A 56,476-nucleotide genomic window follows, 5' to 3' on the forward strand; every position below is an offset into this window, starting at 1 on the left:
AAGATCGCAGCCTTCGGCAGCTCCTACGGATGACAAACTGATTGCAAAACGTTACTGCGAAACCCTATCATTCGCGCCTGGAGTCGCATTAGCGCAAGGAGTTCCGCGCCGCCCTTATTTTTTCATTGGCCGTTCGCCTCCAGGTATCCGACATGCCCGCTTCAGCTCGACTCGGCGCTCCGTTCCGCCCGACTTTGCTTGCCCTGCTGTGCTCCCTGACCGTCACCGCCCACGCCGCTGAAGACAACAGCAAAGCGCTGGTGCTCGACGACGTCAACGTCAATGCCCAGGCCCCTGCGCCCAACGCCCTGCCCCCGGTCTACGCTGGCGGTCACGTCGCGCGCGGCGGTCAGCTGGGCGTGCTCGGCAATCAAGACATGATGGACGTGCCGTTCAGCGCAGCGTCCTACACCGAGCAGCTGATCCAGGACCAGCAGGCGGAAAACGTCGCCGATGTGCTGCTCAACGATTCTTCCGTGCGCCAGGCCTCGGGTTTCTCCAACCAGGCGCAAGTCTTCATGATTCGCGGCCTGCCGCTCAATGGCGACGATATTTCCTATAACGGCCTCTACGGCGTGTTGCCCCGGCAGATCATTTCCACCGATGCGCTGGAGCGCGTGGAAGTGTTCAAGGGCCCGAACGCTTTCATCAACGGTGTAACGCCGACCGGTTCCGGCATCGGCGGCGGCGTCAACCTGCAACCCAAGCGTGCCGGCGACGTGCCGCTGCGCCGTTACACCACCGACATCAACAGCGAAGGCCGCATCGGTCATCACTTCGACATCGGCCAGCGTTTCGGCGAAGACAACCGCTTCGGCGCGCGGGTCAACCTGTCGCAGCGCGAAGGCGACACCGGCATCGATCACGAGAACCAGCGCTCGAAACTGTTCGCCATCGGCCTGGATTATCGCGGCGATGCGCTGCGGGTGTCCGGCGACTTTGCCTATCAGAAGGAACGCGTCAACGGCGGTCGCAGCTCGGTCAACCTCGGCACCGCCACGCACATCCCGGACGCGCCATCGGCGGACACCAACTACGCGCCGAAATGGGGTTACACCGATATCGAAGACACCTTCGGCATGCTCCGCGCCGAGTACGACCTCAACGACAACTGGACCGCCTACGCCGCCGGTGGCGCCAAGCACACCCGCGAAGTCGGCCGCTACAATTCGACCACGCTGGTCGGCAACAGCGGCGCCTCGTTCACCACTGGCTCGTTCGTCCCGCATGATGAGGACAACACCAGCGTCATGGCCGGTCTCAACGGCAAGTTCAACACCGGCCCGGTCAGCCACAAGCTGAATTTCGGCCTGACCGGGATCTGGGCTGAGCAGCGCAGTGCCTATGATTTTGATAGAAGACAAACCGCAAACAATATTTATCACCCGATCCAAGCCCCGGCACCAATAACTGGGAATGTCGGTGGGGACCTAAGTGATCCTGGCATCGTCGGCAAAACCCTCAACCGCAGCGTGGCGATCTCCGACACCCTAGGTTTCTTCGATGATCGCCTGCTGGTCACCGCCGGCTTGCGCCGCCAACAACTGGTTGTACAGGGTTATAACTACGCCAGTTGGGGCAGTGGCGGACGTAAATCGAGCTACGACGAGTCAATCACCACGCCGGTGTACGGCATCGTGTTCAAGCCGTGGGAGCATGTGTCGTTCTACGCCAACCACATCGAAGGTCTGGCCCAGGGACCGACCTCGCCGACCAGCTCCGGCGGTTTCCGCGTGACCAATGGCAACGAGGTTTACGCACCGAAGCGCTCCAAGCAGACCGAGCTGGGCGTGAAAGTCGACATGGGCACCTACGGCGCGAGTCTGGGTGTTTACCGCATCGAACAACCAAGCGACGGCTACTGCGAAATCAACAGCGCCACCACTTGCACCTACGTGCGTGAAGGCGAGCAGATCAACAAAGGCGTGGAAATGAACGTGTTCGGCGAGCCGATCGACGGCCTGCGCCTGATCAGCGGCCTGACCCTGATGGACACCGAACTGAAAAACACCCTCAACGGCGCCAACGACGGCAACCACGCCATCGGCGTGCCGACCTTCCAGTTCAACGCTGGCGTGGATTGGGACGTGCCGGGTCTGCAAGGCGTCGCGCTGAACGCGCGGATGCTGCGCACCGGCGGGCAATATGCCGATGCCGCGAACAACCTCAGCCTGCCAACGTGGAACCGCTTCGACGCGGGCGCGCGTTATGCATTCAAGGTGTCGGAGAAGGACGTGACCGTGCGGTTCGGCGTTGAAAACGTGGCGAACAAGAAGTACTGGGAATCGGCTCAGGGCGGCTACCTGACCCAGGGCGAACCGCGAGTGGCGAAGTTGTCGGGGACGATCGACTTCTAAGCGTCATCGCGTCGTAAAAAAGGCCCCGCAGCTTCAAAGTTGCGGGGCCTTTCTGGTTTTTGTGGTGCTTGATCCGGCTTCTTCGCGAGCAGGCTCGCTCCCACACTGGAATGCGTTCCCTGTGGGAGCGAGCCTGCTCGCGAAGAGGCCGGAACTGGCGACCTGATCCATACTTGCTGCACAGCCACAAGAGGACAGCCCCATGAACCGCAGCGACGTGCTGATCATCGGCGCCGGCCCGACCGGTCTGGCCCTCGCCCTGTGGCTGAGCAAACTCGGCGTGCGCGTGCGCATCATCGACAAGACCTCGGCGCCCGGCACCACTTCCCGCGCGCTGGCCGTGCAGGCACGCACCCTCGAGCTCTACCGCCAACTCGACCTCACCGACACCATCGTGCGTCGCGGCCATCAGGTTGCGGCGGCGAATTTCTGGGTCAACGGCAAACCGGTCGCGCAGTTGCCGCTCAAGCGCATCGGCGAAGGCTTGACGCCCTACGCCTTCGTCGAAATTTTCCCGCAGGACGAGCACGAACGGCTGCTGCTCGAGCGTCTGGAAGACTACGGCGTCAGCGTCGAGCGCAATACCGCGCTGGACAGCTTCGAAGAAACCGGCGACACCCTCACCGCTCATCTGCGCCTGCCCGATGGCCGCCAGGAAGTCTGTCAGGCCTGTTATCTGGCCGGTTGCGACGGTGCGCGTTCGGTGGTGCGCAAGACCCTCGACACCGACTTTCCCGGCGGTACCTATCAGCAGATTTTCTACGTCGCCGACGTCACGGCCAGCGGCCCGGCGCTGAATGGCGAGCTGCATCTGGACCTCGACGAAGCGGATTTTCTCGCGGTGTTCCCGCTGGCCGGCGCAGGCCGTGCGCGGTTGATCGGCACGGTGCGTGATGAACGCGCCGAGCGCGCCGACACCCTGCAATTTTCCGACGTCAGCAGCCGCGCCATTGAACACCTGAAAGTGCATATCGAAGACGTCCACTGGTTCTCCACCTACCGCGTGCATCACCGGGTGGCGGAGCACTTTCGCAGCGGTCGGGCGTTTCTGCTAGGCGATGCCGCCCACGTACACAGTCCGGCCGGTGGCCAGGGTATGAACACCGGCATCGGCGATGCGATCAATCTGGCGTGGAAACTCGCCGCCGTGCTCAGTGGTGGTGCCGAACCGAGGCTGCTCGACACCTACGAAACCGAGCGCATCGCCTTCGCTCGCCGCCTGGTGTCCACCACCGACAAGGTGTTCAGTTTCGTCACCGCCGAGGGGCGCATGGCCGACCTGCTACGGATGCGTGTGGCGCCGTTTCTGATACCGAAAATGGCCTCGTTCGAAGCCAGCCGCGAGTTCCTGTTTCGCACGGTCTCGCAGGTCACCCTAAACTATCGCGGCATGCCGCTGAGCCAGGGCGAAGCCGGCCACGTGCACGGCGGTGACCGCTTGCCGTGGGCGCATGATGGCGAGGGAGATAACTTCGAGCCGCTACGGCAGCCGTGCTGGCAGGTGCATGTCTACGGCGACACCAGCGACGAAATGATCGCCTGGTGCAATGAACATCACTTGCCGCTGCATGTGTTCGACTGGCGACCGGCGTTTGAAACGGCGGGATTGGGGCGCAACGGGTTTTATCTGTTGCGGCCGGATACTTATGTGGCGGTGGCGGATAACAGTGCCGATCCAAGGGTGATCGAACGCTACTTCCGCGATCACGGCATCCGCCCGTTCTTCAACTGACAAACCACCCTTCAACTGTGGGAGCGGGCTTGCTCGCGAAGGCGGTGTGTCAGTGCCAGATGCGCTGCCTGACAGTCCGCATTCGCGAGCAAGCCCGCTCCCACAGTTGCATTTGCAGCGTTGATTAAATTCCCGCCAACGCCAGATCCATCGCAAAGTAAGTGAAGATCAGATCCGCCCCGGCACGCTTGATTGCGCCAAGGCTTTCGCGCACCACGCGATCTTCATCGATCGCCCCGGCCTGGGCGCCGAACTTGATCATCGCGTACTCGCCGCTGACCTGATATGCCGCCAATGGCAGGCTCGAAGCCTGGCGAATGTCGCGGATGATATCGAGGTACGCGCCAGCCGGCTTGACCATCAGCGCATCGGCGCCTTCCTGCTCATCGAGCAGCGATTCGCGCAGGGCTTCGCGGCGGTTCATCGGGTTCATCTGATAGCTTTTGCGATCGCCCTTGAGCGCGCTGCCGCCGGCCTCGCGGAACGGGCCATACAGCGCCGAGGCGAATTTGGTCGAATAGGCCATGATCGGAATCTGCGTGAAGCCAGCGGCGTCCAGCGCCTGGCGAATCGCGCGCACCTGGCCGTCCATTGCTGCCGACGGTGCGATCACGTCAGCCCCGGCGCGGGCGGCGGCCACGGCTTGCTTGCCGAGATTGATCAGAGTCTGGTCGTTGTCGACTTCGTGGTTGTGCATCACGCCGCAATGGCCATGATCGGTGTACTCGCAGAAGCAGGTGTCGGACATCACGATCATGTCCGGCACGGCGTCCTTGGCAATGCGCGACATGCGCGACACCAGCCCGTCTTCGCGCCAGGTGTCGCTGCCGTTGGCATCCAGATGATGGGACACGCCAAAGGTCATCACCGACTTGATGCCGGCACGGGCATAGCGCTCGATTTCACTGGCCAGTTTGCGCTCGGGAATGCGCTGCACGCCGGGCATGCTGGTGATCGGCACGAAGTCGTCGATCTCTTCCTCGACGAAGATCGGCAGGACCAGATCGTTCAGGCTGAACTCGGTTTCCTGGAACAGACTGCGCAGGCTCGCATTGCGGCGCAGGCGGCGGGGACGTGCTTCGGGGAACTGACTGGACATGGGGCCTTTCCTGAAAACAGCGGATGAGACGAAAGTCGTAGGGGGCGAAGCTTATGCCTTGCGGCGGGTGCGGGACAAACCTGGATCAATCAAGAGAGCGTTACCGGGTACGCAATAATCTCTTTGCAGCAACATAAATCCCTGTGGGAGCGGGCTTGCTCGCGAAAGCAGTGGGTCAGCAACAGATGCGTCAACTGACGGGATGCTTTCGCGAGCAAGCCCGCTCCCGCAGGGGGATGTGTGTTGTCAGGAGGGGATGGTCAGGCCGCGGATTACGGCTGGGCGGGCGAGGAATTTCTCCAGCACGCGCGTGACATTCGGGAAGTTCTCAATGCCCACCAGATCTCCGGCTTCATAAAACCCGATCAAGTTACGCACCCACGGGAACGTGGCGATGTCGGCGATGGTGTAGCGCTCGCCCATGATCCAGTCGCGGCCTTCGAGGCGGGTGTTGAGTACGTTCAACAGGCGTTTGCTCTCCTCGACATAACGATCACGCGGGCGCTTGTCCTCGTAATCCTTGCCGGCGAATTTGTTGAAGAAACCGAGCTGGCCGAACATTGGGCCGATGCCGCCCATCTGCCACATCAGCCATTGGATGGTCTCGTAGCGCAGCGCGCCTTCCTGAGCGAGCAACTGGCCGCTCTTGTCGGCGAGATAAATCAGGATCGCGCCGGATTCGAACAGCGGCAGCGGCTGGTCTTCCGGGCCATGCGGATCGAGGATCGCCGGAATCTTGTTGTTCGGATTGAGCGAGAGAAACTCTGCCGAGGTCTGGTCGTTGGTGTCGAAACCGACGCGGTGCGGCTCGTACGGCAGGCCGATCTCTTCGAGCATGATCGACACTTTGACGCCATTCGGGGTCGGCAGGGAGTAGAGCTGAATCCAGTCAGGGTACTGCGCCGGCCATTTCTGAGTAATCGGGAATGCAGACAGATCGGTCATTGGAAGCATCCAGTCACAAATTGAAACCCGATCATAAAGTAGGCCTGCCGCCGCGCCTACACGAACCGTAACATCCTGTCGCTAACCTGCCCGCATGCCCGCAAAGGTTGCCGTTAGAGTGCTGCGCACTGGCCCGGATCGAACCAAACGGGCATTACAGGACTCTGAGCTATGCCTTTCTCGCAGAGGAAGCTGTTCACGACAGGGAAACACCCGGTGCTGGGAGCCCGCGGTGCCAAGGTTTGTCAGCCTTAACCGATTTTGCTGAAGAACCCTCGAATTGATGACGAACCTGATGAGTTTCGCCAAACGCTTCAAACATCGCGCGTACGTGGCCCTGCCCTCCCTGCTGGCAGTCAGTGCGCTGTTTCTTTCCCTCGAATCCAGCGAAAGCCGCGCACAACCGGCGGACGGCACGCAGACGCTGGTGTTCCTGCGCCACGCGGAAAAGCCCGAAGGCGGCCTCGGCCAGCTCAACTGCCAGGGCCTGAACCGCGCCATCGACCTGTCGACCCTGCTGCCGGAAAAATTCGGCAAGGCTGATTACGTGTTCGCCGCCAACCCGACGCGCAACGTCGAGGAAGGCGAGCTGGACAACTCCTACAGCTACATTCGTCCGCTGATGACCATCAGCCCGGCCGCGATCAAGCTCGGCCTGCCGGTGAACATCGAATTCTCCGCCAACGACACCAGCGATCTGGCCCGCGAGCTGCTGGACGAGAAGTACCACAACTCGACGATCTACACCGCCTGGTCTCACGGCTACCTGCCGGAGCTGATCAACAAGGTCGCCGGCAATGCGGTGGGCGAGCGGCAGAAAATTACCGATGACTGGGCCGGCGATGACTTCGACTCGCTGTATGTGCTGACCCTGAAGTGGCACAACGGCAAGGCCAGTCTGCAGAGTCATAGCTACAAACAGGGGCTGGATAACGGCAAGGACACTTGCCCGACCTGAGTTCTGTATTGCCTGACCCGGCCCTATCGCTGGCAAGCCAGCTCCCACAGGTATGAGGGTGTGTATGAATTACCTGTACACCCACAATACCTGTGGGAGCGGGCTTGCCCGCGATGGGGCCAGCGATAATGCCTTCAAACCCTCTGGCTCACCCTCGCGCGCAAATACTCGATCACCGCCCCCCGCTCCCCGGCAAACTCGATCCGTCCGCCCTTCTTCTCGCGCTGGAACACATACATCGGGTCGTAATACTCGCGCAGCAAACCCTCGATCCAGCCGCGATGCAGCTCCACCGCACCGCTGCGGCCCTGCTCGGCCAGCGCCTGCTCCATCAACACCAGCATCCGCGAATGGCGCTCACCGCCGAGGCGTTTCTGTACGTTGTTGAGGCTTTCCAGCAGACGTTCGGAAAACAAGGCAAAACCGTTTTCGCCGTGCAGCGAGGCGAACTCCGCCGATAGATCGATGACGTAATCACGCAGGATCCGTTCGACACGATCCTCGAAACGATCTTCCAGCCAGACCATCGGGTACTGTTGCATGCCCTGATACAGCGGCAACGGCAAGGCGCAACTGCCGACCACACGGCTCTCGTCTTCGAGCACAAACTGCTCGATCCCGGCATCGCGTTTCTTCAGAAAGTCGATGGCCAGGCGATTCTCGAAATCGATGTTCGACGGCTGCCCGGTGGCACGTTTGCCGAAACTGGAGCCGCGATGGTTGGCGTGGCCTTCCAGATCGACACCGTTGCGCAATTGCACCAGCACTTCGGTCTTGCCGGTGCCGGTCATGCCGCCGAGCAAAACAAAATCACACTGCGCGATGGCCTGCTCAAGGGTGTCGATCAAAAAACTGCGCATCGCCTTGTAGCCGCCGCCGACGCGCGGATAGTCGATGCCCGCCTCGTCGCGCAACCACTGCTGGGTGATCTGCGAGCGCAAGCCACCACGGAAACAATACAGATAACCATCGGGATGGGCCCGGGCAAAATCGGCCCAGGCCTGGATGCGCTCGGCCTTGACTGCGCCAGACACCAGTTGATGGCCCAGCTCGATTGCCGCCTGCTGGCCATGCTGCTTGTAGCAGGTGCCGATCTTCTGCCGCTCCAGATCGTTCATCAGCGGCAGATTGACCACGCCGGGGAACGCGCCTTTGTGAAACTCGACCGGCGCGCGGGCATCCATCATTGGCCGGTCGTTGAGGAAAATATCGCGGTAGTCGGTGCAGTCGCGGAGCATCAAATCACCTCGACCGCGTTCGTCTGTCGCTCAACCAGTTCGCCGATCGGCGCAAGGTTCAGGCCCAGTTCGGCGGCGACGCCGAGGAACTCGTCATTGCCTTCAGGCGTGACCGCAATCAGCAGACCGCCGCTGGTCTGCGGATCGCACAGCACCCGTTTGTGCAACTCCTGCACGCGGCCAACCTTGCTCGAATAGCTGTCGAAGTTGCGCAGCGTACCGCCCGGCACGCAGCCCTGATCGAGGTAGTACTCGACGCTGTCCAGACGCGGCACGCGGTCATAGGCGATGCGCGCGGTCAACTGGCTGCCATCGGCCATTTCCACCAGATGCCCGAGCAGGCCGAAACCGGTGACGTCAGTGATCGCGGTGACGCCGGCGAGTTTGCCGAAACGGCTGCCAGGCTTGTTCAAGGTGCACATCCAGTCGCGGGCGACACCGACGTCGGCGGCGCGCAACTTGCCCTTCTTTTCGGCGGTGGTGAGGATGCCGATGCCCAACGGTTTGGTCAGATACAACAGGCAACCGGCGGTAGCGGTGTCGTTGCGCTTCATGTGGCGCTTTTCCACCAGACCGGTGACGGCGAGGCCGAAGATCGGCTCCGGCGCATCGATCGAATGCCCGCCCGCCAACGGAATGCCCGCGGCGTCGCACACCGAGCGACCGCCACGAATCACTTCCCGCGCCACTTCCGGCGCCAGCACATTCACCGGCCAGCCGAGAATCGCGATCGCCATCAACGGATCGCCGCCCATCGCGTAGATGTCGCTGATCGCATTGGTCGCGGCGATGCGGCCGAAGTCGAACGGGTCATCGACAATCGGCATGAAAAAATCGGTGGTCGACACCACCCCGCGCTCGGCATCGATCGCATACACCGCCGCGTCATCGCGCGAGGCGTTGCCGACCCAGAGTTTCGGATCGAGGTTCTGTGCGCCGCTGCCGGCGAGGATCACTTCCAGCACCTGTGGGGAAATCTTGCAGCCACAACCGGCGCCATGGCTGTATTGGGTCAGACGAATCGGCTCGCTCATGGGAGAGTCTCTGGCAATGAATGGGGCGGATTCTAGCAGAGCGCGAGCGCGCAGATTTTTGTGCTGACCGAGCGGCCCTTTCGCGAGCGGGCTCGCTCCCACATTTGTAGCGTGGTCTCCTGTGGGAGCGAGCCTGCTCGCGAAAAACGGTGTGTCAGTCGCCGACTGTTTAACTGATCCACCGTCATCGCGAGCAGGCTCGCTCCCACAGGGGTTTGCGTGAGTCAGGGCAGTAAGATGATCTTGTCGCCACCGCCCTGATTGACCTCTTCATAGCGCGCCAGCCCTTCAGCCAGCGGCACCTCCACCATGCCCTGCGGCAGCGGCAAGCGGTCCTCATCGAAGAACCGCCCGAACTGCTCGAGCATCGCCGCGCACGCCTCAACGCCATACAACAACGAGTTGATCCCGACCACCGAGCCGCCCCTGCGATACAGCGCCAGCGCCGGCAATTGCACGTGGCCGTCGACCGGCGCGGCGATGATGGCGATGCGGCCGAAGGTGGCCAGTGCCGCCACCGAGGCCGGCAGCCAGAAACCGGTGGTGTCGAAGATCACATCTGCGCCGCCACGATACACCGCGTTGACCTGGGCACCGAGGTCTTCTGGCTTATCCAGTTGAATCGTTTGATAGCCCTGCTGCTGCAAATCAGCCACCTGCTCGGGCCGGCGCGCCGCCGCCAGCAATTGCGCGCCGCGCACTTTTGCCAGGGCCAAAGCCGCCGTGGCCACCGCCCCGCCGCCGATCACCAGCAAGCGCGTATCGGCGCTGACCAGGCTGCGTTCCAGTGCATCCCACGCCGTGGTGTACGGCACGCCAAGGCTGGCCGCCTGGGCGAAACTCAAATGCGCCGGTTTGTGCGCCACGCCGCTGGCCGGCAGTTTGACGAATTGCGCATGGGCGCCGTCGGCGAAAAAGCCCAGCTCGCGCCCGGTGCCCCAGACTTCCTGACCGATCATTGCTTGCGGCCCCTCGACCACCACACCGGCAAAATCCCGCCCCGGAATCCGCGGCAGCGTGGTGTAGGGAAAGCGCCCGAGGACGTTTTTCACATCGCTGGGGTTGAGGCCGGCAGCCTTGATCTGCACCAGCACTTCATCGGCGCCGGGCACCGGGGTCGGAACGTCGACGAAACGCAGGGAAGACAGGTCGCCGGTCTGATCGAATTGCAACGCTTTCATGGGCACATCCACCGAAAGGAAAAAGGGAAATTCAGGACAACCAGCCAGCGACCAGTTGCCGGCCCAGCGGCCACAACTGCTCACCGGCCAACATGCCGAGCAGACCGACCAGCGCGATCGCCGGTGGTGCGGGAGAACGGAAATCGAGCGCGCCGTAGAGCAGGCCGACGCCCAGGCCGATGGCCAGAGAAATGAGGTAGTTCATGGGGGAACTCCGCCGCGATAAGTGATGGGCAGAGTCTAGGGAAACGGGGGGAGCGGTATCGGCCAAGGACTTCTGAATTTCGGACAAAAACCCCAATTCACAAAGAACCTTGTGGGAGCTGGCTTGCCAGCGATAGCGGTGGGTCAGTCAACATATCCGTTCAATGCCAAGCCGCCATCGCTGGCAAGCCAGCTCCCACAGGGATCTCACAAATCAGACATTTGTCCTACACGGCAAATTGCGAAGGCGCCACCCCCAGCTCCCGGCGAAACATGTCGCTGAAGCTGCTCGGTGAATAACCCAGGTCGCGAGCAATGACGCTCACCGCCACGCCCTGAATCAACGCTGCCACCGCCGTGGCCAACTGCACCTGCCGTCGCCATTCAGCGAAGCCCATGCCGAGGCTGTCCTTGAACAACCGCGCCAGCGTACGCACGCTGGCCCCGGCGTTCTGCGCATGCTGCTCGAACGGGATCTCCAGCGACGGCGCGGCCATCACGGCCTGACACAGATTCATCAGACGCCGGTCGGACTCATCCGGCAGCGGAATCTTCAGTTGCGAACGCCTGGCCCGGCGCAGCTCCAGCAACGCCAGCCCGACCAGTGCCTCGTAATACTCGGCCTCGCCGGCATCGCCCTGCGCCACCAGCCCGACGATCAACTCGCGCAGCAGACCACCGACTTCGATCACCTGCACCGTCGCATCCAGCGTCGCCGCCAGCGCCGGGCGCAGGTAGATATTGCGCATCTGCAAGTCCGACACCACCCGGATCCCGTGCGGCACCCCCGGCGGCAACCACACCGCGCGTTGCGGCGGCACCACCAGCGCTTCGTGCGGGGTTTCCACCCACATCACCCCGCTCATCGCATAGAGCAACTGCCCCCAGACGTGCTCGTGCGGCTCGATGAACAAGCCACGCGGGTAGGTCCGCGCCAGCGGTTGCACGGGCACATCGGTATCGGTCAGATCAGGGGGCGCGGCGAGGGCCATGGCGAGCGTTCACAGGGGGTTGGCGAAGCCGCCATGGTAACCAGCACGCCCGGCCCTCGCCAACGATAGATACCGTCGGACAATCCAACTGAATTTTCTCGGCACAGCGCGATCCGTTTATTACCACAGGGAGGAATACGGGCTTTATGAACAACGCAAAACTTTACGTTATCGACTACACACTGCATGGCACCCCCAAGTCGTTCATTATCCGCTCGGACAAAATGGACAACGCCGAAGCCTGGCACTGGGCAAGCTGCGACGCGGGCGTGGGTCGCATCCCGCGCTTCGGCCGCGAGAAAGTGCAAAAGACCAGCAAACCGATGGCAGAAAAATTCGGCCTGGAAAACGTCACCTGGCGCCAGACCAACTGACCCCATCGCCTTCACCGCAGGCTTGGCAATCGACAGGGGGAATCGACCGATGACCGACACTTATCACCCGGCCCGACTGGACTACGGCCTGACCACCTTCTTCGGCCAGATCACCAAAACGGTGAATTGCGCAGTCGCACTGGAAACGGTTGCGGACGACCCTTACCGCTTCACCCTGTGCGTCCAGGCACCGGTACCGGAAGACCTCGACCAGGCGAAGATTGTGGTGGTCAAAGTCGAAGGGCGAACATTGCAAGGTACGGTGAAGCACTTTGAGCGAAGGGATGACGAAAGTCTGAAAATGGAAGTGGAGCCTGATTAGGCTCCACTTTTTTTGCCGTGATTATTTCGGATGGGCGCAACCGCAACCCTTCATCGCACACTCCTCACCGCCCTTGTGGTGATGAGCGCAAGCCTCGCAGCAATAGTGTTTACCGTGTACAGCGTAAGAATGATCGCCTTCCTTGATCGTGCAGTTGCAGCCCGGGCAGTCGCATTTTTTGTCGGACATGGGACAGACTCCTTGCGTGGTGGTTGTCTGAAGCTTGCGAGCAAGCCATAAGGGACAGTGTAGAAGGTGGTGTTGCAGGCTGGCCAACTGTTGAGAGATTGGGCGACGCAGAAATGGCTTTCGCGAGCAGGCTCGCTCCCACAGGGGTTCACCGCACAAAGCAATGAGCGTTAGCTCAAGTAGCTTTTGATCTTGATCTCAGAGCCCGTCGGCAGGCTGAGCGGAGGGCAACACCCGCAGCACCGGATATGTACTCAAAAATCACTGCGCCTGCCGCGAACTCCGATACATGAATACCAACGCCACCGCCAGACACACCATCGCCAGCATCCGGCTCGAAGACAAGCCGATCGCCGGATTCCCCAACCAGCCAAAATTGTCGATCAACATCCCCATCCCCAACTGCCCGACAATCACCGCCACCGTCGCCACAGCCGTCCCGACCACCGGCACCGCGCCCACCATCACCATCATGTACACCACGCCGAACAGCGCCCCGGTCAACTGCCACTTCGGCACCTCAAGCAGACTCACCGCCTGCGCCGGTTCGAAAAACAGAATCAACAACCCGGTCACCACCGCGCCCACCGCAAAGGTCAGCAAACTGGAGCGCAGCACACCCACCGTCTCACCCAAACGACCATTGATCGCGGCCTGCACACTCAACACCGCACCGGCCAATACCACCACCGCCAACAAAATCACCAGACCCATCACTCACCCCCGCGCAATCAGAACCAAAGCCACCACAATCAAGCCCAACGCCAGCCAGCGCTCGCCGTTGACCTTCTTGCGCGTCGCGCCGAACCAGCCGAAATGGTCGATCAGCACACTCTTGCCGACCTGCCCGGACAAAATCGCAATCATCGTCATGGCAATGCCGATGTGCGGCGTCGCCAGCGTCAGCACCACCACGTAGATCGGCCCTAGAAAACCGCCGATCAACTGCCAGCGCGGCAACTCGGTCAGCGCCGGACCTTTCTGTGGGCCGGCGAACAACAAAAGTAAAAACAGAATCGCCGAACCCACGCCGAAGATGCTCAACGTCGCCCACAAATGCCCGACCTGCTCACCCAGCGGCCCGAGCAACCCGGCCTCGACCGACAAGCCCATGCCGGCAAGGATCACCAGCGGCAGCAACAGCAGACGCAACATCGATTTTTTCACCGGTGCGGCGACCAATCCCTCATCCAACGACTGCATACCTGACCTTCCACGCTCAAAAACAATGGCGCGGATTATCGGCTGGCGCCGCTGTGCGATAAATGGGAGCATCCGGACAACACTTTTGCGCAACACGCACAGCGAGACACGGCATGCACGGGCTCAACGAACTCGGATTCAAAGCGCTACGGCTGTTTGTGGCGGTCCTCGACCACGGCAGTTTTTCCGAAGTCGCCCGCCGCGAAGGCGTTGCGCCCTCCTCGATTTCGCGGCAGATCCAGTTGATGGAACAGGCGCTCAACCAGCAATTGCTCTACCGCCACACCCGCGCCGTCACCCCGACCGAAGCCGGGCGCACGCTCGGCCACCATGCGCGGCTGCTATTGGTGCAACTGGAAGAAGCCGAACAGGCGTTGCAGGAGCAGCAAAGCGAACCCACCGGACTGGTGCGCATCAACGCCCCGGTGGTGTTCGGCCAACGCCATCTGACACCGTGGCTGGGCGAGCTCTGCGCGCGCTATCCGAAGCTGCAATTGGATATCCAGCAAACCGACCATTACGTCGACCCGCTACAGGAAGGCGCCGACCTGCTGTTTCGCATCGGCGCGCTGCACGATTCGAGCATGCAGGCACGCATTCTCGCGCCGCACCGCTTTCAGGTCGCCGCCAGCCCGGCCTATCTCAAACGCCATGGCACGCCGCAGCATCCCGACCAACTCGCGCAACATCAGTGCCTGGCCTACAAAGGCGCGGCCGGTCAGCAGCGCTGGTTTTTCCGCCGTGATGGCGAGGACTGGACGCCATACACCGTCAGAGGTCCGATCACCGGCAACCACGCCGACACCCTGACCCAGGCCGCTCAGCAAGGGCTGGGGCTGGTGATGTTTCCGTCGTGGCTGATTGGCGAAGCGGTGCGCGAGGGCACACTGGTGCCGGTGCTGGGGGAATATCAGGTGTCGAACAGCCTGGAACCGCAGCAGATCGCGGTGCTGTGGCCCGGGAGCCGGCGGCTGTCGGTGAAGGTAAGGACGGTGATCGATTTCTTCATCGAATGCTTCGGTGAAATCCCGTATTGGGACCAGACTTGAAGGCTACAGAAACTCAAATGTGGGAGCGGGCTTGCTCGCGAATGCGGTGTGCCATGCAACCCATTGGGGGTCTGACACAACGCATTCGCGAGCAAGCCCGCTCCCACAATGGATTATCGTGAATCTTCAGATACGGAACTGCCCGACCAGCTTGCCCAACCGCTGCCCCAGCTCCGCCAGACTGCGCGAGGTCTGCGCGCCCAGTTGCGTTTCATCGGCCACGCTGTCCACCGCCACGGCAATCTGATGCACGCTGCGGTTGATTTCTTCGGCCACCGCCGTCTGCTCTTCCGCTGCGCTGGCGATCTGCGCGTTCATCGAGTTGATCGTGGCGATCAACTGCGCCATGGCATCCAGCGATGCACCGGCCTGATTGGCTTGCTGCGAAGTACCATCGCCAGCCTCGCTGGAACGGCGCATGGCCTCAACTGCCTGCTGCGTGCCGGCCTGCAAGCGGTCGATCATGCCCTGGATTTCCTGAGTGCTGATCTGCGTGCGGCTGGCCAGTGCGCGTACCTCGTCCGCAACCACCGCAAAGCCACGACCGGCCTCACCGGCGCGTGCCGCTTCGATCGCGGCGTTGAGCGCCAGCAGGTTGGTCTGCTCGGCAATCGAACGGATCACCCCAAGCACGCCGACGATCGAACTGACGTCCTGCTGCAAGCTGTCCAGCGACACGCCGCTATTGCGGATATCGTCGACCAATGCATGAATCTGCTTGATGCTGCCTGCGACCACGCGCTTGGCGCTCTGGCCTTCTTCGTCGGTCTGCTGCGCGGCGACGGCGGCGTTTTGCGCGCTCTTCGCCACTTCCTGGGCGGCGGCGGACATTTCGTTGATCGCCGTGGCGACCTGATCGGTTTCGTGGCGTTGACGCTCCATCGCCTGATCGGAACGCTGCGCCTGTTCCGAGACCTGAGTAACCAGCCCGGTCAGTTGCGTGGTCATCTCGGTGATCTGCCGCACCAGGCCGTGGATCTTGTCGACGAAACGGTTGAACGAGCCGGCCAGTTCGCCGAGTTCGTCCTGGCTGGTGATGTTCAGGCGCCGGGTCAGGTCGCCCTCGCCAGCGGCGATGTCGTCGAGGCTGGCTTTCATTTGCGTCAGCGGACGCAGAATGGTGTTGGCCAGCAACATGCCCGCCGCCGCGATCACCAGCAGCACCAGCACCGCGACGCCGACAATGCTCAGCACCACGCCTTGCACGCGCTCCTGCACTTGCGCCTCGACCTGCGCCACTTGCGCTTCGATGCCGTCGAGGTTGACCGAGGTACCGACCGCCATGTCCCACTTCGGCAGGTATTCGGTGTAGCCGAGTTTCGGCACCAGCACCTTGGCGTTGCCCGGCAGCGGCGAGCTGTATTGCAGATAGTGAGTGCCGTCCTTGGCCACTTTGACCAGGCCGAGGTTGACGTAGACGCCGTTCGGATCGCGGTTGTCCTTGAAGCTTTTGCCCACGCCGTCGGGGTCGTTGGCTTTGAACAGACGCACGGTCTCGGAGTCGTAGCCGAAGAAGTAGCCATCCTTGCCGTAGCGGATGCCCGAGAGCAGTTTGATCGCCTGGGCGCGCGCCGCGTCGTCGCCCGGTGCGGCGGCGTCGTACAGCGGTTTGATCGTGGTCATGGCCACGGCAACGTAACTTTGCAGGGTGGCCTTGGCGTCGCTGAGCAGCCGCTCGCGGGTCTGTTCGACCTCCTTGCGCGCCTGTTCCTGGAGGATGAACAGCGTGGTCACGCTGATGACCAGCGCAAAGAGCAGCACCGGCAGAACGGCAAGGGACAGGACTTTAGCCTTGAGACTCAGGCGCATCGGGGGACTCACTCTTTTGATTTTGTTGGCGTGGTTAAAGGCTTTAACGGCACGCCGGGGCAAAAGTTGAGTCTTGAAACATCGCAGCCCCCTGTGGGAGCGAGCCTGCTCGCGAAAGCGTTGGGTCAGCAACCTGTGTGTCGACTGACACGACGCCTTCGCGAGCAGGCTCGCTCCCACATGGGGCAATTGTGGATGTTTAGAGAACCATCGCTGCAACCCAGCCAAACACCAGCAGCGGCAGGTTGTAGTGCAGGAAAGTCGGTACGACGGTGTCCCAGATGTGGTGATGCTGGCCATCGATGTTCAAACCCGAGGTCGGGCCGAGGGTCGAGTCCGAGGCCGGAGATCCGGCATCGCCCAGCGCACCGGCCGTACCGACGATGCAGACGATGGCGATCGGGCTGAAGCCCAGTTGCACGCACAGCGGCACGAAGATCGCCGCCAGAATCGGCACGGTGGAAAACGACGAGCCGATGCCCATGGTCACCAGCAAGCCCACCAGCAGCATCAACAAGGCACCCACGCCTTTGCTGTGATTGATCCACGCCGCCGACGATTCGACCAGCGTCTGCACCTGCCCGGTGGCCTTCATGACTTCGGCAAAGCCTGAGGCGGCGATCATGATGAAGCCGATCATCGCCATCATTTTCATGCCTTCGGTGAACAGGTCATCGGTCTCGCGCCATTTGACGATGCCGGAGAACGAGAAAATCAGGAACCCGACCAGCGCGCCGATAATCATCGAGTCCAGCAGCAACTGCACCACGAATGCCGAAGCGATGGCCACACCGGCGATCATCAGGCTCAACGGGTTGTACTGCACTGCCGTCTGCTCGACCTGTTCGATTTTGGCCAAGTCATAAACGCGCTTCTTGCGATAGCTGATGAACGCCATCGCCAGGCCGAAGACCATGCCCAGCGCCGGAATGCCCATGGCATGGGTGACATTGATGCCGCTGATGTCGACGCCGCTGCGGGCGACGTTGGCCAGCAGGATTTCGTTGAGGAAAATGTTGCCGAAGCCCACCGGCAGGAACATGTACGGGGTGATCAGGCCGAAGGTCATGACACAGGCGATCAAACGGCGATCGAGTTGCAGCTTGGTCAGTACATATAGAAGTGGCGGCACCAGCAGCGGAATGAATGCGATGTGGATCGGCAGGATGTTCTGCGAAGCAATCGCCACCACCCACAGCAGGCCGATCAGCAGCCATTTGACGTTACCGCCGCCGGTTGCATGCTGCCGATCCACCATGGCCAGGGCCTTGTCGGCCAGCGCATGAGCCAGGCCGGATTTCGCAATCGCTACGGCGAAAGCGCCGAGCAAGGCGTAGGACAACGCCACTGTCGCGCCGCCGCCCAGGCCGCTGTTGAACGCCTTGAGTGTTGCGTCGATGCCCAGACCACCGGTCAGGCCACCGACCAGCGCCCCGACGATCAGCGCGATCACCACATGCACGCGCGACAGGCTGAGGATCAGCATGACGCCGACGGCTGCTATGACTGCATTCATTTCACTACCTCAAAAAACACTGCGGGTGAAAACACACCGCCAGACAGGATGAGTCCGCGCGGGATTGGCCGGCGGATGTGTACAGAGGGTCTTGTTAGAGGGCGCGCACTGTGCCGCAGAGTGGCGGCAGTGTCAAAGCCCTGTGGCGAGGGGATTTATCCCCGTTGGGTGGCGAAGCCGCCACCGGCAAACTTCGAAACAACCCTATACGCAGGTGTCACGACTGCTTCGCAGCCGAACGGGGATAAATCCCCTCGCCACAGGACTACAGGACCACAGGCCCCGCATGCGGCAATCGGTCATATTGCGCTCACGCATAAAGAAAGCCGAAACGCGGCCGCTACAGTGCAAAGTCTCAGATATTTATCGGATAAGGATATTTCCATGTCGCTCAGACAACTTTCCATCCAATGGAAAATCACCCTGCTCGCCGGCCTCTGCCTGGCCGGTATCGTGACCCTGTTGGTCGGTCTTTCGCTGTATCGCATGGAACACAGCTCGGCGCTGGTCAAGGCCTCGAGCATGGAGATGCTCACCGAGTCGGCGCAGGCGCGGATCGAATCGCAAGGTGAAGTGCAGGCCGCCGGCATTCGCCAGCAATTCATGGACGCCTATCAATACGGCCACGGTTTCTCGCGGCAGGTGCTGTTTTTGCGTGAGCAGGCCGAGAAGCGCTTCCTCGATGCTTTCGACCTGCGCGAGGACATGACCCGTCAGGTCAAATCCGCGCTGCAAGCCAACCCGGACCTGCTTGGCCTGTCGCTGGTGTTCGAAGCCAATGCACTGGACGGCAAGGACGAACTGTTCGCCGACCAGGCTGAGCTGGGCAGCAACGACAAGGGCCGCTTTGCCCTGTACTGGTCGCAGCCGACCCCGGGCAAAGTCACCTCGATGGCGCTGCCGGAAAGCGACATGAGCGACACCAGCACCGGCCCCAGCGGTCAGGCCGCCAACGCCTGGTTCACCTGCCCGCGCACTACGCTCAAACCGTGTGTGATCGAGCCGTACTTCTATGTCATCGACGGCCACAAAGTGCTGATGACCAGCATCGTCTTCCCGCTGCAGGTCAACGGCAAAGTCATCGCTTCGCTGTCGGTCGACATCAACCTCAACAGCCTGCAAGCGATCAGCCAGAACGCCAGCCGCAAGCTGTATGACGGCCAGACCGCCGTCAGTATCGTCAGCCCCGCCGGCCTGCTCGCCGGCTACAGCCCGGATGCCGGCAAACTCAGCCAGCGTCTGGATGCGGTGGATCAGGCCAGCGGCAGCGAGTTGCTGCGTCTGCTCGCCGCGAGCCCTGGCGTGAGCAGCCTGCACAGCAACGGCCAGTTGAAAGTGCTGTCGCCGTTCCAGCCGATTCCCGGTGGACCGGCGTGGGGCGTGCTGCTTGATGTGCCGGAGAAAGTCCTGGTCAGCCGCGCCGAAGCGCTCAAGCAGCAACTGGATGCGAGCAACACTTCGGGCACGCTGATTGAACTGAGCCTCGGCCTGCTTGCCGCGATGATCGGTTTGCTGCTGGTGTGGCTGATGGCGCGCAGCGTGACCAGACCGATTCTCGGCGTGGCGCACATGCTTGAAGACATCGCCAGCGGCGAAGGCGACCTGACCCGGCGTCTGGCCTATGACAAACAGGACGAGCTCGGCCAGTTGGCCGGTTGGTTCAACAAGTTCCTCGACAAGTTGCAACCGGTCATCGCCGAGGTGAAACGCTCGGTGCAGGACGCGCGCAACACCGCTGACCAGTCTTCGGCCATCGCCACCCAGACCAGCGCCGGCATGGAGCAGCAATATCGCCAGGTCGATCAGGTCGCCACCGCGTCCCACGAAATGAGCGCCACCGCCCAAGACGTGGCGCGCAGTGCCGAGCAAGCCGCCGAGGCCGCCAAGGACGCCGACCGCGCCACCCGTCAGGGCCTGACCGTGATCGACCGCACCACCGCAAGCATCGACACCCTCGCCGCCGATATGAGCGCCGCGATGGTTCAGGTCGAAGGGCTGGCTGCGAACAGCGAGAAGATCGGCACGGTGCTGGAAACCATCCGCGCCATCGCCGAGCAGACCAACCTGCTCGCACTCAACGCCGCCATCGAAGCCGCCCGCGCCGGTGAAGCCGGACGCGGCTTTGCCGTGGTTGCCGACGAAGTGCGCAACCTTGCGCGCCGCACTCAGGAGTCGGTGGAGGAAACCCGCCAGGTCATCGAGCAATTGCAGAACGGCACGCAGGAAGTGGTGGGCTCGATGGGCAACAGCCATCGTCAGGCTCAGGGCAGTGTCGAGCAGGTTGGCCAGGCTGTAACGGCGCTGCGGCAGATCGGCGATGCGGTGACGGTGATCAGCGACATGAACCTGCAAATCGCCAGCGCTGCCGAAGAGCAGAGCGCGGTGGCCGAGGAGATCAACAACAACGTGGCGACAATTCGCGATGTGACGGAGTCGCTGTCCGGACAGGCGAATGAATCGGCGCGGGTGAGCCAGTCACTCAACAGCCTGGCGAATCAGCAGCAGCGGTTGATGGATCAGTTTCGGGTCTAGAATCCACCGCAAAACCCAATGTGGGAGCGAGCCTGCTCGCGAAAGCGTCGTATCAGTCAGCGAACATTTATCTGACAGATTGCATTCGCGAGCAGGCTCGCTCCCACAGGGGATGTAGGGTGTTTTGGCAATTAGCGCTTAGGCAGTTCAATCACCACTTTCAACCCGCCCCACTCGCTTTCTCCCAGCACCAGCAAGCCACCCCACGTATCGACAATATCGCGCACGATCCCCAATCCCAGCCCATGCCCATGGGTCTGCTCATCCAGCCGCGTGCCACGGCTGAACACCTGGGTACGCTGCTCTTCGGGAATCCCCGGGCCGTCATCTTCCACGCTCAGGGCAAAGCCGTCAGACCGTTCGATGACACTCAAGCGCACTTCGGCATCGGCCCATTTGCAGGCGTTGTCGAGTAGGTTGCCGAGCAGTTCGAGCAAGTCCTCGCGGTCCCACGGCAGTTGCAAGCCCGGCGGTGCGACGTAACTCAAGGCCAGGTGCTCGCCATGAATCATGTTCAGCGTCGCCAGCAAACCCGGCAGCTCGGCATCACAATCGAACAACGCGCCGGGCAGCGCATCACCGGATAACCGCGCCCGATTGAGTTCACGATTGAGGCGCTGCTGCACCTGCTCGAGTTGTTCCTTGAGAATCCTGCGCAGCTCGGGACGGTCATCGAGCTTGTCGCTGGAGGCCAGGCTAAGCAGCACCGCCAACGGGGTTTTCAGCGCGTGGCCGAGGTTGCCAAGGGCATTGCGCGAACGCTTGAGGCTGTCTTCGGTGTGGGCGAGCAAATGGTTGATCTGCGCCACCAGCGGCTCCAGCTCTACCGGCACCTGATCGTCGAGTTGTGAACGCTGGCCCTGTTGCAACTGGGCGATCTGTTCGCGCGCGCGTTCCAGCGGTTTCAGCGCGCGGCGCACAGTCAGGCGTTGCAGGAACAGGATCAACAGCAACGCCGCCAGCCCAAGGCCGAGGCCGATCTGACGCATGCGCTGGAAACTGTCGCTGACCGGCGTGTAATCCTGGGCGACGCTGATCGAGATCGACTGACCCAGGCGTCGATAGTCCGAGCGCAATATCAGCAAGCGTTGCCCGCCCGGGCCCAGTTGCAGGTTGCTGTGCAGCCCCGGGTGGGGCAGCAGCGGCAGCTCCTGATCCCACAGCGAGCGCGAACGCCAGTGGCTGTCGGAGAAATCGATACGAAAGTAGTGCCCGGAAAACGGCCGCTGATAGGCCGGCGACAGATGCCGCTCATCCAGCTGCAAACCTTGTGGGCCGCGCACCAGCGCCACCAGCAGGCTTTCGCTGTCGTTGCGCAGGCCGGCTTCGAGGTAGCGCTGCAAACCGACTTCGAACAACCACAGGCTGGTTTGCGCCAGTACCAGACCGACGACCACCATCACACTGATCAAACCCAGGCTCAAACGGCGCTGGATTGACCTCATGAAGCTTGCCCGCCGAACAGGTAACCCTGACCACGACGGGTTTCGATCACGCTTTTGCCGAGCTTGCGCCGCAGGTGATTGACGTGAACTTCGAGGACATTGGAGTCACGCTCGGTTTCACCGTCGTAGAGGTGTTCGGCGAGGTGGCTTTTCGAGAGGATCTGTTCGGGGTGCAGCATGAAATAGCGCAGCAGACGGAATTCAGCGGCAGTCAGCTGGATATCGGCGCCGTCGCGAACCACGCATTGACGGCCTTCGTCCAGATGCAGGCCGGCGGCTTGCAGGGTCGGCTGGTTGGACTGGCCCTTGGAGCGGCGCAACAGTGACTGAATGCGCAGATACAGCTCTTCCGGGTGAAACGGTTTGGTCAGGTAATCGTCAGCGCCAGCCTTCAGACCTTCAATGCGCTCGGCCCAGGAATCACGCGCGGTGAGGATCAGCACCGGAATCGCCAGACCGGCGGCGCGCCACTGCGCCAGCACGTCCAGCCCCGGCACGCCGGGCAGGCCGAGGTCGAGGATGATCAGGTCATAGGGCTCGCTGCTGCCCTGATACACCGCGTCCCGGCCATCGGCCAGCCAATCCACCGCGTAGCCTTGGCGCTGCAGGCCGGCGAGCAATTCGTCGGCCAGCGGTACGTGGTCTTCCACCAGAAGCAAACGCATCGATCAATCTTCCTTGTCTTTGACTAACTCGCCGGTATCGGCCTTCAGGTGCAGCTCGCGCGCCACGCCTTCGACCGTCAGCAATTCGACTTCGTAAATGTACACGTCGTGTTTTTCTTCCAGCTCGACTTCCAGCAGCTTGGCGCCGGGATAGCGATCCATGGCCTGCTGCAGCACTTGCTCCAGCGGCAGGATCACACCCTCGCGACGCAGGGTCAGGGCCTCGTCCTGATCGAGGTCGCGGGCCATGGCCGTACTGCACAACAACACCAGCGCCAGCGCCGTGAGGCGGGTGGCGCGACTATTCAGCTTCATTACGTATCCTGATGATCCCTGAGCACTTCACCATCGACCGCGTTCAACTCCAGATCCCACTTCAGCCCTTTCGGGTCGCGCAGTTCGATCTGGTAAATGAACTTGCCGTACTCTTCCTCCAGCTCGGTTTCGGTGATCTCCGAACCGGGGTGTTTTTCCAGGGCGATGGCGTTGAGCTTCTCGAAGGAGACGATAGTACCAGCGTCGCGCAAACGAAGCGCTTCGTCAGGTCCGAGATCGCGCGCCAGCGCGGTATTGGCGCCAAGGCCGAGGATCGAGGCAGTGGTCAGGGCAGTCAGGGTTTTCATGGATGTCTCCGAATTCTTATAGGTTGCTTACGGTGGGCACCTTAGCGGGGTCAACTTAACTGAAACTGAATGGCCATCATTGTGCCCTTTCCGCTGGACCACAGACTGATGGATAACTCTGTGGGAGCGGGCTTGCCCGCGAAGGCGGCGGCACAGCTTGCATCTCTGTGACTGAAAGGACGCTATCGCGGGCAAGCCCGCTCCCACAGGGTTATGCGGTGTGCTTATAATCGCCAGCTTGCTAACGATCGAGACCGGTATGACCGCCATCCACATCAAGTTTCCCGCCCTCACCCTCAAGGCCGGCCCGCGGGCCATGGCGCGGATTCGTGCGCAGGGATTGAATGCTGCAGACGTCGGCACCCTGCCCGGTGCGGCCGGTGGGCCAAAGGCGTTGGGGATTCAGGGGCTTGATCTGGCATTGTTCGGCGAGTGGCTGCCGAGTGCGCCGCGTGAGCGTTCGCTGATCGGCGCCTCGGTGGGTTCCTGGCGCTTCGCCAGCGCCTGCCTGCCAGACGCAGCCGAGGGCATTCGCCGCCTCGGCCAGCTGTACGCCGAGCAGAATTTCAACAAAGGCGTGACCATGGCCGAGATCAGCCAGAGCTCGCAGCGCATGCTCAATGACCTGCTCGACGGCCGCGACGCGAGCATTCTTGAAAACGCCGACTACCGTCTGAACATCATGGTGGTGAAAAGCCAGGGCCGTCTCGCCGAAGACCATCGCGGGCGCCTCGGTCTCGCGTTGGGCTCGGTAATCGCCGACAACCTGCGCGGCCGTGCACGGCTGTCGCGGCACTTCGAACGGCTGATCATCCACGATCCGCGTCTGGCGCCGCCGCTTGATGCCTTGACCGATTTCCCCTCGCGCTTCGTTGCGCTCAATACCGGCAACCTGCGCCAGGCGCTGCTCGCTTCAGGATCGATCCCAATGGTCATGGAAGGCGTGCGCGACTTGCCCGGCGCCGGCGCAGGTACGTTCCGCGACGGCGGTTTGCTCGACTACCACCTCGACCTGCCCTACAGCGGCGACGGCATCGTGCTCTATCCGCACTTCACCGATCGAGTGATTCCCGGCTGGTTCGACAAGACCCTGCCTTGGCGCCGCGCTTCGGTGCAGCGCCTGCAAGATGTGCTGCTGGTCGCGCCGTCGAAGGAATATCTGGCCCGCCTGCCCTACGGCAAACTGCCCGACCGGAACGACTTCAAACGCTTCATGGGCGATGCGCCGAGCCGGCAGAAATACTGGCACGCGGCGATGGACGAGAGCCGCCGACTGGGCGACGAATTCCTCGAACTGACGGCCAGCGGTCGCCTCGCCGAGCGCTTGCTGACCCTTTAGTCAGCACGGCCAAAGACAAGCTGATAAACTCGCCGCCTGCCCGAATCGCTGCGGCGAACGCCATCTGAACAGAGCCGAAAATACCGTGGAAATCTTCAAAGAGTTTACTTTCGAATCCGCCCACCGCCTGCCACACGTCCCGGACGGCCACAAGTGCGGACGCCTGCACGGTCACTCGTTCAAGGTCGCGCTGCACCTGAGCGGCGACCTCGATCCGCACACTGGCTGGATTCGCGATTTCTCCGAGATCAAAGCGATTTTCAAGCCGCTGTATGAGCGTCTCGACCACAACTACCTGAACGACATTCCCGGCCTGGAAAACCCGACCAGCGAAGTGCTGGCCAAATTCATCTGGAATGAGATGAAGCCATTGCTGCCGGAACTCAGCGCGATCCGCATTCATGAGACGTGCACCAGCGGCTGCATCTATCGCGGCGAATAAGCAACACACATCTCCCCGCCCCTGTGGGAGCGAGCCTGCTCGCGAAAGCGGTGGGTCAGCCGACATTGATATCGACTGACACGCCCTCTTCGCGAGCAGGCTCGCTCCTACAGGGGGACAGCGTTGATCCACAGAAACAGCCTTTACGGCTGTTTTTTTATGCCTATGCTTTCCGTTCTCCCGCCAAGAGGACAGGCCCATGACGGACTGGCTGCTGGATCAGGTGTTTGATTTCAACGGGCATCAAGTGCGTTATGCCGTGCGCGGTGACGGTCCGCCGCTGGTGTTCGTGCATGGCACGCCGTTTTCGTCTTACGTGTGGCACCGCATCGCCCCGCACTTTTTCGCCACACACCGAGTGCACTTTTTCGATCTGCTCGGTTACGGACAGTCCGCGCAGCCAGACGCCGACGTCTCCCTCGGCGTGCAGAACGAACTCCTGGCGCAACTGCTTGATCACTGGAATCTGCAAACTCCGGACGTGGTCGCTCATGATTTCGGCGGCGCCACGGTGTTGCGCGCGCACCTGCTCAATGGCAAGGATTACCGCAGCCTGACCCTGATCGACCCGGTCGCCTTGACGCCGTGGGGTTCGGCATTCGTGCAGCATGTGCGTCAACACGAAGCCGCGTTCAGCGGCTTGCCCGATTACATCCAGCGCGCCATCGTGCCGACCTATATTCGCGGCGCGATTCACCGTGACATTGCCGATGATGAACTGGCGCCGTATGTGCGGCCTTGGCTGGGCGATCCGGGGCAAGCGGCGTTCTACCGGCAGATCGCGCAGATGGACGAGCGCTTTACTCGTGATGCCGAAAGCCTGTACCCGACGATTCGCTGTCCGGTGCAGATTCTCTGGGGCGAAGAGGATCAGTGGATTCCCATCGAACGTGGCCGCGCCTTACAGCAGATGATTCCCGGAGCGCAATTTCACGCCATCGCCAATGCCGGCCACCTCGTCCAGGAAGACGCACCCGAAGCCATCGTCGCCGCCCTGCTGCGTTTTCTCTAAGCCAACAGCATGCCTTTTCCTTGTGGGAGCGAGACTGCTCGCGAAGGCGTCGTATCAATCCATCTTTCGGTGACTGACACCCCGCATTCGCGAGCAGGCTCGCTCCCACAGGAGTCCGGCGCCAAGTCTGAATTATCTGCAATGCACATAACAGGCTCGCTCCCTGACTGGGCCATGGTGTGTTCGGGTGCACCGTTTTCGCGCCTGAATTCGCCGTGTCGTCTATACATACCCGGCGCGGCGCCGCTTGGCACGACCGCTGCAACCCTTCTGTGTCTTCCCCCTTCCAGCAAGGACTGCCCCATGACGCAGAACGCCTCCGGCAACGATTACCCGCTCAGTGAAGTCCCCATGCACGCGCGCAAAGGCCTGGCCTCGACGGCGATGGTGTTACTCGGCTTCACGTTTTTCACCGCGACCATGTTTGCCGGCGGCAAGCTGGGGGTCGCGTTCGGTTTTGCCGAAATGATGGCGGTGATCATCGTCGGCAACCTGCTGCTCGGTCTGTACGCGGCAGGCTTGGGTTACATCGCCTTCAAGAGCGGCCTCAATTCGGTGCTGATGGGCCGCTTCTGTTTTGGCGAAGTCGGCAGCAAGCTCAGCGACCTGATCCTCGGTTTCACCCAGATCGGCTGGTACGCCTGGGGCACGGCGACGGCAGCGGTGGTGATCGGCAAGTATTTCAATCTCGATGAAACCACCGTGCTGGTCCTGATGGTGCTGTTCGGTCTGGGTTTCTGCGCTACGGCGTACATCGGTTATCGCGGACTGGAGATGCTCTCGTACATCGCGGTGCCGGCGATGCTGTTGCTGCTGATGCTGTCGATGTGGGCAGCGACCGTGAAAGTCGGCGGCTTCGAAGGCTTGCTCAGCGTGGTGCCGAGCGGTTCGCTGGACTGGTCGACAGCGATCACTTTGGTGTTCGGCACCTTCGTCAGCGGCGCAACGCAAGCCACCAACTGGACGCGATTTTCGCGCTCGGCAAAGGTGGCGGTGCTGGCCAGCCTGATCGGTTTTTTCATCGGCAACGGCCTGATGGTACTGATCGGCGCGTATGGCGCGATCGTCTATCAGCAACCGGATGTGGTCGAAGTGCTGCTGTTGCAAGGTTTCGCCATGGCCGCGATGGCCATGCTGCTGCTGAACATCTGGAGCACCCAGGACAACACCATCTACAACTTCGCCGTCGCCGGCTGCAACCTGCTGCGGACCGGTCGGCGCAGAACCGTGACCCTCGGTGGCGCGGTGATCGGCACCCTGCTCGCCCTGCTCGGCATGTACGACATGCTGGTGCCATATCTGATTCTGCTCGGCACGGTGATTCCGCCGATTGGCGGGGTGATCATGGCTGACTTTTTCTATCGCTGGCGCGGCCACTATCCGCGTCTGGCCGACGCACGGTTGCCGGCGTTCAACTGGCCGGGGCTCGGGGCCTACGGCATCGGCACCATCGCCGCGTTCAGCTCGCCCTGGGTCGCGCCGCTGGTAGGCATTGCCGCTGCCGCGCTAACGTATGTCATCGTCACCGGTGTGCTCGGCGCCCGTCGCGTCAGCGCACCACTACAAGACCTATAAAAAGGATTCGCCTGATGCACATCATCAACGCCCGCCTGCGCAACCAGGAAGGCCTGCACGAATTGCACCTCGAAGACGGCCTGATCCACAGCATCGCCCGTCAGACCGAAGCGCCGACCCTCGGCGCGGATGACCTCGATGCCGGCGGCAATCTGGTGGTGCCGCCCTTCGTCGAACCGCACATCCACCTCGACGCTACCCTCACCGCCGGCGAGCCGCGCTGGAACATGAGCGGCACGCTGTTCGAGGGCATCGAATGCTGGGGCGAGCGCAAAGTCACCATCACCGAAGAAGACACCAAGACCCGCGCCAAGAAGACCATTCAGGCCCTGGCCGCCCACGGCATTCAGCACGTGCGCACTCACGTCGACGTCACCGACCCGCAACTCACCGCGCTCAAAGCGATGCTCGAAGTGCGCGAGGAAAGCCGTCACTTGATCGACCTGCAAATCGTCGCGTTCCCGCAGGAAGGCATCGAGTCGTTCCGCAACGGGCGCGAGCTGATGGAAGAGGCGATCCGCATGGGCGCCGATGTGGTCGGCGGCATTCCGCATTTCGAATACACCCGCGATCAGGGCGTCAGCTCGGTGAAGTTTCTGATGGACCTGGCGGAGCGCACCGGCTGCCTGGTCGATGTGCACTGCGACGAGACCGACGATCCGCATTCACGCTTCCTTGAAGTGCTCGCCGAAGAAGCGCGCAGCCGCGACATGGGCGCCCGCGTCACCGCCAGCCACACCACGGCGATGGGTTCATACGACAACGCCTACTGCGCCAAACTGTTCCGCCTGCTCGGCCATTCCGGAATCAGTTTCGTTTCCTGCCCGACCGAAAGCATTCACTTGCAAGGACGCTTCGACAACTTCCCGAAACGCCGGGGCGTGACCCGCGTCAATGAACTGCTCGAAGCCGGCATGAATGTTTGTTTCGGTCAGGATTCGATCGTTGACCCGTGGTATCCGCTGGGTAACGGCAACATCCTGCGCGTGCTTGAAGCGGGTTTGCATATCTGCCACATGCTCGGTTATCGCAACCTGCAAAGCGCGCTGGACCTGGTCACCGACAACAGCGCCCAGGCCATGCACCTGGGCGAACGCTACGGACTGGAACAGGGCCGCCCGGCGAACCTGCTGATTCTCTCAGCGGACAGCGATTACGAAGTGATCCGCAGCCAAGGCCTGCCGCTGTATTCGATTCGCGGCGGCAAGGTGCTGATGAAGCGGCAGATGCCGGTGGTGGAGTTCAGCTGAGAAATGCGCTGAACCTCATAGGCCGAAAGCAAAACCTGTGGGAGCGAGCCTGCTCGCGAAAGCGCCATGCCAGGCGCCTCGATGTTGGATGTGCCGACCTCTTCGCGAGCAGGCTCGCTCCCACAATAGATCCAGTTGATGGCAAGGAATGTGTTCAGCGCAAAACCCTGTGGGAGCCTGGCTTGCCAGCGATGGCGTCGGCCGAATCAACCCGCCAACCGCGCCGTGCCAAACAATCTGACGCGCAGCAACTCCCCTTCCGAAACCTCAAGCAAAACCGGTGCGGTGCCGCCGGGCATGACCACCCGCACTTCCCCCGCCTCGACCCAACCCACCCGCCACGCTGCACACGCGACCGCACTGGCGCTGGTGCCGGAAGACGCGGTTGGACCTTCGCCACGCTCGAATACCCGCGCAGCGATTTTCTGCGGCGACGCCAGCGCGGCCCATTGCAGATTGACGCCCGCCGGGCACGGATTGCCGGCACCGGTGGGCATGGCATAGGCAATTGCCGTCAGCCGTTCGTTCAGGGGCGATTCACCCATCTGTTCGTTGCTCGGCAAAGCGCTTGCATCGCTGAGCAGCGTTACACAGTGCGGATTGCCGATACGGACGAATTGGCTGTGGGTCCAAGTGGGATCGAGCTGTGCCAGGGGCTGGACATGGCTGACGTCGCGATTGTTGAACTGAGCGCTCTGAACGGCCTGCGCCCCCACAGCCTCCGGGCCAAATGTGGGCTGGCCGAGGTCGAGCCAGAAACCGCGCACGCCCTCGACTTCGGCCGGTTTTACCGAGGTTTCCAGCGCTTCGCCCTTGTCATGATGCACGCACAGCATGGCGCCCTGCTCCGGCAGCAAGCCTTGCTCGGTCAATGCCTGAGAAAAAATCGTCAGGCCGTTGCCACTGCGTTCGGCGAGGCTGCCGTCGGTGTTGACGATCAGCACATCGAACGGCGCCGCTGTCTGGAATGGGCCGATCAGCAGGCCATCGCTGCGGTGAGGTTTGCTGTTGGCCGGGCGTTGGCCTTCGGGCCAGTGGCAGCACAAAGCGATGGCGGCCTCGCTCCATTGCTGCCGAGATGCGGCGCAGTCGGTGGCGCTTGTCGGCAAAGCGATTCCGGCCTCGCGCAAGTCTTGAGGTGAGACCACGGCGTAGATATTGCCGCGTGCGTCGTAGAAGCTCGTCATTGCCGACCGTTTACCTTCGTATGGATGAACGCCACTCTAATGATTAATACACACCCTGTGGAAGCGGGCTTGCTCGCAAAGGCGGTGTGCCAGTCAAAAATTCCTGGCCTGACATACCGCCTTTGCGAGCAAGCCCGCTCCCACAGGGTAGGATGTCCACCGTTATGCCCCGAAAGGCCTGAGATCGAACCTCAACGCCGTCAGAATGTCACTCGGGATGCAGTTGTTTTTTTACCAAGGATCGATATGACCAGCCTCAACCCCCAAGACACCTTCGTCCCCGGACGTCTGCAACAGATGTCTACCCGCGTCGCTTTTTTCATCGCTGGCCTCGGCATTGCCGCGTGGGCGCCGCTGGTGCCATATGCCAAGGCCCGGGCCGGGCTGGATGAGGGCACGCTGGGATTATTGCTGTTGTGCCTGGGCGTCGGTTCGATTCTGGCGATGCCGCTGGCGGGGATTCTCGCGACGCGTTTTGGTTGCCGACGTGTGGCCACCGGCGGCACTCTGCTGATCTGCGCGGCGCTGCCGTTGCTGGCGACGGTGTCGTCGATCCCGGCGCTGATCGCCACGCTGTTCATGTTCGGCGCCGGCCTCGGCACGGTGGATTCGACGGTGAACCTGCAAGCAGTGATCGTCGAGCGCGCCAGCGGCAAGCACATGATGTCGGGGTTCCACGGTTTGTTCAGCCTCGGCGGCATCGTCGGTGCGGCGGGTGTCAGCGCCCTGCTCGGCCTCGGCCTGACACCACTGGCAGCGATGCTGGTGGTAGTGGTTTTGCTGATCGGCGCCTTGCTCAAGTGCGTGCCGCACATGTTGCCCTACGGCAGCGAAAGCTCCGGCCCGGCGTTCGCCATTCCCCATGGCATCGTGCTGTTTATCGGCGGCATGTGCTTCATCGTGTTCCTCACCGAAGGCGCCGCGCTGGACTGGAGTGCAGTGTTCCTCGCGCAGGAACGCGGGATCGACACGGCATACGCGGGCCTGGGCTACGCAGCGTTTGCCCTGACCATGACCGTGGGCCGCCTGCTCGGTGACCGCATCGTGCGCAAGCTGGGTGCGACGCGAATCATTCTGTTCGGTGGGCTGTTAGCGGCGGCGGGGTTGTTTCTCGCCACCTTCGCACCGAGCTGGCAAGCGGCGCTGCTCGGGTATGCGCTGGTCGGCGCCGGTTGCTCGAACATCGTGCCGGTGCTGTACACGGCGGTGGGCAAGCAAACGGTGATGCCGGAAAGCATCGCGGTGCCGGCGATTACCACCCTCGGTTATGCCGGTATTCTCGCCGGGCCAGCGGTGATCGGTTTTGTCGCGCATGCCAGCAGTCTGAGCTTTGCCTTTGGATTGATGGCGGTTTTGCTGGTGGCTGTGGCGATTGGCGGCAAAGTCCTCAAGGTCTAAAGCAAAGATCGCAGCCTTCGGCAGCTCCTACATGGATAGCCAGATCGTTCCCCACGCTCTGCGTGGGAATGCCTCAACGGACGCTCCGCGTTCGGCTTTGCAAGGGACGCGGAGCGTCCCGGGCTGCATTCCCACGCAGAGCGTGGGAACGATCAAGGCTTAGAAACCGACGCTGGCCTGCACGAAGAACGTGCGCGGCGCGCCGACATACATCCCCGAGTTGTTGTCGCTGGAGCGGGTGAAGTATTGCTTGTCGAAGACGTTCTTCACCCCGGCACCGAGCTTGAGGTTCGACACCTGCGGACCGAAGTCGTAGCCGCCGCGCACGTTCCAGGTCACGTAACCCGGGATGTCGCCGTACTGCCCGTCCGCCGTGCCTTCAGTGATGTAGTTGCCATTGAAGCTGCCATCCGCATTCACACCGGTGCCCGGCGAACGCTGTTTCGATTGGGCGAAGCCATCGATGTTGTACGTCCAGCGGTTGATCTCATAACGCAATCCGACCGTGGCCACCTGCCGCGAATAGAACGGCAGATCGCGGCCCTTGAAGCCGGGGATCTCGCCTTCATAGGTGGCGCGGGTGTAGGTGAAACCGGCGTTGGCAGTCAAACCATCGAGGCGTGGATCGAGGGCGGCCATGTCGTAGTGCGCCGAGGCTTCGATGCCCTGGTGCTTGGTCGCGCCGAGATTGGTCCAGCCGACGTCGTTGCTGATGTATTGCAGTTCGTCATCGAAGTCGATGTAGAACAGCGTCACCTCGCCGCCCCAGACATCATCGTTGTAGCGCGTGCCGATCTCGTAGGTCTTGGCCTTTTCCGGCTCCAGACCGTTGGCGGTGCTGTCACCCGAACCGCCCTGGCCGAGCTGGAAATATTGCAGGCTGCCGAACGAGGTTTCGTAGTTGGCGAACAGCTTCCAGGCATCGGACAGGTGATACATCACGCTCAGCGCCGGCAGCGGTTCGTTGCTTTCGATGCTGCGGTTTTTCTCCGGTACCGGGCGGCCAGCGGTGTCGAGGACAGCGCGATCATGCCAATCGGTGCTGATGTGTTCGAAGCGAATGCCCGGGGTGATGGTCCAGTTGCCGACGTCGATCTTGTTGTCGACATACACCGAATTGGCCTCGGTGCCACCGGTGCGATCCTGGAACACATGGCCGTCGGAGGTCGGCGTGACCACCGGCTGATTGTTGACCAGCGCCAGACGGCTCGATTCTTCGTGCATCGCCTCTTTCAGATAGCGATAACCGACGCTGACTTCCTGGGTGGTCGGGCCGACATCGAACACCCGCGACACGCGCGGCTCGATGCCGAGGGTGTAATAGGAACGAGGGTACGAGCTGAGGGTGCGCTGATCGCGCGCGGCGATGGTGCTGCCGCGAAAGCTGTCGGTGTAATAGGTGAGGATTTCCGCCTGAGTGCGCTCGTCGATCTGGCGGGCCCACTTGAACGACACGTCCTTGCGTCGGCCTGTGAACTGGTCGTAGTCACGCACTGATTCGTAGGGCTTGTCGTCGTACTGACGCTGGGTCAGACCGCCGGGCATGTCGGCGCTGGCGTCGTAGTAGTGGAAGTTGAGACTGAAATCGTCCTGATCGGTCGGCGCCCAATGCGTCTTGAGCAGCACGTCGTCGATATCGTTGCCGTTGTTGCGCTCGCGATAGCCATGACCGTTGACGCCGGAGTACAGCAGCGCGACGCCCATGCCGTTGTCGGCGGTGCCACCGAGGAATGCGGTGTCGATGTGTTTCCAGCCACCGTACTGGGTGGTCTCCAGCGTTGTGCCGATTTCACCGGTGGGTTTTTCCGGGATCGCCCGGGTCACGAAGTTGATCACGCCGCCAACGTTCTGCGGCCCGTAGCGCACAGAACCGGCGCCACGCACGACGTCGATGCTGTCGAGATTACCCGAGGAAATCGGCGCCATCGACAGTTGCGGCTGGCCGTATGGAGCAAACGCGGCAGGTACGCCGTCGATCAGTACGGTCGAGCGTGGCGACAGGCGCGACGTCAGACCGCGCACGCCCACGTTAAGGGAAATATCACTGCCGCCGGTGCCGTTGGAGTCCTGTACCTGCACGCCCGGCACGCGCTTGAGCACGTCGCTGACGTTCATCGCGCCCTGCTCGACCATCGCTTCGCGGCGAATCACCGTGCGTGCGCCCGGATGGTTCTGCACCACCGCCGCGTCAGCGTCACCGAGCCAGTCGCCGACCACTTTGACGTCGGTCACGCCGAGCTCCAGCGGGCCGTTGCTGGCTGCGGAGGTGGCTGCTGGGGCGAGCGTCACCGAGCCCTCGTTGATCTGATAATCGAGGCCGCTGCCCTGCAACAGCTGACGCAAGGCCTGTTCCGGCGAGAGGTCGCCATCGACCGCAGGCGCCTGTTTGCCGGCCACCAGCTCGGGGCTGAAAAACACCTGCAGCGAGGTTTGCTGGCCCAGTTCGCTCAAGGCCTGGCCCAGCGGTTGCGCGCGGATATGAATGGCTTCAGCGGCAAACGCCGACGGCATCGCTGCGCTGACGGCCAGCGCGAGAGCCAATGGCAGCCAAGGGGATTTTTTATTGTGGTGGGTGGTGATGTTCACGTCGTACGGAGTCCTGTGGATCGCAAGAGTGTGCGGCTGTTAATGCAAACCAGTTGCAGTTGAACAGGAAGACGATGAACGGGGAAAAAACCTGAATGCTATCTGGAAATTATTTCCTGACTGCCGTCGGCAAGGGTGCGCACGGCCACCGGCAGGATGTTCGGCAAGGCTTTGAGCAAGGCGTCGGTGTCATCGGATTTGAACACGCTGGTCAGGCGCAGGCTGGCCACGCCCGGTTGCGAAACGATCAACGGCTTATCCCGATAACGCGACACTTCAGCCGCTACTTCGCCGAGGCTGGCGTTGTTGAACACCAGTTTGCCGTTGCGCCACGCGGTCAGCTGCGCCGGGTTGACCGCGTAGGCCGGCAGGACTTTGCCTTGCGCATCGACCGACGTGCCGAGACCTGCGGTGAGCTTGATGAATTCGTGGTCCGGCGCAGCACTTGCCTGTACTTTCACCGTGCCCTGCTCCACCGCCACGCGGGTGTGCGTGGCATCGCGGCGCACATCGAAACGCGTGCCGGTGACCGTGACCTTGCCGCTGCCGGCCTCGACAATAAACGGACGCGAGGCGTCGTGTGCAACGCTGAACATCGCCTCGCCGGCGCTCAATTCGATGACACGTCGATCCTGCTCGTAGCGCACCTGCAAGCGGCTGCGACTGTTCAGATCGATCACCGAGCCATCGGGTAACGCCACATGTCTGCGCTCGCCCAGCGCCGTAACGAACTCGGCGCGGTAGCCACTCGGATTATTCAGTCCACTGAACAGGCCAAGCCCCAGCGCCACGGCCAGAACACCCGCGGCCACGGCATAACGCAGCAATGGCCGGCGCTCGCGGCGAGTTGGCGGTGTTTCAGCAAGCGCTTTGAGGCGCGAAGTCGGCAGCAGATCAGCCGCCGTCCACAGGCCTTGCAGCAATTGGAATTCTTCGCGGTGTTGCGGATGCTCGTTCAGCCAGGCCTCGAAGCGCCGCCGTTGCTCGACGCTGACATTCGGTTCCTGCAAACGCACGAACCAGGCCGCCGCCTCGTCACGCACCGCCGTTTGCCCACAGGCGCAATCACCCGTTTCCATCATGGAATGTCCTGTCCGGCTGAGAATGAAAAGGCGCGAGCGCTCATGATTGGAATCCATCCAGCCGCTCACGCAGATGACGCAGGGTGCGGATCATATACTTTTCGACCATATTCTTGGACAACCCCAGGCGTTCGGCGATTTCTGCCTGCGTCAGCCCTTCGATCTTCTGCCAGACGAAGATCTTGCGACAGTTGAGCGGTAATTCGCTGAGCGCGCGTTCGATGGAATCGGCCAGCTGGATCGCGTGCATGTAATGCTCCGGATCGCCCGCCGACGACGCACTGTCATCGACCGCTTCCCACTCCATGGTGCCGCGCCGGTCCTCACGCCGATACCCATCAACCGCGATATTGCGCGCCGTCTGGTGCAGATAAGCGCGCGGCTGCTGCACCGCCGCCGAATCCGCCTCGAGCACCCGCACAAAGGTGTCGTGCGCCAGATCCTCGGCCTGCGCGCGATTGCGCAGGCGCCGAGTCCAGGTGCCGATCAACTCTTCGTAATGCTCGAAAAAGCCGGATCTGCGGGAGCGCATGGGGGATGGGCGGCGTGGTGAGAAAGGGGCCTGAATAGTAATGCTTCGTATTAACCCGGGCAATTCATTCCTTGGATACAAATGTTGTCAGCAACAACGCCACGCCGTTGCATACGATCAGCGTCGCGCCCAAAGCCTGAAACCAACCAGCGAGTATCAGCCCCGCGCCTACCAGCAAGTAGTACATCAAACCCAACAGCGCACCGGCAGTACCCAGCCGATCGGCATACTCCACCAGCGCCAGGCCGAGAATATTGGGGATGGCCATACCGAATGCCAGCACGATCAACAGCATCGGCAACACGAACGCGGCGCTGTCCTGCAATAACCAGACGCCAATGCCACCGGCCAGGCCGCAGAACGCTGCGAGCCGGATCAATTGCATCGCCGCATACCCGGCCTGCAACAAACGCTTGTTGAACCACGCACCAAGCCCCGAACCCAACGCAAGCAACACGCCGCTGTAGCCGAACCAGCTTTCGCTCAAACCCAAGCGCTGGAACATGAACGGTGCGAGGCTGTAGTAACTGAACAGCGCAACGTTGAAGCAAGCGATCCAAAGCGCCGAGCGCCAGATTCCGCGGTCACTCAGCATGCGCCAAAGGGTGTCGGGAAGACTGACATCAGGCGTCTGTTGCGGGCGTGATTCCAACAGACCGTACCAACTCCATAGCCATAAACATGCAGCAAGCAGCACCAGCGCGCCCAGCACACCGCGATAACCGAACACCTGCACCAGGCTCGCGCCGCTGAACAGTCCAATCGCCGGACTCGCCGCCAGCGCGATGCCGACCACGGAAAATACCTGGGCCAATTCAGCGCCCTTGAAGCGATCACGCAATACGGTTTGCGTTACCACCGAAGCCACCGCCGCGCCGAACGCCGCCACGCCCTGCACCAACAGCAAACCGTTGAAACTGCTGACTCGCAGACCGACCAGCAGCGCAACTGCATACAGCGCCATCCCCACCAGCATCACCGGTCGCCGCCCGAAGCGATCACACGCGCGGCCCCACACCACTACACCAAAGGCAAACGCCAGGAAATACACCGACAAGGTCTGCGCTGCCGTTTGCGGACCAACAGCGAAGGCTCGACCGATATCACTCAGCGCCGGGCTGTATAGCGTTTGCGCGATCTGCGCAAACATCAGCAGGGCAATAGCCAGCGCAAGCAAACTCCGCTTGTTCATTCCAATGACTCCTCTACGAAAGCAGAGAAGTTTAAAAACCGGTGCTTGGCGTATTATCCGGATCCCGCCAACTTATCGCTGAAATCGGACAATTCCATGGCTTGGCTCGATGCCCATTCGACGTTTGATGCAGACAGTTTTGCCGCTCCGGTGATCGGTCTTGCATCGACCATGGCTGACCACGATTCAGGCATGCACTGTCATCAGCGCGGGCAATTGCTCTACACGCGCCAAGGCTGCATCCGGATTGATCTGGCGCAGCAGTTGTGCTTGTTACCACCCTCGCGGGCAGCGTGGATTCCGGCCGGGGTCAGCCATCGTGCGGTGATGCAGCGGAGTGTCGACTATCGCTCGATCTACCTGGTCGGTGATTTATGTCACGGGTTGCCGCAGCAGGTTTGCGTCATCGAAGTCAGCCCCTTGCTGCGCGCGTTGCTCGAGCCCATGGCGACGGCGGCTTTCGACACTGACTGGCAAACAGGCAGATTCGCCCATCTGCTCGGGCTGTGTCTGAGTGAAATCAATGACGCAGTGCAGCAACCGATGCTGTTGCCATTGCCTCGGGACAAACGGCTGACGTCTTTGCTGGCCGTACCCGATCGGCTGCCGCCAACGCTGCACGTGCTTGAACAACAGATCGGCGCCAGCAGCCGCACCATCGGCCGCATCTTCCAGCGCGAAACCGGCATGAGTTATCAGCAATGGCGCCAACAGTGGCGGCTGATGCGCGCCATTGAACTGCTCGCTACCGAGAGAAGCCTGAGTTACTGCGCCTTTGCGCTGGGGTTTGCCAGCGACAGCGCGTTCATCGCCTTCTTCAAATCCATCACCGGCAGCACGCCGGGCCAATGGCTCAAATAAGCAACTGACGATTGGCCGCAGAAATGATTTGCCACTAAATATTACTCGCGTCATATTACAGTCGTAATAATGAGTCACTTCCTCAGGTACGACGCCATGACCAGCATGCTTTCCCCCGATCCTGTTCCGGTCAAGACCAGGCCTGCCCTGTTCAAACGCCTATTGATCTGCGGCAGCGTTTTGCTTGCGCTGATTCTTGGAGGCATTTACGCCGTGCACTGGTGGGGCAGCGGGCGCTTTCTCGAAGAGACCGACGATGCCTACATCGGTGGCAACGTCACGGTGATCGGGCCGAAGGTCGCCGGTTATATCGACGAGGTGCTGGTCGGCGACAACCAGTCGGTGAAAGCCGGCGATGTGTTGATCCGCCTCGATGCCCGCGACTATCGCGCCAATCTGGCCAAGGCTGAAGGCGCCGTGGCTGCTGAAGAAGCGCTGCTGGCCAACCTTGACGCCACCGAACAATTGCAGCACGCCGTGATCGGTCAGGCCCACGCAGGAATCGATGCGGCGAGCGCGGAGACGGCGCGCTCACGGGACGACAACACGCGCTACAAGCGGCTGGTGAGCAGCAACGCGGTGTCGGTGGAAAGTGCGCAGCGCGCCGACGCCACTTTCAAGACCGCACAAGCCCTCAGCGCCCGCGCCCAGGCCGAACTGCTCGCCGCACAACGGCAATTGGCAGTGATCGAAACCCGCAAACAACAGGCTCGCGCCGCTCTCCAACAAGCCCGCGCCGAACGCGATCTGGCCCAGTTGAACCTCGGTTACACGGAACTGCGCGCCCCCGTCGATGGGGTAATCGGCAATCGCCGCGCCAGGGTTGGCGCCTATGCCCAGGCAGGTTCGCAGCAACTGTCGGTGGTGCCCGCCAGGGGTCTGTGGGTCGATGCCAATTTCAAGGAAGACCAATTGGCGCGAATGAAGCCCGGGCAACGGGTGAGCATCCGCGCCGACGTACTGCACGGCCAGGAATTCCACGGCCACCTCGACAGCCTCGCTCCCGCCACCGGCTCGCTGTTCAGCGTATTGCCGCCGGAAAATGCCACCGGCAACTTCACTAAAATCGTTCAGCGCGTGCCCGTCAGAATCGTTCTGGATCCCGCCGACAGCGTGCTCGGCCATCTACGCCCGGGCCTGTCTGTCACCGCTGAAGTAGACACCCGCGCCGCGCCTGAAACCACCGCCGTAGCCGTCGCGCCATGAGCAGCAGCGTCGCGGCTCCTGCGCAACCCTTCAACGCGGCGGACATGAGCACGGCGACCAAAGTGTTTGCCTTCGCAACGATGTGCATCGGCATGTTCATCGCCCTGCTGGACATCCAGATTGTCTCGGCGTCGCTGCGCGATATCGGCGGTGGCTTGTCCGCCGGCACCGACGAAACCGCGTGGGTGCAGACCAGTTACCTGATCGCCGAGATCATTGTGATTCCATTGTCGGGATGGCTGTCGCGGGTGTTTTCCACGCGCTGGTTGTTCTGTGCCTCGGCGGTCGGTTTCACCCTCGCCAGCCTGCTCTGCGGTCTGGCCTGGAATATCCAGAGCATGATCGCGTTTCGTGCGCTGCAAGGTTTTCTCGGCGGCTCGATGATTCCGCTGGTGTTCACCACGGCGTTCTTTTTCTTCACTGGCAAGCAACGGGTGATAGCCGCCGCGACCATCGGCGCGGTGGCTTCGCTGGCGCCCACACTGGGGCCGGTGATCGGCGGCTGGATCACTGACATTTCTTCGTGGCACTGGCTGTTCTACATCAATCTGGTGCCGGGCATTTTCGTCGCCGTGGCGGTGCCGATGCTGGTCAAGATCGATCAGCCGGAACTGTCGCTGCTCAAGGGCGCGGACTACCTGAGCATGCTCTTTCTCGCGCTGTTTCTCGGCTGCCTGGAATACACCCTTGAAGAAGGGCCGCGCTGGAACTGGTTCAGTGACCAGACGATTCTCACTACCGCGTGGATCAGCGGACTCGCCGGGTTGGCCTTCATCGGCCGTACGCTGCACGTGGCCAATCCGATCGTCGATCTGCGTGCGTTGAAGGATCGCAATTTCGCCCTCGGCTGCTTCTTTTCCTTCGTCACCGGCATCGGCCTGTTCGCGACGATTTACCTGACGCCGCTGTTTCTCGGACGCGTGCGCGGCTACAGCGCGCTGGACATTGGCATGGCGGTTTTTTCCACCGGCGTGTTCCAGATTCTGGCGATTCCGCTGTATGCCTTTCTCGCCAATCGCATCGATCTGCGCTGGATCATGATGCTCGGCCTCGGCCTGTTTGCCTTGTCGATGTGGGAGTTCAGTCCGATCACCCACGACTGGGGCGCCGGGGAGTTGATGCTGCCGCAAGCGTTGCGCGGAATTGCCCAGCAACTGGCCGTGCCACCGGCGGTGACGCTGACTTTGGGGGGACTGGCACCGGCGCGGCTCAAGCACGCGTCAGGGTTATTCAACTTGATGCGCAACCTCGGTGGTGCGATTGGCATCGCTGCCTGCGCGACGATTCTCAATGACCGCACCAACCTGCACTTCACCCGGTTGGCCGAGCATCTGAACAGCAGCAATGAAGCGATGAATCAGTGGCTGTCGCAGGTCGGCGGCAACTTCGCCAACCTCGGCCAGAGCGGCGATACCGGCGTCACCGCCAGCCTGCGGCAGCTGTGGCTGGTGACGTATCGCGAGGCGCAGACGCAGACTTATGGCGATACGTTTTTGATGATCATGGTCTGCTTCATCATCGCCACGGCGATGGTGCCCTTGATGCGCAAGGTGCAGCCACCGGCGGCGCCGAGTTCACAAGCACATTGAAGATTCCCTTGTAGGAGTGAGCCTGCTCGCGATAGCGGTCTGTCAGATAGCAAACATGGTGACTGACCTACCGCTATCGCGAGCAGGCTCACTCCTACAGGGGATGTGCGTGGGACTTAAGCCTGGGGCAGTTTGCGGAAGCCCACCGCCAGGCGATTCCAACCGTTGATGGTGTTGATCGCCACGGTCAGGTCAACCAGTTCCTTGGGCGAAAACTGCGCAGCGACTACTTCATAGTCTTCGTCCGGCGCGTGAGTCAGGCTCAGTTGCGTCAGTGATTCGGTCCACAGCAGTGCGGCACGCTCACGCTCGCTGAAGAACGGCGCTTCCCGCCATGCCGTCACGGCGAACAGGCGACGCGGGGTTTCGCCGTCTTTGATGGCGTCGGCGGTGTGCATGTCGATGCAGAATGCGCAGCCGTTGATCTGTGAAGAGCGCAGCTTGACCAGTTCGAGCAGGCTCTTTTCCAGCGACAGTTTCGAGACGGCATTTTCCAGCGCCATCATCGCTTTCATGGCATCAGGGGAAGCGGTGTAGAAATCGGCACGAGGTTGCATGGTGGGCTCCGGGGTAGCGATTGAATGTGTGGCTACGTTAGTCCCCGGGGGTGGTTCGGCAAATAGCCAATATTGCAGAAGAACGGTAGGCCACTTGGCGCAGCGATTGACCGCTCGTCACTCGACTGGCACCAAGGCTTGGGCGCGCAAGACCAATATCAGGTAATCCCCTTTATCAGGAGACGTACCATGATGACGCGCAAACTCACTTCGTTATTGTTGGCCGGCCTGCTCGCCACGGCATCCGCCGCCAGCTTCGCTGCCAATGACAGCACCGATGCGACGGGCACCAAGTCCGGCGGCGCCAGCAGCTCGACCATGCCGCCAGACAACACCCCGGGCTCGCCATCGGGTGGCAGCGGTTCTGGCGCAACCAATAACGGCACCGGCACTGGTTCGGGCATGGGCACCGGCACAGGCACGGGCACGGGCACGGGCACCAATGGCGGGGCCAGCGGCTCGGGTTCCGGCGCGGGTGGCGGCACCGGTTCAGCCGGCGGCGGTACAGGTGGCGCGGGCGGTGGCACGGGCGGCTGAACGAACAAGAGCCATCCCAGATAGTCTTGAGTCCATCACGGACCAATGTGGGAGCGAGCCTGCTCGCGAAAGCGGTGTATCAGTCAACAAACAGGGTGACTGACATGCCCTCTTCCCGAGCAGGCTCGCTCCCACTGCTGATTTATGTTGATTGAAAGAATCAGCGATCCGACCGCATCAGTTCGGCAAAACCTTCTTCCGACGCATACACCGCCGCGCGATTGCGCCCGGCATTTTTCGCCTGATACAACGCCGCGTCCGCGCGCTGGATAAACACCTGCGGGCTGTCGTTGCCGTGCGGAATAAACGCATAACAGCCCAGGCTCACGGTGAGATAGCCGGTCGGCGAGCCACTGTGGATGATGTGCTTGTCGATCACGCTGCGCCGAATCTGCCCGGCAATCGCCAGCGCACCGTTGATGTCGGTGTCCGGCAACAGCACGGCGAATTCCTCGCCGCCGTAACGCACCGCCAGATCCGACTTGCGCTGGCAGCAGGTCTTCACCACTTGCGCCACTTGTGCGAGACACTGATCGCCGGCGACATGACCAAACGCGTCGTTGTAACGCTTGAAGAAATCGATATCGAGCATGATCAGGCTGACCGGACTGACCTGACGCGCGCCCCGGGCAAATTCGATATCCAGCGAGCGCTCGAACAAGCGCCGATTGGCCAACCCGGTAAGGCTGTCGTGGGTGGCGATCTGTTCCAGCGCCAGCTGAGCCCTGCGTAGATTTTTCTCGATACGCTCGCCGTCGCGCACCTGATGAATGAATACCCAGCCGAACAGACCAATGCCCAAAACAACCAGCGCGACGATCACGCTGGACTGAAATGCGCGCTCGTGCCAGCCCCGCAAAATCGTGTCTTGCGAAGTCGCGGCAGAGACCACCAGCGGATATGAGGCAAGCTGCCGATAGCCATACAATCGTGTCACGCCATCGACCACGGAATTGAGCATCGCCGTGCCGGCGTTAGCGTTGGGCAGCAGGGTTTGATAGATCTCGCCGTGGGCCACCGAGGTATTGATCAACGCCTCGTCAAAGGGCCGTCGGGCCAACAAGGTGCCGTCGGTCAATGCCAGAAACATGATGCCGCTGTCATCGAGGCTGAAGCTTTTGAAGAACTGATCGAAGTACGACATGCGGATGCCGGCCATCAGCACGCCCTGAAAGTTGCCGAGCTGGTCGTTGACGCGTCTGGAAATCGGAATGATCCACTCGCCGTTTTCGCGGCTGCGAATCGCCTGGCCGATGTGCGCAACCGTCGAAGCATTCTGCTGATGGAACTTGAAATATTCGCGATCGGCCACGCCATTGCCACGGGGTAGATTGGGGAACGACGTAATGACCCACTGCCCTTCGCGATCGAAGAGAAAGATGCCATGCAACTGATCCAGTTGCTGCGCGCGGCGGGCAAAGATCCGCTGCAACCGAGGTCGCTGCGCCGCCCCGTAACCATCGTCCTGAATCCAGTCGACGAGGCTGGTCATCACCAGATCCGCTGCCCGCACAGTGTCTTCGGCCTGCTGCGCCATGGCCCGGGTCAGGTTGCCCGAAGCCATCTTCGCCACCGCCAGATCCTGACGCCGTGACTGCTCCAATTGCAGGTACAGAAGACCGCACAGGCAGAGGCTCACCGCAACGATAAACAGCACCGCTGCTTTGCGAAGCGGCAAGCGTTTAAGGGTGCCGGGGGCTTGATGCGGATCGTGAATAGGGATTGGCAAAAGCATGTCCTGGGCAGGTACGACTAGGGCGTGAGCCCGAAACCCTTATTTTTGTGAGCGTAGTTCATGGACAGTATCGAGGCAATTGAAGGCACCTACGGTATTGCAGTCAGCTCCATCACCCCACGAGAACGTTAGCGACCTGTATCTCCGCAACTTGACCTGTTAAAGTCAAAAACTTTCAAAAAGCAATGGCTACAGGCCACCATGCAGCTCTTACCGCTGACCTCAAAGGACTGAACGTGAACCGCTTTCTTGAACAACTTGATGACACGCCGCCATTCGATTTCAGCAACTATTTGGCTTACGGCAAGATCGATGACATTGAGGCTATTCCCGGCGAACCCTCTTTCGCCATGGCGTGGTTCAACTTGATCGCCATAAATTCACTATACAAATGTGGATTGCAGCGCAAACATCACGTTCAAGTTCACCGCGAACTTGCGAGTTTCGATGAGAATCCATACGAAGAAGCGGTGATTTTCCGCATAGAAATAAAACTCCATGTTTCTCGGGAGTACTCATCGCTAGACGAGTTTCTGCTGAGTCATCAGGACAAGTGGTACATATTCAAAGTCCGCGATCCCGGCAAACAAAACGGGAACTCGAGGCTCTACACCAACCTCTTTACTACGTCGATTCCGAGTCAGGTTCGTTTCGACCCGGTGGACCCGGACCACCAGAAAATGCTTAACCGGGAGTTTTCTCTCGACACCGCCGAAAAGATCAACATGGTCGAGTTACAGCATCTGATCGCCCAATCGACCCCAGGCCCACAATTTCTGGCTGCATTTGACGTTGGCCAGGGCAACTCCAACGCCTTGATCAGTGACTCCGGGGGGGCTTGTCCAGACATCTACTTTGATGTTGGTGCCGCTGTCGGCCCCAACAAAAGTTCAAAACCGGGTCTGATTGATTTCTGCTTTAGCAAACAACCGCTCATCATCATGTCTCATTGGGATCATGATCACTGGGCAGGTGCTTGTCCGAAGGAAAACAAGGACAGCGACGCGCTGAAGATGAACTGGATTGTGACCAATCAAATCCTTGACCCCATCCACAAGACCTTTGCTATGGAGGTAATCAATAAAAAAGGCCGCATCAGAGTTCTCGACATGCCAGTGGGAGATATTGGTCAGGCTGTTTTGAACAATAAGATGTCCATCCGATTCACTCTGGGCAATGGACGCACGCGCAACGATTCCGGGATTGTTCTTTCCATCGAGAACAATGACCCGGACTTCCCGGCCTGCTGGCTCTTGACCGGCGACTGCGACTACAAATACTTCCTCGACAAATTAAAACCACCACCCGCCGTGGCAGTCATAGCACCGCACCATGGCGCTAATTTAAAAGCTACCGGCACTGTACCGATACCTGTGCAAAGTGGTTACCGGCGTCTGGTTTATTCATTTGGCAGGGGTAACAAATACAGGCATCCAACTCCCAAGTCAGTAGAACGGCATAAGAATGCGGGCTGGGATGTCGGAACCTGGTCGACCGCCCCTGGTGGCTGTGTGAAGACAGCCGATATCTGTGCAACCGCCGATAATGCCGTTACCGGATCATATCGAGGAGGCGTGCTAATCGGTTGGGAGGCTCTGACATCGCCTTTGCCAAACTGCCTCGGATGCAGCTGTAACACCACGCTGGTCAACCACTGAGTTATCAAGCCGCATAAAAAACAGGCGTCCCGTCGGACGCCTGTTTTCTTATCACCGCGACGGCGGAACTCGAATATCCCCCGCCCGGCACTGAGTCTTCACACCCTTGCCGCACGCGCCAAACTGCAAATCCTTGCCCATGCACACGCGCACTTCCGCCAGTTCCGGGCCACTGCAAATGACGGCGATGCCATCGGCCGGGATCCCCGGGTTGGCCTTGCGGAACAGGTCAGCAATTTCCTGGGCTTCGAAGTAATAGGAGGAGCTGAAGGGTTGCAGCTCATCGGGGACTTTCACCGCCGCCACCGCTTTGTCCGCTTCATCCAGATAACCCATCGCGCCGAGGCCGCTGCAGGTGCCGTGCTTGGACCATTCGTGGTCGAGCAGTTTCTTGGTCGGGAACAGCGTCAGACCTTTGCTGGTTTGCGCCGCGTTCAACGTGGTCAGCGGCGGGCAGGATTCCGGCCAGCCGCCCTTGGCGTATTGCGGCCACAGGCCGTGCAGCACGAAGCCGTAGCCCTTGCCCGTGCACTGCGAGTCATCTTTATGCGTCAGGCAAAAGGTCGGCGACCAGGACAGCGTCAGCAGGTAGTAATCGAACACTCCCGCCACCGATTCCGCCTGGGCTTTGCTTGACTGTGATTGCCGCGCCGAACTCAAGCCGATGCTACCGGCCATCAGCGCAATCACCGCCAAAATTGTAAACAGCTTTTTCATGTACCCACTACTTGGGACGCCTGCGTCCATGGTTTTCGATCCTGACCGACTTGGCCAGCGCTGATTTCGACACGCTTGTGTTGCAGGCGCATGACGCAAGGCAACGTCGTACACCGTTGAAAGGTCTACGATTAACAGGCATACATCAAACCAAGGGATCCGAAATGAGTAAAGCAGACGAACTCGCCGCCAAACTCAAGCAAACCCGGCACACCCATGCCGATGCCGCGCTGGAGATCGATTGCTGGCCGGCGCAGGTGTACGACTTGTACCAGCGCATCGAAGCGTGGCTGCAACCGGTGACTGAGGTTGGTTTGAAGATTCGGCGCAATCCCACGCACATCTGCGAAAGCTCCCCGGATGGCGAAAGCCACGATTACGCCATCGACCAACTGGTGATCGAAGCCAATGAGCGAAGCCTGACATTTGATCCCATTGCAAGGTTTACCGAGGATGGCGCCGGGCGGGTGCAGATCAACCCGTCAGCCACGGACACTTATCTGCTGCGTACAGTGGATGAGCATGGTGAGAGCCATTGGTGGATGCAGTCGATTGAAACCGGCCAGGAGCTGGATGCCATCGCCCTGACCGAAAACAATCTGCTGCAGGTGGTGCAGGAAGGATTGGGGCTTTAAATTCGTTCCATCACGATCAACTCAGAAAAACAGACCAATTGCATTGAATGGCCGGATTTCTAAAGAAATCTGGCCATTTGTCGTTACAGAACCACCAATCAAACCCGATGGAATCTTGATCGCATGGATGCTTCGCCCGCACCAACGTTTACGCAGTTCTTCAAACGCAATTTCAAACGTATTCTTGACTACTGGAGCCAGATCACCGTCACTCTGGGCTTTCTCGGCGCGGGGTTGGCAATCCTTGGGCTATACGTCTACACCCGGGCAATTGGTCGTACTGACCTTTTCCTGGCAGGCAGCGATGCCAAGTCAGCCCTTGCTATCTGGCTTTTACTGATCGTGCTGATCATGGTGGGCTACCTTGGCGTACTCTCCGCCAGTGCATGGTTCTACGGTATTACCGTATCGATGTTCGAAAAAGTGCCAAAAAGGCACAAACAGATCGCTACCTATTTGCTGCTTCCTTTGTGTTTTGGCTTTTGTACTTTCATTTTTCTACTTTTCAAGTTCTCGAACACATTCAGCGCCGGAATTTCGATGCTGTTTGTTTTTTCCATGACCCTGCTGGCCTATTTCGCACTTTTCCTGTTCAAACACTTTCGAAAGATTTTCAACAAAAACACCCGACGAATGGGAGGCTGGAAGAAAAACGGTTTCCGACTCTTGATCGGTGGCATGATCGGCTTAGCCGTTCTGTGTGCGTCACTCCCCACATTGCTGATCCTCGAGACCTACGTCGGCGATGATAATGCGCAGGCGGTAGTGGTTGTCGGGTTGTTTTCCCTCGGCACACTTATTTTCAGTCTCGTCCCGATTTTGATTTTTTATATCAGCAGAGGCCATGTCTTTGCGCGTATCGCTTATGGAGTCGCAACAGCACTGGTTCTGTTCAGCGGGTTTCTTCTTTTATCGCCAGGTGCAATGCCAAGCATCACCTACGCAGCTGCTGGAAATCTGGCGATTCGTCAACCACCGGCGCGATTCATACTTGACGAAAACATCAGCCTGGACGATCTGGATAACAGACTGTGGCGAACCACACTCAATGAAAAACAAAAGATCGAGGTCACGGCGTTTCCCTTGTTCACCTTTGGCGACATCTTGCTGTTGTGCAGCAGAGACCTGCAGCGTTTGAACCTGTATGAATTGCCTCGCTACACACACTTTTGCATCGCCACACGTAACAGCAAGGTCACTCAGAAACCGTTGCGTCCAGGGCTTGCGCCGCTACTCAGCTGGCAGCAGCGTGCTGAACACATCGTTGGCTGGCATCACTTGCGCTCAGCCATTCTCAAACCGATTCACCTATCGCCACAGGTCCTCCAACTCCAACGCCGCATTGAGCAGTTGGCTGAACCTGTCAAAACTGTAATCCCCTACTCAGCCAACTGAATGCTGGCGCTGGTGGCGTTGCCCGGTACGTTGAGTCCGGGCGCGGGATGACACCCGAGAAGGCCTTTCACTACACTGGGCCACCTTCCTTCTCAGAAACCCGATCACAATGACAATGCCAAAAACGATGATCCTCTGCGGCCTGCTGACCGTGGCCGCCGTCGCCCACGCCGAGCTAAGCACTTCGCACCTCGACAGCATCCAGCAACAAGGCCAGTTGCGCGTCTGCACCACCGGCGACTACAAGCCCTACACCTTCAAGCGCAGCGACGGCGACTTCGAAGGCATCGACATCAGCATGGCCCGCTCACTGGCCGACAGCCTCGGCGTCAACGTGCAATGGGTGCAGACCACTTGGAAAACCTTGATGCCCGACATGCAGGCCGGCAAATGCGACATCGGCATGGGCGGCATCTCGGTCACACTCGAGCGGCAGAAAAAAGCCTACTTCAGCAACACCCTCGACACCGACGGCAAAATCCCGCTGGTGCGCTGCGCCGACCAGTCGAAATACCAGACCATCGACCAGATCAACCAGCCCGACGTGCGCCTGGTGGAACCGGCCGGCGGCACCAACGAAGCCTTCGTCCACGCTTTCCTGCCCAAAGCGCAACTGGCCCTGCACGACAACGTGACGATCTTCCAGCAACTGCTCGACAACAAAGCCGACGTGATGATCACCGACGCCTCGGAAGCGCTGTATCAGCAGAAACTCAAACCCGGCTTGTGCGCGGTGAATCCGCATCAGTACATGCAATACGGTGAGAAAGCGTACTTGCTGCCGCGCGATGACATCAGCTGGAAACTGTATGTCGATCAGTGGCTGCATTTGAGCAAGGTCACTGGCAAGTATCAGCAGACGTTGAGCGAGTGGATTGCGGTGCCGGGGCAGTAATGGTTTTCGTCGTGCAGTACGCCGGAGCTTTGATGATTGAGGCTGCTGCCGATGCTGTTGCCGCCGTACTTCAGTGTGTTGGTGTTATGGCTTTCCGGCGATGCGCAATCGCCGGAGAAGCAAGTGCCTGCAAGAGCCCCCTCAAGGGAAAACCGTACCGATCCTTGACCGGTCTTCTGACCACCAAATCCCGGTGACTATGCCGGTGATGTCATCAACTTTCACCTGCCCCATGAATCGACTGTCATTGCTGCTATCGCGGTTATCGCCGAGCAGATAGACATGATTCTTTTCGACCAGCGTTGGCGCAGTTTGCATATAACGACGGTTCTTCACCCGCTCTCGCGGAGCAAAGAACAGTCCCAGGTTTTTACCATTGAGAATGACCTCCCCGTCGACTATCGACAAGGTATCGCCCCCCACAGCCGCAACGCGTTTGACCGCTTCGGTACCGTTGTAGCGATAGACCACGATATCTCCCACCTGCGGCGAGCCGATGCGCAGGTTTGTGACGATGTAATCGCCGATAGACAGAGTCGGAACCATCGAGCCGGAGGGAATGAAGTAAGTTTTGAATCCCAACGTTGCAGTTCTCAACGGCCCCAGCAATACAAGCGTGATCACGATAAGAGTCGCCACATAAAGCACATGGAATCGAATGCCAGGGCTAGTCACCGAAGTGTCGTTTCTGCGCGCCAGCATCGCCGCCACAGTCGCAGAACCCAGTTTCACTAGTACGGCGAACACGACGCCAGCATATAGCCCTATCGGAGTAGTCGTTAATCCGCAAACCCCCATCAGGACAACGCCGATATAAAGCAGAGCGGCAATGCGCACCGCCCATTTGACCTGACCGACGTAGACCAGCCCCCAGCCGGCCACCAGACAGGACATGACGAACGCTTGCAGTGGGCGCTTTGGCGAGGTGGCTTCCATGACGGACTGATCCTGAAAAAAAACGGATGCTACTGAATTGCCATTACTCAGTCCAGTTGTCCAACGGGCATAGGCGTCGGTGCAGCGTTAAACAAGATCCGCCAATCAGCCGGAGCGTTCGCGTCCGGCCTGAGCACATAACGCCGCTGTACGGATCTTTGCCGTTCCGTAATCCTGATAAACTCTTGCGCCTTCGCCTTCTTGATTCCAGATTCCTCACATGTCCCTACACCCCGCCCCACTCTCCCGCCGTTTTTCCGTCGCACCCATGATGGATCGGACGCACTGATCTTTATGCCCCCGTAAATAAGGGCCAAAGTGACACATTAAAAAAGCCTGTACCAGTTGCGTACCAGTAAAATTTATTCATTCGACGATCCCGTTTTTCTTCCCATCTCTTTAGCAATTTTTAAGCAAGCGTTTTCGCCTCCAATCTGGACACTGCTGATACTGTCAATAAGACGGTTTTGAGGCAGGCTCGAGGTTCGGCGCTTTTCGTGTCGTTTAGTTCTGCATCCATGGCCGGGACTTAGATTTGACTGGGGCGCTATTTGGGTGCGGAAAAGGGGCTATGAGTGCGTATCTTGGCTCCTCACTGCGCCGCATGAGCTAGGCTTTGCGAATCCCTAATTTCCAGGATGGATCGCATGCCCGATAACTCAGCCTCCAACATCGCCACTGCTGATGCGCTGACATTGCTTCTGCACAACCAGCATGCCCTTGGTGCAGCGATCGAAGAGATCACCCATTGGATCTCAGGGACTGGCGCAGACGATGTTGCCGACAACGCCGTCGTGGCCCTGGAAACATTGGACAGAAATGCACAAGCATTAACAGATGCGATCCTTCGAGTACGGCAGTCTTAGGGAGTCGCCCCATTAGGCACCAGAAAGGGTTGGCAGAACATGGAAGGCTATATTCGGTTCGACCGTTTTATTGATCTGGAAACATCCCTCGAGCAACTTCTTGCTCAAATTCAAGGGGCGCCAATGACTGCAACCTGTTGGAAGTGGTCGCTCATCGCTGCTCATTCTGCCCTGCAAGGCGCTGTATGCATTGCGCTTCGAGGCAGCGCAGGTTTTGAGACGTGGAAGCCGAGTCACCTCAAGAAGTGGTTAGCGGCGTATGAAAACAGTGAGGATTTACCTGATCCACAGCTCGACTTCTTTATGGAGCTATTCGACAGACTATTTGGTAAAGACTCCGGAATAAATCGGGACTTGATAAGTTGGCTAAATGAGTCCAGAAACAACTTTGTTCACTTCAATACGGATCAATTTTCCATAGAGCGCAAATCTATTGTTGATGCAATTGATGAGTCAGTATCCGCGATGATTGCGGCACCGGAACGCAGCAAGGGGATTTTTTTCTATGAGAAGCCGCAACCCGAGCGGTTTAATGCGCTCTGCCAGAGCATACGCGCGAGGCTTAAGATGTTAGCGGATGCCTGACGATAGGTTTCAGCCGACGTCATATGCTTCGCCCTAGCTTCTTAGAAGCGCGATGATCGCTTGTGGCCGATTGCTGTCCATCGCGAAAGGCTGAAAACGGCCAAAAGCAGACGGACAGTACCAGTGGTTTAACTCGACAGCGAATGCTCAACGCGTGCGACTTGGAACCTAAAACCAATCTCGCATAGGTGATAGTCTGTCTCGCAGCCGACATGGAGAAGAAAGATGAGCTTTGACTGGCAAGTATTATGGCAGAATGTTTGCGAAACCTTGTCAAAAGAGGCGGCACCAGCATGGGTTCAAGCCATCGGCTCAATCTTGGCATTGATAATTGTATTCTTAGTTTCAAAAATACCCGTCAATTATGCTGCATCCGTGAAACGTAAAACCATTTTTGCTATTGCAGAAGCGGCTCATACGCATGCATGCAATATTCGTAATGCGATAGACATGATGGATTGGCCGTCAGGCAATAACTATCAGATTTACAGCGTTTACAACAAAGTCGTAATTGAGGGTGTCGTCAAGGCGCTTCAAGGGATTCCTATGCATGAGCTTGGGTCTAGCAGGGCTGTAATCGCCATGCTCAGCCTAACCGACCAAATGGTGTTTCTTGGCTCCGCAGTGGAAACGCTCCTAGAAGGACCACACCAGCATCCGGGGATTTCCATAACTTTACAAAGCATCGCTCTGGATGATCATGCGCAGCGTCAAAAAATATGTGCTACAGGGTTTTCAGTTTTACAAGCTAACGCTAGAGTGCATTTGAACCAAATAGACAAAGACTACGAATCACTGAAGGACTCGTTAAAGTCATAGAGCAAACTAGAAATCAGGTGTAAACGTATTCATCCTTCTAGAGGGGTGCTATAATATTTTTGGCAACCATCTCGTCTAATACTGATTGCGGTATCAGAGGCTCGTTAGCACCCACCTGATCTGCCAAACTCAGGAACCAGTCATATTTGTCAGAGTGCTGTGGAAATCGGACTTTCAATTGCTGGACTCGGTTTTTTGCGGATTTGAACCATGCCATGTTGAATGGATTGACCAGATTAAACCCATCATAGTGCAAAAGTGGCGTCATGTACGGACCGTGAGAAAGTCGAGCTACCCACATACCAAGCGGTATTTCAACTTCAGGTGATAACACGACGGCAGGAACCTTTGCCGTAGATTCGAGGCGTACAGCCTTTACCAGAGCATCACTGACGACAAATAGATTTCCGTTTGCCCTGTCTTCCCAGTACTTACCATAGGCGATGCCACCTCTTATTAACCAGTTCTGAGTAAGTGTCGCAAACCAAAGGCTTTGTACAGCGTAAAGCAGCGGAGGTAACTCATCGCACACGATGAGAATCGAATCCGAGTACATAGATACTTTAGCTTTCTGAGGGAATGGCCAATCGGATATGCGCTCGCTGAATTCTTTGTAGAGGCTTATGGTTTCTTCAAAGGCGTTTTCTACGGCATGGGAAAAACCGAGTACGTCACAGAAGGCAACGTACTTATTTGGAATGACTTTTTCGTCGAATGACGGATCTAAGTGTTCCACTGGCATGCACTCGATTGTGAATAAGAAAACGCTACTCAACCCAAGATAGTCGAGCTGTAGCTTTATGCACCATCGGCATCGCGAATGGCGAAGGCATGCCTCAAGTCAAACGTCCGCTTCTGGCCGATCTGTGTCATTCGAGGAGGGCAGAAAACGGCCATGAGCAGTCATTCGCACTTTGGACTATCGAGACCCATAGCAGGCCGCATTTCGAGTTTTATAAAAAGCAGTATTTATAGTTATTCAGTCGTCGGTAAATGGCATCTTTCAGTATAGAGATTCGCTATTCATTATTAAAATTGGTCAATTCAAAACCCGTGGAGCCTTTCTTGATTTTTTCTAATCCGACGTGAGCGAAATGGCTGCTATTGTTCAAAATCCCTACTAATTCGCTGATTGTTTGCTCTTTTGAATTAAGGCCAACAATGACTTTTGAAATTGCCTTAGCCGGGACATCAAATAACGACACATCATCACCGGATGGGGTTTTAAATTTTTTGCATGCTGCATCTAATGGTAAGAGCATGCGCCATTCCTGTTCGTATTCCCAACTTTTACTTTTCAGGACAAAAGTATCAAACGGCATGTCCATCATTGTGGCACTTGGCTGCCTATCAGCATAAACCACTCGACGCAGGTGATAAAACTCATCCTTGTCAGATCGACGACCATTGAAAAAAGGATGCGCAGTATCGAACTCCAGCACAAACCCTGTTGAGTTTTCTGCATAATTTGCCCACATAGGGGGAGATACAGGCGTTGCGCTCAAGCTCAAAATACCAATTGTTTTATTAAGACCTTCATAAAGTTTATTTTTTAATTTTGATGTTAATGGTGCTATGTAAGTTCCGTGAATGCTATTGATTTGTTCCGAATTGAAAATTTTTGAGGTGAATTGCTCAAGCATATGAACAAGCTGGTCTTCCGGTAATAGTGCAAGCAAAGCTTTCTGTTCATCTGGGAGGCTGTTAATTGCTTCTAATGAAATTTCATGTTTATCTGCTTTTTCGTAGTACTCTCGAAGCTGTTGAGTTGACAAGGCCTCACTGAATAGCAGATTAAATTCGAATGGATCATTTAGCGCGGATGGCTGAGTAAATCGTATTGTCAGATTCTGTAATACGTCAACTCTAGCAGAAGGGATGTATTTGTATAGTTTCTTTGGTGGCAGGTCCATGGCATCTACACGCTTCAAAAATTAAAGACAATTAAAATATATCATACAGAAGAATATTTGGCCGGAAGCAGCCGGATATGAGTGACCAGTTCTGGCCGATACGGCCCCTCGTGGAGGGAAGCAGTCGGCCAGAAGCGGACATCGGCAAGCGACCGCCTACGGCCAGAATCAGACATCGGCAGCGACCGCTGTCGGCCTAATGCTGCCCATCACAGCGGTAAATATTGACCTAAAGTGTCAAAAAAAATGCAGACACTGTTTGGAAGTCTTCGTTGCTACGTAAAATCTGCAAGCACTTGGCTACTCAGCAGATCAGAAATTTACGCGAGAAGCTGCCGGTAGTAACCCCGCATCGCCTCCAGATTGGAAGGATACTTTTCCAGCTCGGTGAGTTGTTCAAGTCAGGTGATCGCAACTCCGGCTTTCACAGCACAGGTGGCCGGCAGGGTGTCCCTGTTTTTGGGTAAGAAGAGCGCCAGCGCTAGCATGGCGCTCTGGCGCGATATCAGTTTATAGAACTGTTGGCCAATTTTGTTCGCTTGCCTCGTACAACAGCCAGTTTTGCTTTTGTCAGTGCGTAGTATCTTTGGATGTCTCGCTGATATTTTATGCTGTACCCGCCCTGATTTGTGTTCAATTTTTGTGCCTGAATCAGGAACTCTTCGGCAGCTTCGAGGAGTTCAATCTGCTGTGTGATCTCAGACTCATCTCGGGTTTGGTGAAATCGTGCAATAGCCTTTCTCAATAGGCAAAAAGATCTTGTGCGCCCCTTCTTGCCAGCTCTATCGATGCTGTCGTCACCAAGTTCAAGATTCCCCAGACGATAGTTTGCCAGCGCCAGGCCGACCCAGGCGTCACAGTTATTTTCGTCAAGGTCGACTGCTGTCTGAGATAGCTCTCGAGCATACGTCGCGTCGCTAGTTTTATTCAGGACAACCCACGAAAAGCGGTCATGAAGTGCCGAATTTAGAGGGTCGTCGGCGATAGCTAGTTCATACATTTCCAAGGCTCCAGGGATATCGCCTTTATCTGTCGCGACTTTAGCAGCTTTAGCATACTCACTGCGAAAGGCCTCAGCTACCCGATCTTGTCGGTACTCTTTTTCAATTTTGGCTCGTTCCAAAACATACTTGTCAGTATTTTCGGCAATGCTCTTCAGTCTTGCCTTTTCCTCCGGAGATAGGCGGCTAAATTGTTGAAGGAAAAAGCGTTTTGCTAGATCAACCAACTCGATCGTATAGGTCTTTCCATAATCTGTTGTAACCGCGAAGTGGGTCTCTTCTAGGCCCAGTTGAAATTCCACATGTTGAATCCCGACCTCTTGACATGCTTTGCTTATGAAGGCCTTGTCCAGTGGTGAGGAGGCATGAATCAATACCAGCAGCACATCTTTCTGAAGGCTGTTCATTCTGACCCAGGCATCTTCGTACAGAAAATCAAGAAGCTCTTCGCTCGATTTTTTTAGGAAGTGCTCGACCGCAAGGTCAATACCCTGTCCTGAATGCGATATGTATTTTACGAGGGCCTCCAGCAAAAGAGGTTTGCGCATGAGTTGCTTGGCTACCCTTCGGAGCTTGGACTCTCCTGCTTGCAGGATTGGTTTTGCTTTATATTCCGTGGCGAGGCGCTGCATAAGGCTGACACACTCGGCCTCGGTAAGGCCCTCAATAACGATCGGGGTGGCTTCAAGAAACTCGCGCCGACGTGAGGTGATGACCAAGCGTCCGATCAGCTTCCCTACCTGCTTGAAAAAGGCTCCGAGTTCGCGCACTTCTTGCTGGCTTGTGGCGAGTGTTTCAGTATTGTCAAAAATGAGCAAGACATCGTCTCTGGAGAATTTTTGCTCTTTTAAGACAGTTACCGCTTTGTCAATTATTTGCCGTCCGGATATTACGTACCAGTCCTGCGACAATATTGGATAGAAGCACCGCATCAGTTCTCGAATACACTCATCCATAACGGGAGAGATGCTGGTAAAATGCTCAAGACCTTTTTCTGACCACTTTGTCATTTTGGCCGTGTGGTAACTGATTATTGTGGGGATGGGTTCATCTAGGTTATGGAGGCCTTCAGCAAGCTGATTGAGAAACTCAATCGCAAGGGTCGTTTTTCCGTATCCCCCATCGCCATAAATAAGGCAGTAGCGAGAGTCTTTATCATCCAGCCAATCCTTGATTTGCGCCAGTTCAGTACCGCGGCCTTCGAAGGTATCTGTCTGGCGCACCGGGATATTGTTGAAAAATGAGTAGTCTTTGCCGTTAGAGACAATCTCTGAGAGAGCATATTGGCTAGCGGGTCTGATACTAGTTGTTGAAAAGGCATTATCGTCGGGAACCAGGAGAGTGACCTCCTCGGAGCTTATATTGGAAAGAGTTTGGCCTTTGAGTTTCCAGATCCCTTGCTTAGGTGCGACCCCGAGGATTACTAAGGCGAATCCATTGTATATCAGCGGAGTCGTGACTTTTGGTTCGCCAGCGATCCTGGTAAGTTGCAGTAGGTCGTTGCCATTG

The 56,476-nt window shown here is 59.2% G+C and carries 52 protein-coding genes and 2 pseudogenes (1 of these 54 cut by a window edge); 25 read left to right on the forward strand and 29 right to left on the reverse strand.

Translation table 11 applies throughout. The annotated features are described in order from the left end of the window. The first annotated feature begins 152 nt into the window (after positions 1-152). Together ACZ0AZ_RS26220 and ACZ0AZ_RS26225 are read left to right on the forward strand one after the other, a co-directional pair. Entirely contained in the window at positions 153-2,357 is a 2,205-nt protein-coding gene (locus tag ACZ0AZ_RS26220; RefSeq protein ID WP_463538456.1) for a TonB-dependent receptor, read from the forward strand. 202 nt (positions 2,358-2,559) lie between these two features. Next, positions 2,560-4,089 carry an FAD-dependent oxidoreductase gene (locus ACZ0AZ_RS26225; protein ID WP_463538457.1) on the forward strand — a complete coding sequence of 510 codons (1,530 nt, stop codon included), beginning with the start codon at positions 2,560-2,562 and terminating at the stop codon, positions 4,087-4,089. 124 nt (positions 4,090-4,213) lie between these two features. Here ACZ0AZ_RS26225 and hemB read toward each other — a convergent pair whose 3' ends face one another. Continuing rightward, entirely contained in the window at positions 4,214-5,188 is a 975-nt protein-coding gene (gene hemB, locus ACZ0AZ_RS26230) for a porphobilinogen synthase (protein ID WP_463538458.1), read from the reverse strand. A gap of 246 nt (positions 5,189-5,434) precedes the next feature. After that, positions 5,435-6,133, reverse strand: a complete 699-nt coding sequence (locus ACZ0AZ_RS26235; protein ID WP_039763429.1) for a glutathione binding-like protein — start codon at positions 6,131-6,133, stop codon at positions 5,435-5,437. Between the two features lie 283 nt (positions 6,134-6,416). Between ACZ0AZ_RS26235 and ACZ0AZ_RS26240 the strand changes: the two genes are divergently transcribed. Beyond that, positions 6,417-7,091, forward strand: coding sequence for a hypothetical protein (locus tag ACZ0AZ_RS26240; RefSeq protein WP_039763430.1), 675 nt, complete (start codon positions 6,417-6,419; stop codon positions 7,089-7,091). 134 nt (positions 7,092-7,225) lie between these two features. Here ACZ0AZ_RS26240 and mnmH read toward each other — a convergent pair whose 3' ends face one another. The 5 genes from mnmH to ACZ0AZ_RS26265 all read right to left on the reverse strand — a co-directional run bounded on the left by mnmH (position 7,226) and on the right by ACZ0AZ_RS26265 (position 11,740). Next, positions 7,226-8,329: a tRNA 2-selenouridine(34) synthase MnmH gene (gene mnmH, locus ACZ0AZ_RS26245; protein WP_463538459.1), complete on the reverse strand. Its 1,104-nt coding sequence runs from the start codon at positions 8,327-8,329 to the stop codon at positions 7,226-7,228. Then, positions 8,329-9,363 (reverse strand): selenide, water dikinase SelD, encoded by a 1,035-nt coding sequence (selD, locus tag ACZ0AZ_RS26250; RefSeq protein ID WP_463538460.1) that lies wholly within the window; start codon positions 9,361-9,363, stop codon positions 8,329-8,331. The genes mnmH and selD overlap by 1 nt, the downstream gene beginning before the upstream one ends. A gap of 224 nt (positions 9,364-9,587) precedes the next feature. Next, positions 9,588-10,544, reverse strand: coding sequence for a quinone oxidoreductase family protein (locus ACZ0AZ_RS26255; RefSeq protein ID WP_463538461.1), 957 nt, complete (start codon positions 10,542-10,544; stop codon positions 9,588-9,590). Positions 10,545-10,575: 31 nt separating this feature from the next. Further along, entirely contained in the window at positions 10,576-10,749 is a 174-nt protein-coding gene (locus ACZ0AZ_RS26260; RefSeq protein ID WP_073471384.1) for a DUF1427 family protein, read from the reverse strand. A gap of 226 nt (positions 10,750-10,975) precedes the next feature. Next, positions 10,976-11,740: an AraC family transcriptional regulator gene (locus tag ACZ0AZ_RS26265; protein ID WP_122880148.1), complete on the reverse strand. Its 765-nt coding sequence runs from the start codon at positions 11,738-11,740 to the stop codon at positions 10,976-10,978. Between the two features lie 146 nt (positions 11,741-11,886). Here ACZ0AZ_RS26265 and ACZ0AZ_RS26270 point away from each other — a divergent pair, with 146 nt between their 5' ends. Together ACZ0AZ_RS26270 and ACZ0AZ_RS26275 are read left to right on the forward strand one after the other, a co-directional pair. Continuing rightward, positions 11,887-12,114, forward strand: a complete 228-nt coding sequence (locus ACZ0AZ_RS26270; protein ID WP_016775403.1) for a DUF6555 family protein — start codon at positions 11,887-11,889, stop codon at positions 12,112-12,114. A 49-nt stretch (positions 12,115-12,163) separates the two neighbouring features. Further along, positions 12,164-12,436, forward strand: a complete 273-nt coding sequence (locus ACZ0AZ_RS26275) for a hypothetical protein (RefSeq protein WP_129999626.1) — start codon at positions 12,164-12,166, stop codon at positions 12,434-12,436. Between the two features lie 21 nt (positions 12,437-12,457). Here ACZ0AZ_RS26275 and ACZ0AZ_RS26280 read toward each other — a convergent pair whose 3' ends face one another. From ACZ0AZ_RS26280 to ACZ0AZ_RS26290, 3 genes are all read right to left on the reverse strand, one after another. Beyond that, positions 12,458-12,625, reverse strand: coding sequence for a metallothionein (locus tag ACZ0AZ_RS26280; RefSeq protein WP_129999627.1), 168 nt, complete (start codon positions 12,623-12,625; stop codon positions 12,458-12,460). A 261-nt stretch (positions 12,626-12,886) separates the two neighbouring features. Then, positions 12,887-13,339: a DMT family transporter gene (locus tag ACZ0AZ_RS26285; protein ID WP_039763438.1), complete on the reverse strand. Its 453-nt coding sequence runs from the start codon at positions 13,337-13,339 to the stop codon at positions 12,887-12,889. A gap of 3 nt (positions 13,340-13,342) precedes the next feature. Continuing rightward, positions 13,343-13,828: a DMT family transporter gene (locus tag ACZ0AZ_RS26290; protein ID WP_129999629.1), complete on the reverse strand. Its 486-nt coding sequence runs from the start codon at positions 13,826-13,828 to the stop codon at positions 13,343-13,345. Positions 13,829-13,941: 113 nt separating this feature from the next. Between ACZ0AZ_RS26290 and ACZ0AZ_RS26295 the strand changes: the two genes are divergently transcribed. Continuing rightward, the gene (locus tag ACZ0AZ_RS26295; RefSeq protein ID WP_463538462.1) at positions 13,942-14,877 is read left to right on the forward strand and encodes a LysR family transcriptional regulator; all 936 of its coding nucleotides are present in this window, start codon (positions 13,942-13,944) and stop codon (positions 14,875-14,877) included. 126 nt (positions 14,878-15,003) lie between these two features. Here ACZ0AZ_RS26295 and ACZ0AZ_RS26300 read toward each other — a convergent pair whose 3' ends face one another. The 3 genes and pseudogenes from ACZ0AZ_RS26300 to ACZ0AZ_RS26310 form a co-directional block, all read right to left on the reverse strand. Next, positions 15,004-15,825, reverse strand: coding sequence for a methyl-accepting chemotaxis protein (locus tag ACZ0AZ_RS26300; RefSeq protein ID WP_370695145.1), 822 nt, complete (start codon positions 15,823-15,825; stop codon positions 15,004-15,006). 36 nt (positions 15,826-15,861) lie between these two features. Further along, positions 15,862-16,986: pseudogene (locus tag ACZ0AZ_RS26305) on the reverse strand (cache domain-containing protein); the annotation flags it as partial. After that, positions 16,886-18,202, reverse strand: coding sequence for a Na+/H+ antiporter family protein (locus ACZ0AZ_RS26310; protein WP_039763441.1), 1,317 nt, complete (start codon positions 18,200-18,202; stop codon positions 16,886-16,888). The pseudogene ACZ0AZ_RS26305 and the gene ACZ0AZ_RS26310, both read right to left, overlap by 101 nt. Before the next feature lie 1,527 nt (positions 18,203-19,729). Here ACZ0AZ_RS26310 and ACZ0AZ_RS26315 point away from each other — a divergent pair. Both ACZ0AZ_RS26315 and ACZ0AZ_RS26320 read left to right on the forward strand, forming a co-directional pair. After that, positions 19,730-19,876 (forward strand): annotated as a pseudogene (locus tag ACZ0AZ_RS26315) (HAMP domain-containing protein); the annotation flags it as partial. A gap of 102 nt (positions 19,877-19,978) precedes the next feature. Further along, a complete protein-coding gene (locus tag ACZ0AZ_RS26320) occupies positions 19,979-20,734 on the forward strand; it encodes a methyl-accepting chemotaxis protein (protein WP_463538814.1) in 756 nt (251 codons plus the stop codon). A gap of 131 nt (positions 20,735-20,865) precedes the next feature. On the opposite strand, the gene ACZ0AZ_RS26325 is transcribed toward ACZ0AZ_RS26320, so the two are convergent. Genes ACZ0AZ_RS26325 through ACZ0AZ_RS26340 form a run of 4 tightly spaced genes read right to left on the reverse strand, consistent with a single transcriptional unit; the run spans position 20,866 to position 23,467 of the window. Beyond that, complete coding sequence (locus ACZ0AZ_RS26325; RefSeq protein ID WP_039763443.1) at positions 20,866-22,179, reverse strand: sensor histidine kinase; 1,314 nt, start codon at positions 22,177-22,179, stop codon at positions 20,866-20,868. Continuing rightward, positions 22,176-22,844, reverse strand: coding sequence for a response regulator transcription factor (locus ACZ0AZ_RS26330; RefSeq protein WP_252876626.1), 669 nt, complete (start codon positions 22,842-22,844; stop codon positions 22,176-22,178). Before ACZ0AZ_RS26330 ends, ACZ0AZ_RS26325 begins: the two co-directional genes overlap by 4 nt. Before the next feature lie 3 nt (positions 22,845-22,847). Further along, on the reverse strand, positions 22,848-23,159 hold the full coding sequence (locus ACZ0AZ_RS26335) for a PepSY domain-containing protein (protein ID WP_129999634.1): 312 nt from the start codon (positions 23,157-23,159) through the stop codon (positions 22,848-22,850). Next, positions 23,159-23,467 (reverse strand): PepSY domain-containing protein, encoded by a 309-nt coding sequence (locus ACZ0AZ_RS26340; RefSeq protein WP_016775414.1) that lies wholly within the window; start codon positions 23,465-23,467, stop codon positions 23,159-23,161. The genes ACZ0AZ_RS26335 and ACZ0AZ_RS26340 overlap by 1 nt, the downstream gene beginning before the upstream one ends. 259 nt (positions 23,468-23,726) lie before the next feature. On the opposite strand from ACZ0AZ_RS26340, the gene ACZ0AZ_RS26345 reads away from it, so the two are divergent. The 5 genes from ACZ0AZ_RS26345 to codA all read left to right on the forward strand — a co-directional run bounded on the left by ACZ0AZ_RS26345 (position 23,727) and on the right by codA (position 29,085). After that, positions 23,727-24,806, forward strand: coding sequence for a patatin-like phospholipase family protein (locus ACZ0AZ_RS26345; protein WP_310406550.1), 1,080 nt, complete (start codon positions 23,727-23,729; stop codon positions 24,804-24,806). An 85-nt stretch (positions 24,807-24,891) separates the two neighbouring features. Further along, positions 24,892-25,248 carry a 6-carboxytetrahydropterin synthase QueD gene (gene queD / locus ACZ0AZ_RS26350; RefSeq protein WP_007915588.1) on the forward strand — a complete coding sequence of 119 codons (357 nt, stop codon included), beginning with the start codon at positions 24,892-24,894 and terminating at the stop codon, positions 25,246-25,248. Positions 25,249-25,447: 199 nt separating this feature from the next. After that, a complete protein-coding gene (locus ACZ0AZ_RS26355; protein WP_463538463.1) occupies positions 25,448-26,260 on the forward strand; it encodes an alpha/beta fold hydrolase in 813 nt (270 codons plus the stop codon). Positions 26,261-26,563: 303 nt separating this feature from the next. Then, a complete protein-coding gene (gene codB, locus ACZ0AZ_RS26360; RefSeq protein ID WP_463538464.1) occupies positions 26,564-27,835 on the forward strand; it encodes a cytosine permease in 1,272 nt (423 codons plus the stop codon). A 14-nt stretch (positions 27,836-27,849) separates the two neighbouring features. Then, a complete protein-coding gene (gene codA / locus ACZ0AZ_RS26365) occupies positions 27,850-29,085 on the forward strand; it encodes a cytosine deaminase (RefSeq protein ID WP_129999637.1) in 1,236 nt (411 codons plus the stop codon). A gap of 206 nt (positions 29,086-29,291) precedes the next feature. Here the strand turns inward: codA and ACZ0AZ_RS26370 are convergent, their stop codons facing one another. Beyond that, positions 29,292-30,272 carry a diaminopimelate epimerase gene (locus ACZ0AZ_RS26370; RefSeq protein ID WP_463570610.1) on the reverse strand — a complete coding sequence of 327 codons (981 nt, stop codon included), beginning with the start codon at positions 30,270-30,272 and terminating at the stop codon, positions 29,292-29,294. Positions 30,273-30,518: 246 nt separating this feature from the next. Here ACZ0AZ_RS26370 and ACZ0AZ_RS26375 point away from each other — a divergent pair, with 246 nt between their 5' ends. After that, the gene (locus ACZ0AZ_RS26375) at positions 30,519-31,670 is read left to right on the forward strand and encodes an MFS transporter (RefSeq protein ID WP_122746861.1); all 1,152 of its coding nucleotides are present in this window, start codon (positions 30,519-30,521) and stop codon (positions 31,668-31,670) included. A gap of 159 nt (positions 31,671-31,829) precedes the next feature. On the opposite strand, the gene ACZ0AZ_RS26380 is transcribed toward ACZ0AZ_RS26375, so the two are convergent. From ACZ0AZ_RS26380 to ACZ0AZ_RS26395, 4 genes are all read right to left on the reverse strand, one after another. Further along, on the reverse strand, positions 31,830-34,256 hold the full coding sequence (locus tag ACZ0AZ_RS26380; RefSeq protein WP_463538465.1) for a TonB-dependent siderophore receptor: 2,427 nt from the start codon (positions 34,254-34,256) through the stop codon (positions 31,830-31,832). A gap of 98 nt (positions 34,257-34,354) precedes the next feature. Then, positions 34,355-35,338, reverse strand: a complete 984-nt coding sequence (locus ACZ0AZ_RS26385) for a FecR family protein (RefSeq protein WP_463538466.1) — start codon at positions 35,336-35,338, stop codon at positions 34,355-34,357. 40 nt (positions 35,339-35,378) lie between these two features. Then, a complete protein-coding gene (locus tag ACZ0AZ_RS26390; protein WP_039760670.1) occupies positions 35,379-35,870 on the reverse strand; it encodes a sigma-70 family RNA polymerase sigma factor in 492 nt (163 codons plus the stop codon). Between the two features lie 64 nt (positions 35,871-35,934). Then, a complete protein-coding gene (locus tag ACZ0AZ_RS26395; RefSeq protein ID WP_129999641.1) occupies positions 35,935-37,062 on the reverse strand; it encodes an MFS transporter in 1,128 nt (375 codons plus the stop codon). 96 nt (positions 37,063-37,158) lie between these two features. On the opposite strand from ACZ0AZ_RS26395, the gene ACZ0AZ_RS26400 reads away from it, so the two are divergent. The 3 genes from ACZ0AZ_RS26400 (at position 37,159) to ACZ0AZ_RS26410 (ending at position 40,718) form a co-directional block, all read left to right on the forward strand. Continuing rightward, on the forward strand, positions 37,159-37,923 hold the full coding sequence (locus tag ACZ0AZ_RS26400) for an AraC family transcriptional regulator (protein ID WP_129999642.1): 765 nt from the start codon (positions 37,159-37,161) through the stop codon (positions 37,921-37,923). 96 nt (positions 37,924-38,019) lie between these two features. Then, positions 38,020-39,129 carry an HlyD family secretion protein gene (locus tag ACZ0AZ_RS26405; RefSeq protein ID WP_129999643.1) on the forward strand — a complete coding sequence of 370 codons (1,110 nt, stop codon included), beginning with the start codon at positions 38,020-38,022 and terminating at the stop codon, positions 39,127-39,129. Then, entirely contained in the window at positions 39,126-40,718 is a 1,593-nt protein-coding gene (locus tag ACZ0AZ_RS26410) for a DHA2 family efflux MFS transporter permease subunit (protein ID WP_463570608.1), read from the forward strand. Before ACZ0AZ_RS26405 ends, ACZ0AZ_RS26410 begins: the two co-directional genes overlap by 4 nt. A 116-nt stretch (positions 40,719-40,834) precedes the next feature. On the opposite strand, the gene ACZ0AZ_RS26415 is transcribed toward ACZ0AZ_RS26410, so the two are convergent. Beyond that, positions 40,835-41,275 carry a carboxymuconolactone decarboxylase family protein gene (locus ACZ0AZ_RS26415; RefSeq protein ID WP_016775423.1) on the reverse strand — a complete coding sequence of 147 codons (441 nt, stop codon included), beginning with the start codon at positions 41,273-41,275 and terminating at the stop codon, positions 40,835-40,837. Between the two features lie 189 nt (positions 41,276-41,464). Here ACZ0AZ_RS26415 and ACZ0AZ_RS26420 point away from each other — a divergent pair, with 189 nt between their 5' ends. Further along, positions 41,465-41,812: a hypothetical protein gene (locus tag ACZ0AZ_RS26420; protein ID WP_463538467.1), complete on the forward strand. Its 348-nt coding sequence runs from the start codon at positions 41,465-41,467 to the stop codon at positions 41,810-41,812. 160 nt (positions 41,813-41,972) lie between these two features. Here ACZ0AZ_RS26420 and ACZ0AZ_RS26425 read toward each other — a convergent pair whose 3' ends face one another. Beyond that, positions 41,973-43,541 (reverse strand): sensor domain-containing diguanylate cyclase, encoded by a 1,569-nt coding sequence (locus ACZ0AZ_RS26425; protein ID WP_463538468.1) that lies wholly within the window; start codon positions 43,539-43,541, stop codon positions 41,973-41,975. A 242-nt stretch (positions 43,542-43,783) separates the two neighbouring features. On the opposite strand from ACZ0AZ_RS26425, the gene ACZ0AZ_RS26430 reads away from it, so the two are divergent. Beyond that, complete coding sequence (locus ACZ0AZ_RS26430; protein WP_052269118.1) at positions 43,784-45,205, forward strand: ComEC/Rec2 family competence protein; 1,422 nt, start codon at positions 43,784-43,786, stop codon at positions 45,203-45,205. Between the two features lie 51 nt (positions 45,206-45,256). On the opposite strand, the gene ACZ0AZ_RS26435 is transcribed toward ACZ0AZ_RS26430, so the two are convergent. Further along, positions 45,257-45,922 (reverse strand): ribonuclease T2, encoded by a 666-nt coding sequence (locus ACZ0AZ_RS26435; protein ID WP_039760675.1) that lies wholly within the window; start codon positions 45,920-45,922, stop codon positions 45,257-45,259. Positions 45,923-46,086: 164 nt separating this feature from the next. Between ACZ0AZ_RS26435 and ACZ0AZ_RS26440 the strand changes: the two genes are divergently transcribed. The 3 genes from ACZ0AZ_RS26440 to ACZ0AZ_RS26450 all read left to right on the forward strand — a co-directional run bounded on the left by ACZ0AZ_RS26440 (position 46,087) and on the right by ACZ0AZ_RS26450 (position 48,847). After that, positions 46,087-46,557: a hypothetical protein gene (locus ACZ0AZ_RS26440; protein WP_039760677.1), complete on the forward strand. Its 471-nt coding sequence runs from the start codon at positions 46,087-46,089 to the stop codon at positions 46,555-46,557. A 123-nt stretch (positions 46,558-46,680) separates the two neighbouring features. Further along, entirely contained in the window at positions 46,681-47,952 is a 1,272-nt protein-coding gene (locus ACZ0AZ_RS26445; protein ID WP_039760680.1) for a hypothetical protein, read from the forward strand. Positions 47,953-48,061: 109 nt separating this feature from the next. Beyond that, positions 48,062-48,847, forward strand: a complete 786-nt coding sequence (locus tag ACZ0AZ_RS26450; protein ID WP_310406570.1) for a transporter substrate-binding domain-containing protein — start codon at positions 48,062-48,064, stop codon at positions 48,845-48,847. A gap of 141 nt (positions 48,848-48,988) precedes the next feature. Here the strand turns inward: ACZ0AZ_RS26450 and lepB are convergent, their stop codons facing one another. Next, on the reverse strand, positions 48,989-49,783 hold the full coding sequence (gene lepB, locus ACZ0AZ_RS26455) for a signal peptidase I (protein ID WP_039760685.1): 795 nt from the start codon (positions 49,781-49,783) through the stop codon (positions 48,989-48,991). 647 nt (positions 49,784-50,430) lie between these two features. Between lepB and ACZ0AZ_RS26460 the strand changes: the two genes are divergently transcribed. The 3 genes from ACZ0AZ_RS26460 (at position 50,431) to ACZ0AZ_RS26470 (ending at position 52,053) form a co-directional block, all read left to right on the forward strand. Then, positions 50,431-50,649: a hypothetical protein gene (locus tag ACZ0AZ_RS26460; protein WP_463538471.1), complete on the forward strand. Its 219-nt coding sequence runs from the start codon at positions 50,431-50,433 to the stop codon at positions 50,647-50,649. Between the two features lie 39 nt (positions 50,650-50,688). Further along, the gene (locus tag ACZ0AZ_RS26465; protein WP_463570605.1) at positions 50,689-51,234 is read left to right on the forward strand and encodes a hypothetical protein; all 546 of its coding nucleotides are present in this window, start codon (positions 50,689-50,691) and stop codon (positions 51,232-51,234) included. Positions 51,235-51,459: 225 nt separating this feature from the next. After that, positions 51,460-52,053 (forward strand): hypothetical protein, encoded by a 594-nt coding sequence (locus ACZ0AZ_RS26470; protein ID WP_463538473.1) that lies wholly within the window; start codon positions 51,460-51,462, stop codon positions 52,051-52,053. 37 nt (positions 52,054-52,090) lie between these two features. On the opposite strand, the gene ACZ0AZ_RS26475 is transcribed toward ACZ0AZ_RS26470, so the two are convergent. From ACZ0AZ_RS26475 to ACZ0AZ_RS26485, 3 genes are all read right to left on the reverse strand, one after another. Then, complete coding sequence (locus tag ACZ0AZ_RS26475) at positions 52,091-52,789, reverse strand: hypothetical protein (RefSeq protein WP_463538474.1); 699 nt, start codon at positions 52,787-52,789, stop codon at positions 52,091-52,093. Between the two features lie 283 nt (positions 52,790-53,072). Further along, on the reverse strand, positions 53,073-53,966 hold the full coding sequence (locus tag ACZ0AZ_RS26480; RefSeq protein ID WP_463538475.1) for a DUF2971 domain-containing protein: 894 nt from the start codon (positions 53,964-53,966) through the stop codon (positions 53,073-53,075). A gap of 505 nt (positions 53,967-54,471) precedes the next feature. Next, on the reverse strand, positions 54,472-56,476 hold the 3' portion of the coding sequence (locus ACZ0AZ_RS26485) for a tetratricopeptide repeat protein (protein ID WP_463538476.1). Its footprint extends 461 nt past the window's final position; only the last 2,005 of its 2,466 coding nucleotides appear in the window; its start codon lies off the right edge, out of view; it ends in the stop codon at positions 54,472-54,474.

The organism is Pseudomonas sp. AC239, from assembly GCF_979258545.1.

Excerpts from the sequence above, each read along its gene's own strand:
- ACZ0AZ_RS26285 (WP_039763438.1), bottom strand. The coding sequence starts at position 13,339 with ATGGGTCTGGTGATTTTGTTGGCGGTGGTGGTATTGGCCGGTGCGGTG.
- codA (WP_129999637.1), top strand. The coding sequence starts at position 27,850 with ATGCACATCATCAACGCCCGCCTGCGCAACCAGGAAGGCCTGCACGAA.
- ACZ0AZ_RS26435 (WP_039760675.1), bottom strand. The coding sequence starts at position 45,922 with ATGAAAAAGCTGTTTACAATTTTGGCGGTGATTGCGCTGATGGCCGGT.
- ACZ0AZ_RS26290 (WP_129999629.1), bottom strand. The coding sequence starts at position 13,828 with ATGCAGTCGTTGGATGAGGGATTGGTCGCCGCACCGGTGAAAAAATCG.
- mnmH (WP_463538459.1), bottom strand. The coding sequence starts at position 8,329 with ATGCTCCGCGACTGCACCGACTACCGCGATATTTTCCTCAACGACCGG.
- ACZ0AZ_RS26220 (WP_463538456.1), top strand. The coding sequence starts at position 153 with ATGCCCGCTTCAGCTCGACTCGGCGCTCCGTTCCGCCCGACTTTGCTT.
- ACZ0AZ_RS26375 (WP_122746861.1), top strand. The coding sequence starts at position 30,519 with ATGACCAGCCTCAACCCCCAAGACACCTTCGTCCCCGGACGTCTGCAA.
- ACZ0AZ_RS26420 (WP_463538467.1), top strand. The coding sequence starts at position 41,465 with ATGATGACGCGCAAACTCACTTCGTTATTGTTGGCCGGCCTGCTCGCC.
- ACZ0AZ_RS26225 (WP_463538457.1), top strand. The coding sequence starts at position 2,560 with ATGAACCGCAGCGACGTGCTGATCATCGGCGCCGGCCCGACCGGTCTG.
- ACZ0AZ_RS26415 (WP_016775423.1), bottom strand. The coding sequence starts at position 41,275 with ATGCAACCTCGTGCCGATTTCTACACCGCTTCCCCTGATGCCATGAAA.
- ACZ0AZ_RS26295 (WP_463538462.1), top strand. The coding sequence starts at position 13,942 with ATGCACGGGCTCAACGAACTCGGATTCAAAGCGCTACGGCTGTTTGTG.
- ACZ0AZ_RS26440 (WP_039760677.1), top strand. The coding sequence starts at position 46,087 with ATGAGTAAAGCAGACGAACTCGCCGCCAAACTCAAGCAAACCCGGCAC.
- lepB (WP_039760685.1), bottom strand. The coding sequence starts at position 49,783 with ATGGAAGCCACCTCGCCAAAGCGCCCACTGCAAGCGTTCGTCATGTCC.
- ACZ0AZ_RS26390 (WP_039760670.1), bottom strand. The coding sequence starts at position 35,870 with ATGCGCTCCCGCAGATCCGGCTTTTTCGAGCATTACGAAGAGTTGATC.
- ACZ0AZ_RS26470 (WP_463538473.1), top strand. The coding sequence starts at position 51,460 with ATGAGCTTTGACTGGCAAGTATTATGGCAGAATGTTTGCGAAACCTTG.
- ACZ0AZ_RS26335 (WP_129999634.1), bottom strand. The coding sequence starts at position 23,159 with ATGAAGCTGAATAGTCGCGCCACCCGCCTCACGGCGCTGGCGCTGGTG.
- codB (WP_463538464.1), top strand. The coding sequence starts at position 26,564 with ATGACGCAGAACGCCTCCGGCAACGATTACCCGCTCAGTGAAGTCCCC.
- hemB (WP_463538458.1), bottom strand. The coding sequence starts at position 5,188 with ATGTCCAGTCAGTTCCCCGAAGCACGTCCCCGCCGCCTGCGCCGCAAT.
- ACZ0AZ_RS26410 (WP_463570608.1), top strand. The coding sequence starts at position 39,126 with ATGAGCAGCAGCGTCGCGGCTCCTGCGCAACCCTTCAACGCGGCGGAC.
- ACZ0AZ_RS26325 (WP_039763443.1), bottom strand. The coding sequence starts at position 22,179 with ATGAGGTCAATCCAGCGCCGTTTGAGCCTGGGTTTGATCAGTGTGATG.
- ACZ0AZ_RS26450 (WP_310406570.1), top strand. The coding sequence starts at position 48,062 with ATGACAATGCCAAAAACGATGATCCTCTGCGGCCTGCTGACCGTGGCC.
- ACZ0AZ_RS26355 (WP_463538463.1), top strand. The coding sequence starts at position 25,448 with ATGACGGACTGGCTGCTGGATCAGGTGTTTGATTTCAACGGGCATCAA.
- ACZ0AZ_RS26445 (WP_039760680.1), top strand. The coding sequence starts at position 46,681 with ATGGATGCTTCGCCCGCACCAACGTTTACGCAGTTCTTCAAACGCAAT.
- ACZ0AZ_RS26465 (WP_463570605.1), top strand. The coding sequence starts at position 50,689 with ATGGAAGGCTATATTCGGTTCGACCGTTTTATTGATCTGGAAACATCC.
- ACZ0AZ_RS26270 (WP_016775403.1), top strand. The coding sequence starts at position 11,887 with ATGAACAACGCAAAACTTTACGTTATCGACTACACACTGCATGGCACC.
- ACZ0AZ_RS26340 (WP_016775414.1), bottom strand. The coding sequence starts at position 23,467 with ATGAAAACCCTGACTGCCCTGACCACTGCCTCGATCCTCGGCCTTGGC.
- ACZ0AZ_RS26265 (WP_122880148.1), bottom strand. The coding sequence starts at position 11,740 with ATGGCCCTCGCCGCGCCCCCTGATCTGACCGATACCGATGTGCCCGTG.
- ACZ0AZ_RS26280 (WP_129999627.1), bottom strand. The coding sequence starts at position 12,625 with ATGTCCGACAAAAAATGCGACTGCCCGGGCTGCAACTGCACGATCAAG.
- ACZ0AZ_RS26275 (WP_129999626.1), top strand. The coding sequence starts at position 12,164 with ATGACCGACACTTATCACCCGGCCCGACTGGACTACGGCCTGACCACC.
- ACZ0AZ_RS26300 (WP_370695145.1), bottom strand. The coding sequence starts at position 15,825 with ATGACCACGCAACTGACCGGGCTGGTTACTCAGGTCTCGGAACAGGCG.
- ACZ0AZ_RS26460 (WP_463538471.1), top strand. The coding sequence starts at position 50,431 with ATGCCCGATAACTCAGCCTCCAACATCGCCACTGCTGATGCGCTGACA.
- ACZ0AZ_RS26345 (WP_310406550.1), top strand. The coding sequence starts at position 23,727 with ATGACCGCCATCCACATCAAGTTTCCCGCCCTCACCCTCAAGGCCGGC.
- ACZ0AZ_RS26330 (WP_252876626.1), bottom strand. The coding sequence starts at position 22,844 with ATGCGTTTGCTTCTGGTGGAAGACCACGTACCGCTGGCCGACGAATTG.
- ACZ0AZ_RS26405 (WP_129999643.1), top strand. The coding sequence starts at position 38,020 with ATGACCAGCATGCTTTCCCCCGATCCTGTTCCGGTCAAGACCAGGCCT.
- ACZ0AZ_RS26255 (WP_463538461.1), bottom strand. The coding sequence starts at position 10,544 with ATGAAAGCGTTGCAATTCGATCAGACCGGCGACCTGTCTTCCCTGCGT.
- ACZ0AZ_RS26240 (WP_039763430.1), top strand. The coding sequence starts at position 6,417 with ATGACGAACCTGATGAGTTTCGCCAAACGCTTCAAACATCGCGCGTAC.
- selD (WP_463538460.1), bottom strand. The coding sequence starts at position 9,363 with ATGAGCGAGCCGATTCGTCTGACCCAATACAGCCATGGCGCCGGTTGT.
- ACZ0AZ_RS26320 (WP_463538814.1), top strand. The coding sequence starts at position 19,979 with ATGGAGCAGCAATATCGCCAGGTCGATCAGGTCGCCACCGCGTCCCAC.
- ACZ0AZ_RS26400 (WP_129999642.1), top strand. The coding sequence starts at position 37,159 with ATGGCTTGGCTCGATGCCCATTCGACGTTTGATGCAGACAGTTTTGCC.
- ACZ0AZ_RS26260 (WP_073471384.1), bottom strand. The coding sequence starts at position 10,749 with ATGAACTACCTCATTTCTCTGGCCATCGGCCTGGGCGTCGGCCTGCTC.
- ACZ0AZ_RS26370 (WP_463570610.1), bottom strand. The coding sequence starts at position 30,272 with ATGACGAGCTTCTACGACGCACGCGGCAATATCTACGCCGTGGTCTCA.
- ACZ0AZ_RS26235 (WP_039763429.1), bottom strand. The coding sequence starts at position 6,133 with ATGACCGATCTGTCTGCATTCCCGATTACTCAGAAATGGCCGGCGCAG.
- ACZ0AZ_RS26395 (WP_129999641.1), bottom strand. The coding sequence starts at position 37,062 with ATGAACAAGCGGAGTTTGCTTGCGCTGGCTATTGCCCTGCTGATGTTT.
- ACZ0AZ_RS26480 (WP_463538475.1), bottom strand. The coding sequence starts at position 53,966 with ATGGACCTGCCACCAAAGAAACTATACAAATACATCCCTTCTGCTAGA.
- ACZ0AZ_RS26385 (WP_463538466.1), bottom strand. The coding sequence starts at position 35,338 with ATGATGGAAACGGGTGATTGCGCCTGTGGGCAAACGGCGGTGCGTGAC.
- ACZ0AZ_RS26310 (WP_039763441.1), bottom strand. The coding sequence starts at position 18,202 with ATGAATGCAGTCATAGCAGCCGTCGGCGTCATGCTGATCCTCAGCCTG.